The following is a 57,671-nucleotide window of genomic DNA, read 5'->3' on the forward strand; positions in this document are numbered from 1 at the left end:
CGCCTACAGCCAGCGCAACATCGGCTTCCGCGACAACTTCGTGCGCACCCCGGGACTGTACGCCGGCGTCGAGAAGGGCATCCTGAACCCGTTCGGCCCGCAGGACGCCGCCGGCCGCGACTACCTCGAGAGCATCTCGGCCGACGGCATGGAATACCGCAACGCCGACGTACGCTACTACGGCGCCGACCTGAACCTGTCGCGCACCTTGATGGACCTGAAGGGCGGCGCCCTGGGCCTGGCGCTCGGCGCCGACTGGCATCGCGAGTCCTTCGAAGAAAACATGAACATGCTCGGCAACGAGGTGGTCTACAAGGTGTCCGGCACCCCGGGCCGCAACCCGAGCGGTTCGCGCCGCGTGGCCGGCATGTACGCCGAACTCGATGCGCCGGTCACCAAGGAACTGAACCTGAACGTCGCGGTGCGCGCCGACCACTTCAGCGACTTCGGCAATACCGTCAACCCAAAGGCCAGCTTCCGCTACCAGCCGATGAAGCAGCTGATGCTGCGCGGTACGGTGAGCAAGGGCTTCCGTGCGCCGACCCTGCCGGAACTGTACGGCAGCGAGCGCACCCTGACCCCGTCCTCGTCGAACTGGGACGATCCGCTGCTGTGCCCGAGCGCCACGCCCGGCGTGACCGGCACCGGTACGCTGACCACCGACCCGCGCTTCGCCGGCCTGAACCTCGATCCGACCCGCGTCTGCAACACGCGCCTGACGACCCTGACCGGCGCCAATCCCGACCTGGATCCGGAAAAGTCGAAGACCGTCACCGTCGGTTTCGTGGTCGAGCCGATCAAGAACTTCGTCGCGACCGTCGATTTCTGGAAGATCGACATGACCGGCACCATCGCCCAGGTCTCGGAAGACACGATCTTCAACAACATCGCCAAGTACCAGGATTTGTTCGTGCGTAACCCAGACGGCACCCTGCAGTACATCACGAAGACCCGCCTGAACATGGGCGGCCTGCGTACCCAGGGCATCGACCTCAGCCTGAACTACACGCTCCCGACCTCGCACTGGGGCCGCTTCGGTTTCTCGATGGACGGCAGCTACACCGACAAGTACGAAGGCCAGAACGAAGCCGGCGGCGAATGGTTCGACAGCGTCGGCAGGAACGGCGCGCTGTCCACCGGCGCCACCTCCTCGAACACCTACGTGTTCAAGTGGAAGCACCAGGCACGCGTGAACTGGTCGTATCGCCAGTTCTTCGCCCAGCTGACCCAGCAGTATGCGTCGAGCTACGAAGACACCAACGCGCTGCCGACCCAGAAACCGGGCCAGCCCTTCTTCAACCGCATTGCCCCGTACCGCGTCTACAACCTGTCGACCAGCTACAAGTTCAACAAGCAGCTGAAGATCGGCGCTGGCGTGAACAACCTGTTCGACGAAGATCCGCCGCTGTCCAACCAGCGCCTGAGCTCGCGCGTCGTGTTCGCACGTAACGTCGCCAAGCCGATCGGCCGCACCTTCACGGTGCGTGCGGACTACGAGTTCTAAGCGTCGTCCTGCCCGCCCCGGGGCGGATGGAGTTTTCCATCCGCCCCGGGCGCATTTCCTCCCCCAGCGTGCCACCGATTCCCCGACCTTCGAGAAAAACGATATGAAAACGCGCCCCATCAATTCGCAACGCCGCTCCCTGCTGTGCGCCGCCTCGGCATCGGTGGCCGGCCTGACGGTGGCCGGCCCGGCGCTCGCGGCCAAGGGCGCGACAGCAGCGGCCAGGAATGACCCGTGGGCGCGTGCCCAACGCATCGTCGACCAATTCAAACAGCCCCTGGTCTTCCCCAGGCGCGACTTCCCGATCACCGCCTACGGCGCCGAGTCCTGCCAGGCGATCATGGTGTCCGCTTATGTCGCCCACCACGAAGAGGGCAAGGTCAGCACGCCGGCGCCGGGCGCCAGGGACTGCTACGCCGCGATCGCGGCGGCCATCGCGGCCTGCAGCGCCGCGGGCGGCGGACGGGTCGTGATCCCGGCCGGGAACTGGCTGGTGAAAGGCCCGATCGTCCTGAAGTCGAACGTCAACGTGCACCTGGCCAAGGGCGCCCATGTCTACTTCAGCAACGATCCGGAAGACTTCGCCAAATACGGCGACTACGACTGCGGCCCGAATGGCAAGCTGGTGCTCTCGCGCTGGCAGAGCAACGACTGCCTGAACTATTCGCCGATGGTGTATGCCTTCGGCCAGACCAACATTGCCCTGACCGGCGAAGACTGGACCAGCATCCTGGACGGCCAGGGCGGCGTCCCGCAGGCCAACGGCGACACCTGGTGGGACTGGAAAGGCAAGCGCAAGGCCGGCCCGCGCCAGCATGAGGCCCAGACCGCCGTCAACCCCGCCAACCCAAGCTCGGTCCGTGCGGTGGCCCCGAGCCTGAGCGACGCCCAGGTCGCGCTCATGGAAGGCAAGAACGACAAGTGGCGTACCGACGAAGCCTACCTGCCGACCCTGTCGGAAGCGGGCGTGCCGGTCGCCAAACGCGTCTTCGGCCGCGGCCACTACCTGCGCCCCTGCATGGTCGAATTCATCGGCTGCACCAATGTGCTGCTGCAAGGCTACCAGCTGAACCAGTCGCCGTTCTGGCAGCACCACCCGGTCAATTGCAGCAAGCTGGAAATCCGCGGCGTGCACATGGACAGCATGGGGCCGAACAGCGACGGCTTCGATCCGGAAGCCTGCAATACCGTGCTGGTGGAGGACTGCACCTTCAACAGCGGCGACGACTGCATCGCGATCAAGGCCGGCAAGAACCTCGACACCCAGTTCGGCCCGACCCAGAACGTGGTGATCCGGAAGTGCGTCATGAACAGCGGCCACGGCGGCGTGACCCTGGGCAGCGAGATGTCGGGCGGGATCCAGCACGTGTACGCGCAGGACATCGAGTTCCGCAACGAACACTGGGCGACCGACCCGCTGAACACCGCGATCCGCCTCAAGACCAACATGAACCGTGGCGGCTTCCTGCGCCACTTCTACGTGCGCAACGTGCGCATGCCGAACGGCGTCAACCTGAAGCCCCAGTACTACACGCCGCTCCCGGGCTCGCCGATCCCGCCCAAGTCGGTCGGATCCGGGGCCGGCGCCGTCATCACCTTCGATTGCGACTACGCGCCGAACGCGGACAACGTGCGTACCCGTCCGCCGGTGGTGGAGCACGTCCACATCTCGGGCGTCAAGGTCGGCAACGTCGCCACGCCGGATGGCCCGCGCTCGTGCTACCAGGCCCTGCTGCTGCTGGGCCCCGTGGCCTTCGACTACAACGGCGACCAGCCGGCCGAGATCCTGCCGATCCGCGACGTGAGCATCACCGACTGCGACTTCGGCACCCCGGTCAACGCGGACCAGCCGTGGTTCATCCACAACGTGCGCAACGTCAGGCTGAGCAAGGTGACCATCGCGGGCAAAGTCTACAACACGACCCTGCAGGCCTGAGCGCAAGGCCAGGATGCGCTAGGATGTCGGACTGATCTCCACGGATGCCCGACCCGATACCGATGCTCGACCTGCTCAACGCGATTCCTCGCGAACTCATCCTGCCCCCGGCCAACCTGTTCCTCCTGATCGCCCTCGGCCTGCTGGTCTGGCGCCGCCGGCCCCGGGCGGGGCGCATTATCGCCGGGACCGGGCTGGCGCTGCTGGCCCTGCTCTCGACCACGGCGGTCGCCGACTGGTTCGTCACGCCACTGGAGCGCATGACCACGGCGCTGCAGGCGCCCGAGCGCAGCGGCGCCCAGGCGATCGTGGTGCTGGCCGCCGGACAGCTGCGCAATGCGCCCGAATACGGCGGACGCGACATTCCCGACACCACCGCCCTGGCACGCCTGCGCTATGCGGCGCACCTGCAGCGCCGTACCGGCCTGCCCGTGCTCGTGAGCGGCGGCATCGCCGGTGACCGCGGCGGCAGCGATCCCGGCTATTCGTTCGGCGATACGATGGCGAGCGCCCTGCGCGAAGACTTCGGTGTGCCGGTGAAGTGGATTGAGGGACAGTCGCGCGATACCGCCCAGAACGCGGCCTACAGCGCCGCGCTGCTGCAAGCTGGCGGCGTGCACCGCGTCCTGCTGGTGACCACGGCGATGCACATGGCGCGCTCGCGCGCCGCCTTCGAGCGCGCCGGGCTCGAAGTGGTCGAGGCGCCGACCATGTTCTTCAGCGGACAGGCGCAGGGCGTGCGCTCCTGGGTACCGAGCGCCGAAGGCATGCGCCGCTCCTGGTATGCCATGTACGAGCTGATCGGCCTCGCCTGGTACCGGGTGCGCGCGGGCGGCAAGCAGGCCGGGGCAGCTCAGGGCGTGATGCGCAGGTAGTCGATATCGGCAAAGGCGCTTGGCGCCCCGGTGGCGAACAGGCCGAGCTGCGCACCGACCCAGCGCCCCATGCTGGCCTCGAACGGCAGGCCGAACTGGGTGTAGCGCAGGCCGTCGGCGCTGTACGAGAAGGACACATATGCGCCGGCCGTGACGTGCATGCGCAGGTGCGCCGCGAAGCCCGGCAGCTCCTCGCCCAGCTCTTCCATGCACTTGCCGTCCTGGCCGCAGCTGACCCGCACCATGCGCGGCTTGCCGTCGACGCGGCGCAGGCCGAACCAGTTGCTGGCCAGGCCCATGACGCCGAAGCCGACCTGATCGCCGTCCCGCTGTGCGTTCAACACCACCTTCGCCGTCGCGCCGAAGGCCGGCGCCGGGAATTTCTGGGTCAGTACCGAGGCCAGGCCGCGTACCGGCGCCGCCGGCTGCGCGTACAGGCGCAGCATGCCCGGCCGCGCATCGAGCGCGTACCAGCGCTGCTGCGGGTTGGCCGCCCATTGCCATTGCGGGCCCAGGGCCTTGCCGTCGAATTCGTCGCCCACGGCAGGAACCTGGCGGGCGAAGCTGCCTGGCACCGGCTTGGCATGTTCGAGTACCGGCTGCCCGGTGCCGGGCGTACCGGACGGCTCGCCGATCAGCGGCCAGCCGTCTTCCCAGCGCATCGGCTGCAGGTGCACCACGCGCCCGTAGGCGCGCTTGTCCTGGAAGTGGAAGAACCAGTCCGTGCCCTGGGGCGTCGTGACCCAGGCGCCCTGGTGCGGCCCGTTGATGGGAGTGTCGCCCTGGTGCATCACGATGCGCGACTCATAGGGTCCCTCGATGCTGCGCGAGCGGAACACCGACTGCCAGCCCTGCTCGACGCCGCCGGCCGGCGCGAACACGTAGTACCAGCCGTTCGCCTTGTACAGCTTCGGTCCTTCCAGCGTGCGGTATCCGGGCAGCTTGTCGCCGTCGATCACCACCTTGCCTTCGCTGTCCAGCAGGCTGCGGCCGCCCGGATCCATCCTGCGCAGCGTGAGCACGTTGTTGAAGCCGGCGCGGCTCCTGGCCCAGGCATGGATCAGGTAGGCCTTGCCGTCCTCGTCCCACAGCGGGCTCGGGTCGATGATGCCCTTGCCGGGCAGGAGCAGGTGCGGTGCGCTCCACGGACCCTTGAAATCCTTGGCCGTGGTCACGTACACGCCCTGGTCGGGGTCGGGATAGAAGATCCAGAACTTGCCGTCGTGGTAGCGCAGGCAGGGCGCCCACACGCCCTTGCCGTGCTGGGGCGCCGTGAACTGCGCGCCCGGCACCAGCTGCGGCAGCGCTTGGCCCTGCAGCTCCCAGTTGACCATGTCCTTGGAGACCAGCAGCGGCAGGCCCGGCGCGTTCGCGAAGCTCGATGCCACCATGTAGTAGGTGTCGCCGACGCGGATCGCATCGGGGTCGGAATAGTCGGCGTGCAGGATCGGGTTGCGGTAGCGGCCGTCTCCGAGGTCGGGCGACCAGGGCGCACGTGCCGGGACGGGACCAAGCACGCGGTCGAAGAAGCCGGCCATCGCATCGACGGTCGGCGCCACCCAGGGGTCGAACAGCCAGAACGAATGCGGTGTGCCGGGCAGCGCCACGGTATCCGAGTCGATGCCGTGCGCGGCCAGCCTGGCCGCCATCGCTTCGCGGCCCACCGAGAAGCGCGGCACGCCGCTGACGATGAACAGCACAGGCGGGCTGTCCTTGCCCACGTGGGTGAGCGGCGAGGCATGGCGCCACAGCGCCTGCCTCTCGGCGTAGCGGCCGCCGAACCAGGCGCCCGCGGCGGACGGGTTCTTGGCTGGATCGTCCTCGTGCCTGCGTGCTTCTTCCGAGGTGAAGTCGGACAGGCCGTCGATGCTGACCACCGCGCGGATCGCCTGCGGCTCGAGCATGCCGACCAGGGATGCGATCTGGCCACCGGCCGAGCCGCCGGCGATGGCCACGCGCGCCGGGTCGATGCCGAAACCGGCCGCGCCCTTGCGCAGCCAGCGCAGCGCTTCCTTCACGTCGTCGATCGCGGCCGGATAGCGCGCCTGTCCCGAAAGACGATAGCTGACGGTGGCGGCCGCATAGCCGCGCGCCGCCAGCCGGGCGGCCAGTGGCGCCATGTTGGAGCGCTGGCCGCTTCCCCAGCCGCCGCCGTGCACCAGCATCACCAGCGGCGCGGGCTTGCCGCCGGGAGCGGGAAGATACAGGTCCAGGCCCAGGGGCAGTTCGCCACGCTGCGCATAGACGAGATCCTTGCGCACCTGGACCGGCGCCGGCGCTTCCGCGCTGGCGATGCGGATGTGCGGATAGTCGCGCACCAGCTTGCGGTAGGTCGTCTCGGCGTTGTACGGCGCCTGGGCCGCTGCGGGCGCCATGGCCAGCGCCAGCAGCAGGCAAGCCGACGGCCGCATCATGAAGCCGCTCCGAGCGCCACCCCGCGGAACACGCAGCGCCGGCGCAGCGTGGCGCCCGGCGCCAGCACCGTCAAGCCCGGGTAGCCCGGCAGGTTGTGTGCATTGATCGGGTGGTCGACCGGCTCGAAGCAGAAGAAGTCGCGTCCCGGCGGAACATAGAGAATGAAGTAATCCATGTCGGCCTGTATCTCGAGTGCGATGCGGCGTTGCGGCCAGGCGATGCGGGCAGCCCCGTGCCAGCCTTCGAAGACGTTGTCGACGCCGTCCTGCGGCAGCGGCGCCGGATTGTCGAAGCGCCAGTGGGACGGAATGTCCTGGCGCTGCACCGGCAGCTTGTCGGGGCCGGCCATCCAGACGCTGTTGGCGCCGGCCTGGAGCAGCGCGCCGCCCGGGTCGGGCATCCACGGATGCAGGCCGATCCCGAAGGGCAGCGCGCAGCGTCCCGCATTGCGCACGCTAAGCTCCACCACCAGCGCATCGATGTCCAGCGTGTAGTGCAGTTCGGCGGTATAGGCAAAGGGCGCCCCGTCCCAGCGGTCGAGGCTGAGCACCAGCGAGCTGTCGTGGTGGGAGGCGACCCGCCATGGCTGCTGCCAGGCGTCGCCATGGATCGGGCAAGCTTCCCCGGCGCGGTTGGGCGCGGGAACGTGGCGTGCGCCGTCGAAGGCGAAGCCCGAAGGCGCCATCCGGTTCGACCACGGCAGCAGGGGGAAGCATGCCAGCTGGCCGGGCAGCGGCACATCCGTTACATCGGGCGGCAGGCCGCGCAACAGCGGCTGCGGCGCGGCCGCAGCGCCGCCCAGCCAGTCCAGGCGCGCGAGGCCGCCACCCGCCTGGGGCAGGACCTCCGCCAGCAGGCTGGCGTTGCGCAGCGTAAGCCGGTCGAGCATGGGATCAGTATTGCGGCCCGTCGAGCAGGAACTTGCCGCCCTGGTACATCGTGGTGACGTCGTCCCTGGCCGGGAACTCGGAAGTATCCGGGAACAGATGGGCGAATTTCGACGAGCTGTCCTTCGGCTTGTAGCCCAGGTGCGCGGCCAGGCGGTTGTCCCACCACACGCTGTCGTTGTCGGACATGCCGTACACGATGGTGTGGCCGACGCGCGGCGCGAACAGCGCGCAGCGCAGCATCTCGGTCAGGTCGTCGTACGAGAACCAGGTGCTCATCATGCGCTTGTTGGCCGGCTCCGGGAAGCTCGATCCGATGCGGATGCACACGGTCTCGATGCCGAAGCGGTCGAAGTAGTAGCGCGCCATCTGCTCGCCGAAGACCTTCGACAGGCCGTAATAGCTGTCCGGGCGGGTCGGCGAATCCGCGTCCAGCACGGTGTTCACGTGGTGGTAGCCGATCGCGTGATTCGAACTGGCGAAGATCACGCGCTTGGTGCCCGCCTTGTGCAGCGCTTCGTACAGATTGGCCACGCCCAGGATGTTGGCCTGCATGATCGGCTCGAAAGCCTTCTCGGTGGAGATGCCGCCGAAGTGCAGCACCGCATCCACGCCTTCGAGCAGCTTCAGCACCGCTTCCTTGTCCGCCAGGTCGCACTGGACGATTTCCTCGCCCTCGCGCGCTTCGCCCATGTCGGCCACGTCGGACAGGCGCACGACTTCCGCCCACGGCTTGATACGGTCGCGCAGCACCTTGCCCAGGCCGCCGGCAGCGCCGGTCAGCAGGATGCGTTTGAAGGGTTTGCCCTGAGGGAGAGCTTTATTACTGGCTTCGGTCATTACAACACTCCTTGATATTGTGGCGCTGCCATCCGCAGCCGCGTATCGCTTTTCGTAGGGTGGGCGGCTTCGCCGCCCACCCTACGAATTCGTGGAGCCGCAACAACGCCAAATTCGTTTGTTCAGGTCACCGGCGCCGGATTGAACAGCGCCAGCGCATTGTGCAGTTTCCAGTGTTCGGCCCAGGTCTTGCGGCCGCTGGCCACGTCGAGGATCAGGCGGAACAGTTCCCAGCCCACGTCTTCGATCGTCGCTTCCCCGCTGGCGATGCGGCCGGCGTTCACGTCCATCAGGTCGTGCCAGCGGTTCGCCAGTTCGGTGCGGGTGGCCACCTTGATCACCGGGACCGCCGCCAGGCCGTAGGGCGTGCCGCGGCCGGTGGTGAAGATGTGCACGTTCATCCCGGCGGCCATCTGCAGGGTGCCGCAGATGAAATCGCTGGCCGGGGTGGCGGCGTAGATCAGGCCCTTCTGCTGCAGCTTCTCGCCCGGCGACAGCACGCCGGTGATCGCCGTGGTGCCCGACTTGACGATCGAGCCCATGGCCTTTTCGACGATGTTCGACAGGCCGCCCTTCTTGTTGCCGGGCGTGGTGTTCGCGCTGCGGTCGACGCCGCCGCGCACCAGGTAATCGTCGTACCACTGCATCTCGCGCACCATCGCCTGGGCGATTTCCGGCGTAGCGGCGCGCGCGGTGAGCTGGTCGATGCCGTCGCGCACTTCGGTAATCTCGGAGAACATCACTGCGCCCCCGGCGCGCACGATCAGGTCGGTGGCGAAGCCCACGGCCGGGTTGGCGGTCACGCCCGAGAAGGCGTCGCTGCCGCCGCACTGTACGCCGACCACCAGGTCGGACGCCGGGCAGGTCTCGCGCTTGCGCGCGTTCAGGGCCTGCAGGTGCTTCTCGGCGGTCTGCATCAGCTTGTCGATCATCGACATGAAGCCGACGTGCTGCTGGTCCTGCAGGGTGACCACCGAGGGCTCGGCATTGCCGATCGGGATCGCGCCGGCCGGGAACAGGCGCGCCGGCGGCAGCTTCTCGCAACCCAGGCTGACGACCATCACGTGGTCGCCGAAGTTCGGGTTGCGCGACAGGTTGCGGATGGTCTTGATCGGGATGTCGGCACCCGGCGCGTCGATCGCCACGCCGCAGCCGTACACGTGCTCGAGGGCGACCACGTCCTCGACGTTCGGGTAGCGCGGCAGCAGCTCTTCCTTGATGCGCTTGACGGCGTAGTCGATCACGCCCGAGACGCACTGCACGGTGCTGGTGATGGCCATGATGTTGCGGGTGCCGACCGAGCCGTCCTTGTTGCGGTAGCCTTCGAAGGTGTAGCCTTCCAGCTTTGGGCCGGCCTCGACCGCGCGGGTACCGACCGGCAGGTCGTCGAGCGAGCGGGCGGCGGGCATGCGCAGCACGCGCTCCGACACCCAGCAGCCGCGCGGAATCGCGCCATTGGCATAGCCGATCGTCACGCCGTAGCGGATCACGGCCTCGCCATCCGCCAGGTCGACCAGGGCCACCTTGTGGCCCTGCGGGACCGCTTCGAGCAGGGTCAGGCCGTCGGGGAAGACGGTGCCCGCGGGCAGTCCGCCGTCGTTGACGACGATGGCGACGTTGTCGCTGGCCTGCATGCGGATTGTGCGCGGAACTTGGGTGGTCATGATGTGTTGCCTTGGTCGGTAGGTTCTTTTTCAGTATGCCATACAAGTTCCGGCAGTGGCTAGTCCACCTTGCGATTTTGGTCCGACCAAATTAGAATGGACTGACCAATACGTATTTAACAATCAGTACACGAACGATTCGAATCATTCCGCCGACTGGAGACATATGAAGACGACCGTGCTGGCAGCCTCGCTTGCCGTGCTTGTAGGCTGCAGCTTCGCCTGCCATCCCGCCCTGGCCCAGGGTGGCCAATACCGCAATACCGACAACAAGAACCTGACCGACCCGGCCGAAGGCAGCTATCCGGTGCCCTACAAGAAGCCGGTGGTGGCGGAAGTCACGGCCCAGCTCAAGTCGATCCGCGCCTACATGGACGGCGCCACGCCGACCCGGATCATCAACAGGAAGACCGGCGACCAGATCACCGACCTGAAGACGCCGAATGCGGATGCGATCTTCGAACCCAGCGCGGGCGACTACGGCATCCAGGTCTATGAAATGGGCGTGGTCCACTCGGGCCTGCTGAAGGCGGCGGAAGCGACCGGCGACCGCAGCTTCACGGCGATGAGCCAGCGCCACTTCCAGTTCTTCAACCAGACCCTCCCCTACTTCCGCGCCCAGGAACAGAAGTTCCACCTCGAACGGGCCAACAGCTTCTCGCGCTTCCTCGACCCGCGCTCGCTGGACGATTCCGGCTCGATGTGCGCGGCCCTGATCCGCGCGCGCCTGGCCAAGGTGGGCCCGGACCTGCAGCCCATGATCGACGCCTGCAGCGACTGGGTCGTCAACAAGCAGTTCCGCCTGGAAGACGGCACCATGGCGCGCAAGCGTCCGCAGGAAGTCTCGCTGTGGGCCGACGACATGTACATGAGCATCCCGGCGCTGGCCGAGCTGGGCCGCCTGATCGGCGAGCGCAAGCACTTCGACGACGCCGTCAACAACGTGATGGGCATGACCAAGCGCATGTTCAACCCGCAGCTCGGCATCTACACCCACGGCTGGCACGCCAACCACCCGGATGCGCCGCGCTTCTACTGGGCGCGCGCCAACGGCTGGGCGGTGCTGGCGATGTCCGACCTGCTCGACGTGCTGCCGAAGGATCACCCGGGCTACCAGCCGGTGCTGAACCAGCTGCGCGCCTCGATCAAGGGCATCGCCGAACTGCAGTCGGGCACCGGCCTGTGGCACCAGATGCTGGACCGGAACGACTCCTACCTGGAGACCTCGGCCAGCGCCATCTTCACCTACGTGATCGCGCATGCCGTCAACCAGGGCTGGGTCAGCCCCACCACCTACGGCTCGATCGCGCAGGCCGGCTGGGCGGGCCTGTCGACCCGCATCACGCCGAAAGGGGAAGTCGAGGGCACCTGCGTCGGCACCACGCTGGCCGGCGACATGGTCTATTACTACAACCGCCCGACCAGCGTGCACGCGCTGCACGGCTACGGCCCGACCCTGCTGGCCGGCGCCGAGATCATCAAGATGATCAACAATCCGGCCTTCGAGATCCAGCACAAGGTCCGCACCTATCACTACCTGCCCAAGGGCGGCAAGACCGACTACCGCGAACATCACTGAACGAGGACCACTGAGCCATGAAACGACCGATCCTTGCAGCGCTACTTTCGACGGCGCTGAACGCTTACGCCGCCGACAGGCTGGCCGTCACCGTCCAGCACGACCTGTCCATCGCGCGTCCGTCCGAAACGATCTCGATCCCGTGGAGCGAGGTGAACGCCGCCCTGCCCGGCGCATTGATCCAGAAGATCGCGGTCAAGGATGCCAGCGGCCGGGTGCTGCCCTACCAGGTCACCAACGTGGCGCCGCTGTCCAAGGATCCGCAGAACGTGGGCGTCGCCTACGGCGAGCTGCTGTTCCAGCACAGCTTCGCCCCGGGCGAGAAGAGCGCCGGCTTCACCGTCGAGAAGATCGACACGGTGGCGCCGGTGTTCGCCCAGAAGGCCTTCGCCCGCTACGTGCCGGAACGCCTCGACGACTTCGCCTGGGAGAACGACAAGCTCGCGCACCGCACCTACGGCCCGGCGCTGGCCGCACCGTCGCCAGCCGGCATGAACAAGGAAGTGCTGGTCACCAGCGGCCTGGACCTGTGGTTCAAGCGGGTGCCGTATCCGATCGTCGACCGCTGGTACAACAAGGGCCATGACCATTACCACACCGACGAGGGCGAGGGCATGGACATGTACCAGGTCGGCAAGTCGCGCGGCGCCGGCGGCACCGGCGTGTGGGACGGCAAGCAGCTCTACACGAGCGTCAATTACGCCTCGTGGAAAGTGCTGGCCAATGGTCCGGTGCGCGCAGTCTTCGAACTGCATTACGCGGCCTGGGATGCGGCCGGCAAGCCGGTCAGCGAGATCAAGCGCTTCACCGTCGACGCCGGGCACCAGCTCGACCGCATCGACAGCACTTTCCAGTACGAGGGCAATGCGCCGATCACGGTTGCCGTGGGCCTGAACAAGAACCCGAGCGACAAGGGCCAGGACCCGGTCATCGCGGTCAAGCGCGAAGGCCCGGTGCTGCTGCAGTGGGTCGAGCAGAAGAGCAACGGCGCCTTCGGCACCGCGGTGGTGCTGCCGGGCGCGGAAGGCTTCGCCCAGGACAATCTGAACGAGCTGATCCTGGCCAAGGCCAGCGCCGGCAAGCCGCTGCGCTACTACGCCGGCGGCGCCTGGAGCCGCGCCGGCGAGATCACCACGCTGGCGCAGTGGCAGCGCCTGGCGCAGGACGTCGCCGCACGCGCCGGCAACCCGGTGCGCGTGTCGCTCGCGCGCCAGCAATAAGCAGGGGCCGCCATGCACTTCCAGCCCCGCCGCCGCGCCCTGCTGCGCGCCGTCCCCGCCGCCGGCCTGATGCTGGGCGGCGCCGGCTGCGCCACCTCTTCTCCCTACCAGACCGCGGGCGATCCGTGGCAGCGCGCCAGCGACATCGCCGCGCGCTTTGCCACCCCGCTGCGCTTCCGCGACGAAGATTTTCCCATTACCGCCTACGGCGCCAAGCCCTGCGCCATGGTCGAGGTCAAGGGACAGACCGCCTCGCTCGTGAACGGCACCCTGCGCACGCCTGCGCCGGGTTCGCCCGACGCCTATCCGGCGATCGCGGCCGCCATCGCGGCCTGCCACGCCAAAGGTGGCGGCCGGGTCGTGATCCCGGCCGGCGACTGGTACTGCGCCGGCCCGGTCGTGCTGCGCTCGAACGTGCACGTGCACCTGGCCGCCGGTGCGCGCGTACACTTCTCGAGCAACCCCGAACACTATGCGCGCCACGGCGAATTCGATTGCGGCGCCAACGGCAAGCTGACCCTCTCGCGCTGGCAGGGCAACGACTGCCTGAACTACTCGCCGATGGTTTATGCTTTCAACCAGACCAACATCGCGCTCACCGGCGCCGACTGGACCAGCATCCTGAACGGCCAGGGCGGCGTGCCCTTCGAGGACAAGCCGGACGAGTGCTGGTGGGACTGGAAAGGCCGCGGCACGCCGATCAGGACCCGCACCGAAATCGCGGCCAATCCGGCCAACCTGCCGCTGGCCCAGGTGGCGCCGACCCTGCCGGAAGCGCAGCGCGCCCTGATCCAGGGCGAAGGCTGGCAGACCGATTCGCGCTACCTGCCGGCCCTGTCCGAGGCTGGCGTGCCGGTGGCGCGCCGTGTGTTCGGGCGCGGCCACTTCCTGCGTCCCTGCATGATCGAACTGATCGGCTGCAGCAAGGTGCTGCTGCAGGGCTACCAGGTGAATGCGGCGCCGTTCTGGCTGCACCATCCGGTGAACTGCCGCGACCTGCACATGCGCGGCGTGAACATGGAGAGCCTGGGCCCGAACAGCGACGGCTTCGACCCGGAATCCTGCGACGGCGTGCTGGTGGAGGAATGCAGCTTCAACAACGGCGACGACTGCATCGCGATCAAGGCCGGCAAGAACCGCGACACCGGCTTCGGTCCGACCCGCAACATCCTGATCCAGCGCTGCATCATGAACAGCGGCCACGGCGGCGTGACCCTGGGCAGCGAGATGGCCGGCGGCATCGAGCACGTGTATGCGCAGCAGCTCGAGTTCCGTAACACGCACTGGGCCAGGAAGCCGCTGAATACCGCGATCCGCCTCAAGACCAACATGAACCGGGGCGGCTTCCTGCGCCACCTGTACGTGCGCGACGTGAGCCTGCCGAACGGCGTCCGGATCGAGCCGATGCTGTACAAGCCGTTGCCCGGCGAGGCAGGAAAAACGGCGGAGATCACCCAGCCGGTGGCCTCGACCGCAGGTGCGATCATCACCATCGACTGCGACTACGTGCCCGGCGACGACGCGGTGCGCATCCGCCCGCCGCAGGTATCGGACATCGACATCCGCGGCATCCGCACCGGCAATGTCGACACCGGCGAAGGCAAGTTCTCGTGCTACCAGGCCTTCGTGCTGCTCGGCCCCGTGGCCTCCAGCTTCAACGGCCCGGCCGGCACCCCGATCCTGCCGATCCAGCGCGTGCGCATCAGCGACTCGGACTTCGGCACGCCGAAAAACGGCGCCCAGCCGTGGTTCCTGCACAACGCCACCGGCATCACGCTCGACAAGGTCACCATCGGCGGCAAGCTCTACAACACGACCCTGCCTTCAAGCAATCCCTAAGTTGAGAGAGGTCAGGCCAGTTGATGTATTTATTTAAAGTGGCCTGACCAAATCTGTCAATATTGTCGTAAAATTCAGAAACTGGCCTGACCAGATTCGAATAAAAACGCATGGAGACAGCATGAAAAAAGATAAGCCGCGCGCCGCCTTACGCCACCTGACCCTGTGCCTGCTCGGCACGGCTTCGGTGTCCGCCCTGTCCATCGGCGCTGCTCATGGGCAAACCGCAGCCCAGGATGCCCCGGCCGCCCAGCCGCAGCAGATCCAGACAGTCCAGGTGACCGGCCTGCGCGCCTCGCTCGAGAGCGCGCTGAACGCCAAGCGCCAGGACAACGGCATCGTCGACGTCATCAAGTCGGAAGACATGGGCAAGTTCCCGGACACGAACCTGGCCGAGTCGCTGCAGCGCGTGCCGGGCGTGGTGATCGACCGCGACGCCGGCGAAGGCCGCAACATCACCGTGCGCGGCCTCGGCCAGGACTTCACCCGCGTGCGCATCAACGGCATCGAGGGCCTGGCCACCACCGGCGGCACCGACAGTTCGGGCGGCACCAACCGCGGCCGCGGCTTCGACTTCAACGTGTTCGCCTCCGAGCTGTTCAGCTCCCTCACCGTGCGCAAGAGTTCCTCGGCCGACGTCGACGAAGGCTCGCTCGGCGCCACCGTCGACCTGCAGACCCTGCGCCCCTTCGACCTGAAAGGCTTCAACGCCACCATCGCCGCCAAGGGCAAGTACAACGACGGCTCGGAAAAGGTCGACCCGCGCGTGGCCTTCATGCTGTCGAACACCTTCATGGACCGCACCCTGGGCGTGCTGGTCTCGGGCGCCTTCTCCAAGCGCCGCGTGCTGGAAGACGGTTTCAGCACCGTGCGCTGGGATAACGGCCCGTCGTCGGGCGGCTGGTGCGCGCCGCAAGGCGTGACCGCCAACCCGTCGACCTCCACCGCCACCACCTGCGGCCCGGCGGCCCAGGGCGTGCCGCGCCTGCCGGCCTCGCAAGCTGCCACCGACGCGTACAACGCGGCCAGCAACCCGGCCAACTTCCATCCGCGCCTGCCGCGCTACGGCCGCCTGACCCACGACCAGGACCGCCTCGGCCTGACCGCCTCGGTGCAGTGGCGTCCGCAGCGCGGCACCCTGCTGACCTTCGACATGCTGTATTCGAAGCTGGACGCCACCCGCCAGGAAGACTTCCTGGAAGCGATCTCGTTCAGCCGCAGCGCGACACAAGGCGGCAAGCCGCAGATCAGCGTGGTCGAGGCCCAGTACGCGCCGAACGGCGCCCTCCTCTACGGCAAGTACAACGGCGTGGACATCCGTTCGGAGTCGCGCTTCGACGAGCTGACCACCACCTTCACCCAGCCGACCCTGACGCTGGAGCACAAGTTCAACGACAGCTGGAGCATGAGCGCCAAGGTCGGCCGCGCCAACTCGAAGTTCCGCAATCCGGTGCAGACCACGGTCACGCTCGACGCCCTGAACGTCAACGGCTACACGCTCGACTTCCGCCAGGACCCCAGGGCCGCCCTGATCGGCTACCCGTTCGACCCGATGGCCGCCAACGGCGCGCTGGGCATCATTGGCGTGCCGCAAGTCACCAGCGGCACCCAGCCGAACACCATCCCGAACACCACTACCAGCGAAATCCGCATCCGTCCGCAGGGCGCGACCAACGTCAACGACGTCGGCCAGTTCGACCTCGCCTGGGAAGCCAATGAGCACCTCACGTTCAAGGGCGGCATCAACAAGAAGAAGTACGAGTCGGACACCTACGAATTCCGCCGCGTGAACCAGAACGACACGATCTTCGCTCCGCCGGCGGGTGCGAACCTGGGCACCACCATCACCGGCTTCGGCAAGGGCCTGGATATGCCGGCCGGGAACGTGACCGGCTGGGTGATCCCCAACCTGCGCGCCATCGCCGCGGCCTACGACATCTACTGCAACTGCATCAAGGCCGGTCCGGCGGGCGGCCCGGGCGATTTCACCCTGTCCTCGATCACCAACGGCAACGCCCGCGGCAACAACCGCACCGTCACCGAGCGCGACGACGGCTTCTACCTGATGGGCGAATTCCGCTACGACCTGTGGGACATCCCGGTGCGCGGCAATATCGGCGTGCGTCACGTGAAGACCGAACTGGAAGCGATCGGCTACCAGGCGGCGGGCGGCGGCACCGCGGTGAAGGTGAACCATGAGTACAAGGACACCCTGCCCTCGTTCAACCTGGCGGCGAACATCACCCGCGACTTCATCGTGCGCGTCGGCGCGGCCAAGGTCATGACGCGTCCGCAGCTGGGCTTCCTGTCGCCGGGCGGCACCGTCTCGACCACCGGCACCTTGACCATCAACACCGGCAACCCGCTGCTCAAGCCCTTCCGCGCCAAGACCTTCGACTCGAGCTTCGAGTACTACTTCGGCAAGAACGCCTTCGTGGGCCTGGGCCTGTTCCAGAAGAACATCGACACCTACATCCAGTCGCTGCGCAACAACGTGCCCTTCCGCGAGACCGGCCTGCCGCTGTCGCTGCTGCCGGCGAACTTCAACGGCGAGGAGGTGTTCCAGGTGACCGCGCCGATCAACACCGACGGCGGCAAGCTCAAGGGCTTCGAACTGAACTACCAGCAGCCGTTCACCTTCCTGCCGGGCTGGGGCCGCAACTTCGGCACGGTGCTGAACTACACCAAGGTGAGCTCGAAGATCGAATACGCGGTCTCGCCGACCAGCAGCGAGCGCATCGTCGACGACCTGCTGAACCTGTCGCCGAAGTCCTGGAACGCCACCTTCTACTACGACGACGGCAGGTTCAGCGCGCGCGTCTCGGGCGCCAAGCGTTCATCCTTCCTGACCCGCGTGCCGGGCCAGAACAACAACGACGTCGAAGGCAAGAACGAAACCTTCAACGTGGACGTGTCGCTCTCGTACAAATGGAACGAGAAGCTCGAGTTCACGCTGGAAGGCGTCAACCTGACCAACGAAGCGAACGACCAGTTCATCAGCCGCGCGCGCAACAGCGTGGTGGTGAACAACGTCACCGGCCGCGAGTTCCTGGCTGGGCTGCGCTACAAGTTCTGACCGGTCTCCCGCAGTGCTTTTCCGGCCCGCGCTTGCGCGGGCTTTTTTCGTCTGTCTGATCGGCATAGGGGACGGCCCAACGGGCCGCTCCCCTGCCACACCACCCGGCATGCGGGTCCGCACCGGGCGGTTCGAGTAGTTGAGGTCAAGACAGGCGAGGTACGCCCAGTCGGTCGAAGTAGCTGATAGTCATCACTGCTTTGAGCAACCTATCGCTGTTGCGCCACCAGCGACGGCTGTTGGCCGCCACCTGCTTTGGCACCGACGGCCAAGCCCCAAGCCTGAGCAGCTCCCGATACATGGTGGTTCCGCGCTTCCAGTGCTTGAGCTGGATAGCCCGCAGCCTGTGACGCAGCCATTTATCGAGTTCTCGCCATACCTTCGGGGTTTGCGCCAGCTGGAAATACCCTTTCCAACCCAGCATATAGGAACGCAGTCCCTGCACCACATCGGCCATACTGCGCCCGCCGGATCGGCAGGTCAGTTCCCGAATGCGTTGCTTGTACGCCTGCAGCGGCTTTCCCGCCACCTTGCGTTTGACCTCGCCCCCACGCCCCACCCACAGGCTGTAACCGAGGAACTTGCGGCCGAAGACGCTGGCCACGGCGCTCTTGCCTTCGTTGACCACGAGGTGCAACTTGGCATAGCAGCGCCGCAGCAGCCTCATCACCCGCTGACCCGCCCGCACGCTGCGAACATAGACGTTCGCGTCGTCGGCGTAGCGCGCAAAGCGATGGCCGCGCCGTTCCAGTTCCTTGTCCACTTCATCGAGCATCACGTTGGCAAGCAGCGGACTCAGTGGACCGCCTTGCGGCGTTCCTTCGTTCCGCTCCTGTACCACGCCATGATCCATGATGCCGCTGTTCAGATAGGCACGGACCAACCGGATCACTCCGGCGTCGTCAATGCGTTTCCTCAGGCGGTCGATCAGGATGTCGTGGTTGACCCGATCGAAGAACTTCGACAGGTCCACGTCCACCACGATCCGCAGTCCGGACTGGACGTATGCCTGAGCGGCTAACACCGCGTCCTGCGCACGCCTGCCCGGCCTGAAACCATAGCTGTGCTCGCTGAAAGTGGGGTCAAGGATCGGTTGCAGCACCTGTAATAGTGCTTGCTGAATCAGCCGATCCGTCACCGTCGGGATGCCAAGCTCGCGCTCGCCACGGTCGGGCTTCGGGATCGTCACCCGACGCACCGGCTTGGGCCGGTACATCCCTGCCAGCAGTCGCTCCCGTATGTGCGGCCACTCGGTTGCCAGCAGACGCGAGGTCTGATCGATGTCCAGTCCATCCACGCCGGCAGCTCCCTTGTTGGCCCGCACACGCTTGAACGCCCGCCGCAGGTTCTCTGTCGTCAGCGCCGCTTGTAGCAGCGCTGACCCTGTGCCTCCGGTTGCATGCCGCGGGCAGAACGCTTCGTCGCTGAAAGCATCGGGCATGGCTTCACCTTGCCCTACGGCCTTCCGCCCCGCGTTGGCGGGCATCTGACGCTGTGCCTTCTGCATCGGCATATCGGATTCATTCCTACTCGTTTGGTCCTTCGTCGGCGGAGTCGAGCCTTCCCGGCGCTACCTCCGACTACTATGACCTCTGCTGAGACCCCGCTCCGATTTTTTTTTCGTCGCCCTTTCAGGCACAAGGCGGGGCGTCCCCAGGTAAGGGCCGCACTCCTTCATCACACAGCCGCCGCATCTACGCCACCTCTCCTTGACCACAAGAGCTTCGCGGCTTCTTGCCCGCTCGCCCTGATCGGCAGCGCCTTCTATGCGATTCGTGCTCCTCGGCTCATGATTTACGCTCCACGCTTCCTTCCCACACTCGGTTGCCCTCATGCAGTTGCGTTTCACTTCGCTCACTGTGGTCAGCTCGCGGCGGGACTTGCACCCGCAGGAGTGCGCCCATGCTGGGCGCACAAAACAAGAAGGCCCGCACGCGGCGGGCCTTCGGCAGAACGAAACGCTGCTTAGAACTTGTAGCCGACGGCCAGGATCACCGCCACCGGATCCAGCTTCATGTGCTGCGTCTGGCCGGTCGAGAAGTGCACGTCGGTGCGCAGGCGCGCCTTGTTGACGGTCACGTCGGCGAACCACTTCTCGTTGAAGTTCACGGCCATGCCGACCTGGGCGGTGTAAGTGAACTTGTTGTCGATGCTGAAGGTCGTCGGAATGCCGCTGCCCGGATTGGTGATCGCGGTCATCTTGGCCGAGCCGCGTTCCTTCATGAAGTAGGCATAGGTCGCGCCGATGCCCACGAAGGGACGGAAGGTGGCGGTCGGGGCGCCGAAGCGGTATTGCGCGAACAGGGTCGCCGGCAGCGCCTCGACGGTGCCGAGCTGGCCGGTGCCCGCGATCGCGCCGGCGCCGTAGATCTTGTGCTTGTACGGCGTACCGAGGGCGGTTTCGAGCGAGATGTTGTCGGTCAGGCCGTAGGCCAGGACCACGACCGGCTGGGTGTCGCGGTCGACGTCGCCCTTCGAGCCCGGCAGGGCCGGCGCGCCGATGTCGCCGCTCTCGACCTTCGGGGTCAGCTGGTTGAGGCCGATCTTGGCGGTGATCTGACCGGCCGACTGGGCCGACGCGGTCGAAGCGCAGGCCAGAGCTGCGGCCACACCCAGCACCTTGACGACGCTGTTGAAACGTACTTTCATGTTATCTCCTGATTCTGTGATGGGGGCCCGCCATCCCGGCGGGCCCTCCGCTATCGTGCAGCCTGTCGATTACAGCCAGCCCTTGACCGCCATCTCCTTGAGGACGAGGCGTGCGATCAGGTTGTTCTCGAACGGCGTCGGGTGGATGTCGTCGGCGAACATGTAGCGGCTGACGTCACCGGCCACGGTATTGCTGTTGGTGCAGATCAGGGACGTGGTGCCCAGCGCATTCGGGCCGCAGGCCGGGCTGGTGGTGTTGGTCAGGCCATACGGCGCCGGGTTCTTCACCTGGTCGTTGCTGACGGTGTACAGGTCGACGTACAGGATGCGGTCGTCGCTGCCGATGCCGCTCTTCAGCTGGGTATTGAAGGCATTGATCATGGCGGTGATCAGCTGCTGGATGTCGGCGCTCTTCGACTTGCCGGCCGGGGTGCTGGCGACGTCGGGCAGGTTGGCCACGATGACGTACTTGGCGCCCTTGGCCAGGATCTCGTTCTTCACCAGTGCGGCCATCTGCGCGCCGGCGGCGCCCAGGTCCTGGACCAGTTTCGGACCGTTGGCGGCGGCATACTCGGCGCCGGCCTTGGCGCCCACGGCGGCCGCGTCGGCCTGGACCTTGGCCACGATCGGGCCGTACACCGAGACCTGGCCCACGGCGGCGTTGCCCGGCTGGCGGGCGGCGGCGCCCACGGCGGCGGCGACGATGGTTTCCGTGGTCGAGCCTGGACGTGCGGCCTCGGTCGCGATGGCCACGCCAATGGCCTGGGCGGCGGTCTGCGGGTTGGTGGCGCCGGCTGCCAGCTGGGTCGCCAGCAGGGTCGGGAAGGCCTGCGCGCCGGCGGCATTGCCGGCGGCCGTGGCCTGGGCCGAGAGGGTGCTCAGCGCCATCAGCACGTCGTTACCGCCCGACAGGACGGTGACCAGCTCGGTGCCGCTGAACTTGTTGCCGGTGCGGGACAGGTGGTTGGCGACCTGGGTCACCAGCGGCACGGTCATTTCGCCGATCGGCGAGCCGGTGGCCTTGTTGCCCGGGCCGATCGGGTTGGTCACGCGCGAACCGCCCTGGGCGTAGTTGAAGCAACTCAGGTTGTTGCTGATCGCGACTGCGAAGCCCTTCGACGCGTCGCCCTCGAGGCCGGTCTGGGCCGCGCACGGCGCCGGCAGGCGCAGTTCGGCTGCCAGGAAGTCGACCCAGATCTTGCCGTTCAGCTCAGGATTCTTGGCGGTGCCGTCGCCGTTGATGGTGAACTTGCCGCCGCCGGCCTGCTTGACTGCGCCAACGGCATACGTGCCCACGTCGGACAGGCTGTCGCCGAAGGAGACCTGCTGGGTGAACGTGAGTTTTTGCGTTTGGTCGCCGCCGCTTGGGCTGGTGCCGCCGCATGCCGCCAGCACCGCTGCAGTCAGCAGGGTCAGCGCGAGTTTGGTGTGACGCATTGTGTCTCCTAAGATGGTTTATTCTGAAACGAACGGGCGTGCTATTCGTATCACAATAATATGCCAGTGTTCAACTTGCTTGTATACGGAAAAGGTTGCCGGGACGTCAGTTTTTGGTGACAAGTGACAATCGATCGGGGCGGCGATTATAGCCCTGCCGTGGAGCCGGCACGAAGCGGTTTTTGAACAGTGTGGTTTTGCAGAACGCCCGTAAGTACGGGCGTTCTGCCAGGCGGGGCGCTAAACTGCAGGGCTATGCGGGGTGGATTGGTTCAGCAGGCCGTGCACGATGCCGGTCGAGCCGTGGGCGGCGCGGCGCAGGCGGTCGTTGACGCCCAGCCAGGCGCCGTCTTGCGGCGGCGCCTCGACCAGGATCACGTCGGCGCCGTGGTTGTCCATGGCGCGCAGCGCGGCGTACAGGGCGTGGGCGAAGCCGTCCGGGGTGGCCGGCAGGCGCAGGGCCGCATGCATCTGCTGCATCTGGTTCGGCGGCATCTCCGAGTAATGGATCAGTGCCACCTTGCGCCCCGCCGCGGCGAGTTCATGCAGGGTGTGGCGCAGTCGGGCGCCGTCCTGCATCGCCACCGGCGTATGCGGCGCGTAATGCGATTCGAGCGTGCCCGAGGCGCGCGGCGCGGCAGCGTCCGGCGCGGCCGGCGCCTGGTCGATCACCGCGGCGATGGCCTCGGCGCTGATGTGCCCCGGGCGCAGCAGCACCGGGCCATGGGTGGCCAGGCGCGACAGGTCGACGATGGTCGATTCGATGCCGACCTGCGAGGCGCCGCCGTCCAGCACCATGGCGACCGTGCCGTCCGGTCCGAACTCGTCGCGCACGTGCTGGGCCAGGGTCGGGCTGACCGCGCCGAACTTGTTGGCGGAAGGCGCCGCCACGCCGCCGCGGCCGCCCTTGAAGGCACGCAGCAGGGCGATCGCCACCGGGTGCGAAGGGCAGCGCAGGCCGACCGTGTCCTGGCCGCCGCTGACGGCGTCCGGGATGTTCGGGGCGCGCTTGAGGATCATCGTCAGCGGGCCGGGCCAGAAGGCCTCGGCCAGCGCATGGGCCTCGGCCGGGATGTCGCTGGCCCAGTAGTCGAGCGGCGCATCCGGGGCCAGGTGCACGATCACCGGGTGATCTTGCGGGCGGCCCTTGGCGGCGTAGATGGCCGCCACCGCGGCCGGGTTCTCGGCATCGGCGCCGAGGCCGTACACGGTCTCGGTCGGGAAGGCGACCAGCGCGCCGGCTTCGAGCGCGCGTGCGGCGGCCTCGATGGCGGCCTGGTCCAGGTCCTGGTGCTCCATCCTTACTCCGGAATGCCGAGGATGGCGCAGGCCTGGCGCAGGCTGGCCTGCGCTTGCGCCAGCGTCGGCGCCACGAAGGTGACGTGGCCCATCTTGCGCGCGCGGCGCGGGTCGTCCTTGCCGTACAGGTGCAGGTTGGCGCCCGGCAGCGCCAGCACGCGGTCCCAGGCCGGCTCGCGCGGCGCATTGTCACCATCCGCGCTGTCGCCATCGAACCAGACGTCGCCCAGGATGTTGAGCATGACGGCGGGCGAATGCTGGCGCACGTCGCCCAGCGGCAGGCGCGCCATCGCGCGTACCTGCTGCGCGAACTGGCTGGTGACGCAGGCGTCGATGGTGTAGTGGCCGCTGTTGTGCGGGCGCGGCGCCATCTCGTTGACCACCAGCGTGCCGTCGGCAAGCACGAAGAACTCGATGCACAGCACGCCCACGTAGCCCAGCTGGGCCACGATGGCGCGCGCCGCGTCCTGCGCCTGTTTTGCGCACGCCGCGGACACGTTCGGGCCCGGCACGGTGGTGGTGAACAGGATGCCGTCGCGGTGCACGTTCTCGGCGATCGGGTAGACCACCGACGCGCCATCGTGGCCGCGCGCGGTGAGCACCGAGACCTCGTAGGCCAGCGGCAGCATTTTTTCTAACAGACAGGTGACGCCATTCATGGCGTCAAAAGCGGCGCGCACGTCCTCGCGGGTGCGCACGCGCACCTGGCCCTTGCCGTCGTAGCCCATGCGCACGGTCTTGAGGATGCCCGGCAGCAGCTCGTCGCCGATGGCGTCGATGTCGGCGTGCGAGGCGATGGTCTTGTGCGGCGCCGGCATTACGCCGGAAGCTGGCGCGCATTCGACGAAGAAGCGCTTTTCCGCGATGCGGTCCTGGGCGATCGACACGCAGGACGCGCTTGGCGCCACGAAGCTGCGCTCGCCCAGCCAGGCCATGCTGTCGGCCGGGACGTTCTCGAATTCGGTGGTAATGGCCACGCAGGTCCGCGCCAGTTCGGCCAGGCCGTCGGGGTCGGTATAGGCCCTGGAAATCAGGCGCTCGGCGACCTGCCCTGCCGGGCTGGCCTTGCCCGGCTCGAGCACGGCCACCTGGTAGCCCATGGCCTGGGCGGCGTGCGCAAACATGCGGCCGAGCTGGCCGCCGCCCATCACGCCGAGCACGGCCGGCGGATTGGCGCTTGGGAGAAACGGATCACTCATGCTTCAGACTGGAAGAGTCATGGCCTGGGCGGCCGCGGTCTGCTCGAGGCGGAAAGCCTGCAGCTTCTCGGCCAGGACGTCGTCGGTTGCGGCCAGCATCGCCACCGCGGTCAGGGCCGCGTTGGCGGCGCCCGCTTCGCCGATGGCGAAGGTCGATACCGGCACGCCTTTCGGCATCTGCACGATGGACAGCAGCGAGTCCTCGCCGCGCAGGTACTTCGAAGGCACCGGCACGCCCAGCACCGGCACGATGGTCTTGGCGGCCACCATGCCCGGCAGGTGGGCGGCGCCCCCGGCCCCGGCGATGATGGCGCGCAGGCCGCGCGCGCGCGCGGTTTCCGCATAGGTGAACATCTCGTCCGGCATGCGGTGCGCCGAGATCACCTGCGCCTCGAAGGGCACGCCGAACTGCTTCAGCATGTCCACCGCATTCTTCATCACGTCCCAGTCGGACGAGGAACCCATGATCACGCCGACCAGCGGGCCGGTGACCGGTTTTTTCTGCTCGCTCATCGTTCAGGCCTTCAGCTTTTCGCCGGTGAGGCGTTCGATGGCTTCGAAATACTTGGCCTGGGTTTTTTCGATGACGTCCGGCGGCAGCGCCGGGGCCGGTGCGGTCTTGCCCCAGTCGGTCAGGGTTTCCAGGTAGTCGCGCACGAACTGCTTGTCGAATGAGGGCGGCGACATGCCCGGCGCGTACGAATCGGCCGGCCAGAAGCGCGAGGAGTCGGCGGTCAGCACTTCGTCCATCAGGTGCAGCACGCCCTTGTCGTCGAGGCCGAACTCGAACTTGGTGTCGGCGATGATGATGCCGCGGGTGGCGGCATATTCGGCGGCGGTGGTGTACAGCTGGATGCTGATGTCGCGCATCTTGGCGGCCAGTTCCTTGCCGATGCGCTGTTCCATCTCTTCGAAGGAGATGTTCTCGTCGTGTTCGCCGATATCGGCCTTGGCGGCCGGGGTGAACAGCGGTTGCGGCAGCTTGTCGGCCTGGCGCAGGCCTGCCGGCAGCTGGATGCCGCAGACGGCGCCGCTTTCCTGGTAATCCTTCCAGCCCGAGCCGATGATGTAGCCGCGCACGACGGCTTCGACCAGGATCGGCTTGAGGCGCTTGGCCACGACGGCGCGGCCGCGCACCTGCTCGACTTCATCCGGGGCCACCACGCTTTCCGGCGCCACGCCGGTCAGGTGGTTCGGCACGATGTGGCCGAGCTTCTCGAACCAGAAGTCGCTCATCTGGTTCAGCACCATGCCCTTGCCGGGGATCGGCTCGTTCATGACCACGTCGAAGGCCGACAGGCGGTCGGTGGTGACGATCAGGATCTTGTCGTCGCCGACAGCGTAGTTGTCGCGCACCTTGCCGTGACCGAGCAATGGCAGGGACTTGATGGTGGATTTGTAGAGGCTGTTCATAGAAGGGATATCAGGGAAACAGAGCCGGAGAAGGCCTCCGGTGAAGGCGTCCAGGCCGGGGGTGGCCTGGACCGAATGCATAATTTTACGTCAATTCGCAATGCACCGCCGCCGGGGCAGCAGCGCAATGCGATTCACTGCTTACTGCACGATCTGCGCCAGCTCGCCTGCCTTGTAGCGCTCGGCCATCTTTTCCAGCGGCATCGGCTTGATCTTGGCGGCCATGCCTTCGCAGCCGAAGGACAGGTAGCGCGCCTTGCAGACTTCGGTGGCGGCTTCGCGGGCTGGCTTCAGGTAGTCGCGCGGGTCGAACTTCGACGGATTCTGGAACATGTACTTGCGGATCGCAGCGGTCATGGCCAGGCGGATGTCGGTGTCGATGTTGATCTTGCGAACGCCGTGCTTGATGCCTTCCTGGATCTCTTCGACTGGCACGCCGTAGGTCTCTTTCATGTCGCCGCCGAATTCGCGGATGATCGCCAGCAGTTCCTGCGGCACCGACGAGGAACCGTGCATCACCAGGTGGGTGTTCGGGATGCGCGCGTGGATTTCCTTGATGCGGTCGATCGCCAGGATGTCGCCGGTCGGCTTGCGGGTGAATTTATACGCGCCGTGCGAGGTGCCGATGGCGATGGCCAGGGCGTCGCATTGCGTCTTGGCGACGAAGTCGGCGGCCTGGGCCACGTCGGTCAGCAGCTGCTCGCGGGTCATGGTGCCGTCGGCGCCGTGGCCGTCTTCCTTGTCGCCCTTCATGGTTTCGAGCGAACCGAGCACGCCCAGTTCAGCTTCGACCGTCACGCCGATCGAGTGCGCGAACTTGACCACTTCGCGCGAGACCTCGACGTTGTATTCGTACGAAGCGACCGACTTGCCGTCGGCTTCGAGCGAACCGTCCATCATCACCGAGGTGAAGCCCGAACGGATCGCGGCCATGCAGACCGCCGGCGACTGGCCGTGGTCCTGGTGCATGACGACCGGGATGTGCGGGTAGGCTTCGACGGCGGCGTCGATCAGGTGGCGCAGGAAGGCTTCGCCTGCGTATTTGCGCGCGCCGGCCGAGGCTTGCATGATGACCGGGCTGCAAGTGGCGTCGGCCGCGGCCATGATGGCCTGCACCTGCTCCAGGTTGTTGACGTTAAACGCCGGCAAGCCGTAGCCGTGTTCGGCGGCATGGTCCAGCAATTGACGCATCGATACGAGTGCCATGGTTGATTACTCCAAACAATTAAGAAACTATTTCGTCCAGCTCGCCCACGCGCACGATCTTGAGCGCATTGGTGCCGCCGGCCTGCCCCATCGGCGAGCCCCAGGTCACGACGATCAGGTCGCCCTTGCGCACCATGCCTTCGTTGATCAGGACCTCTTCGGCCTTGCGCAGCACCGCGTGGCTGCCACCTTCCTGCAGGAGGTGGAATGCTCGCACGTTCCGGTACAGCGACGCCTTGCGCTGCGTCGTTTGCAGCGGGGTCAGGGCGAAGATCGGGGTGTCGATCGAGTGGCGGCTCATCCACAGTGCGGTCGAGCCCGATTCGGTCAGCGCCACGATCGCCTTCACCTTCAGGTGGTGCGCCGTGAACAGGGTGCCGTAGGCGATCGACTGGTCGATGCGGGTGAACTGGACATTCAGGAAATCTGCGTCACGCTTGTTGTATTCGGAATTCTCGGCCTCGAGGCAGATCGCGGCCATCATCTCGACGGTTTCGACCGGGTACTTGCCCGATGCGGTTTCCGCCGAGGTCATCACGGCGTCGGTACCGTCCAGCACGGCGTTGGCCACGTCCGACACTTCGGCGCGGGTGGGCACCGCGTTGACGATCATCGACTCCATCATCTGGGTCGCGGTGATGGCCAGCTTGTTGGACGCGCGCGCCATCTGGATCATGCGCTTCTGCAGCGCCGGCACGGCCGCGTTGCCCACTTCCACTGCCAGGTCGCCGCGGGCGACCATGATGCCGTCGGAGGCGTCGAGGATTTCCTGCAGCACAGGAATCGCTTCGGCGCGCTCGATCTTGGCGATCATCATCGGCTTGTGGCCGTAGGCTTCGCCGGCGATGTTGGCCAGCTGGCGCGCCATTTCCATGTCGGTGGCGTTCTTCGGGAACGAGATCGCCAGGTAGTCGGCCTGGAAGCTCATCGCGGTCTTGATGTCTTCCATGTCCTTCGAGGTCAGCGCCGGTGCGGTCAGGCCGCCGCCCTGGCGGTTGATGCCCTTGTTGTTCGACAGCTCGCCGCCGACCTTGACCGTGGTGCAGATCTCCTGGCCGACCACCTTGTCGACGATCAGTACGATCAGGCCGTCGTTGAGCAGCAGCTTGTCGCCCGGCTTGACGTCGCGCGGCAGCGCCTTGTAGTCGAGGCCGACGCGTTCCTGGTTGCCCAGTTCGCCGTTCTCGCCCCACTTCGCGTCGAGGATGAACTTGTCGCCGTTGTTCAGGAAGATCTTGCCCTCTTCAAACTTGCCGACGCGGATCTTGGGCCCCTGCATATCGGCCATGATCGCCACTTCGACGCCGCATTCGGCGGCCGCGCGGCGCACCAGCGCGGCGCGGTCGATGTGGTCCTGCGCCTTACCGTGCGAAAAGTTCAGGCGCACGACGTCGACGCCGGCGCGGATCATCTTGACGAGGATATCGAAGTCGGTCGACGCGGGGCCGATGGTGGCGACGATCTTGGTGGCGTTATACATGGGGCGCGCAGCTTGCATGTGTGTGGAATCCTTGGTTCTGAAAAGAGAAGCGCAGCCCCGGGGCTGCGCTGGTACTGATTATTTTGCCTGGCGCTGGAGCAGGATCTCGACTGCCGGCAGGGTCTTCCCTTCCAGGAACTCGAGGAAGGCGCCGCCGCCGGTCGAAATGTAGCCGATCTGGTCGCCGATGTCGTACTTGGCGATCGCGGCCAGGGTGTCGCCGCCGCCGGCGATCGAGAAGCCGTTCGACTTGGCGATGGCCATCGCCAGGGTCTTGGTGCCCTCGGCGAACTGGTCGAACTCGAACACGCCCACCGGGCCGTTCCAGACGATGGTGCCGGCCTTGGCCACCTGCTCGGCCAGCATGGCGGCGGTCTTCGGACCGATGTCCAGGATCATGTCGTCGTCCGCGACGTCGGCCACGTCCTTGACGGTGGCCGCGGCGGTCGGGCTGAATTCCTTGGCGCACACCACGTCCACGGGAATCGGCACCTGGGCGCCGCGCGCCGCCATCATGTCGATGATCTGCTTGGCCTCGCCCACCAGGTCGTTCTCCACCAGCGACTTGCCGATGTTCAGGCCGACGGCCTTCATGAAGGTGTTGGCGATGCCGCCGCCGACGATCAGCTTGTCCACCTTGCCGGCCAGGCTCTGCAGGATGGTCAGCTTGCTCGACACCTTGGAGCCGGCCACGATGGCCAGCAGCGGGCGGATCGGCTTGCCGAGCGCCTTGCCCAGCGCATCCAGTTCCGCCGCCAGCAGCGGGCCGGCCACGGCGACCGGGGCGAACTTGGCGATGCCGTGGGTGGTGGCTTCGGCGCGGTGCGCGGTGCCGAAGGCGTCGTTGACGTAGACGTCGCACAGCTTGGCCATCTTCTGGGCCAGTTCGTCCGAATTCTTCTTCTCACCCTTGTTGACGCGGCAGTTTTCCAGCAGCACGACCTGACCGGGGGCGACATCGACGCCGTCGACCCAGTTCTGCTTCAGTTCCACCGGCTGGCCGAGCAGTTCGGACAGGCGCGCGGCGACCGGCGCCAGGCTGTCTTCCGGCTTGAAATCGCCCTCGGTCGGACGACCCAGGTGCGAGGTGACCATGACGGCGGCGCCGGCTTTCAGGGCTGCCTGGATCGCCGGCACGGAGGCGCGGATACGGGTGTCTTCAGTGATATTGCCAGCGTCATCCTGCGGCACGTTCAGGTCGGCGCGGATGAATACGCGCTTATTCCTCAGCGCGTCGCGGTCGATCAGGTCTTGCAAACGGGTGAAACCGAGAACGTCGTCCATTGGCTAATGAGCAGTGAAATAGTGAAAAAACGTCATTGTACATGAGCGCAGCTACTGAAAAACGTGTAGGACGCGCAACAGTGTAAAGGCTCCCATGCCGAAGATGATCGTCATCAGCATGCTGCGCCGCCACAGATAGAAGGCCAGCGCGGCAAGGGCTGCCAGCAACTTGGGATTGGCCAGCGTGAACTGGGCCTGGCCCTGGCCGTCGACCAGCAGGTCGGGCCCGACGATGGCCGCCAGCGCACAGGCCGGCGCATAGCGCAGCATTTCCTGGACCCTGGGCGGGATGGTGACGCGGTGGCCGATCAGCCAGAACGAGCTGCGGGTGGCGGCGGTGGCCACGCACAGCACGCCGATGGTGATCCAGATTTCCCAGTCAGACATGCTTGGCCTTTCGCTTGGCAAAGGACTCTTCGACAATCATCGAAGTGATCATCCCGACCAGCACCGCCAGCAGCAGGCCCAGCTTGTACGGCAGGCCGTAGGCCAGCACCGAGATCGCCAGCGCCACCACGACCCCGCACAGCGCCGCATTGTTGATGATCAGCGGGACCATGATGCACAGGATCGCCAGGGTGCCGGCGAAGCCGAGCCCCCATTCGGCGGGGACGGCGCTGCCGAGAAAAATGCCGATCAGGGAACCGGCCTGCCAGGCGAACCAGTTCGGGTACATCAGGCCCTTCAGGTAGGAGAGCTTGCCGGCCACGCGCTCGGCGGTGGGATAGCGCTGCAGGAACATCGCCACGGTCAGGTCGCCCGAGACGTAGCCGAGCAGGAAGCGCTGCTTCCACGGCAGGTGGGCAAAATGCGGCCCGAGCAGCGCCGAGAAGATGACGAAGCGCAGGTTGACGACCAGCGCGGTGGCAAAAATGACCCAGATCGGGGCGGCGGCCGCGATCAGCGGAAGCGAAGCGAGCTGGGCGGATCCGGCGAAGACCAGCAGGGTCATGCCGACCGCCTGCACCGCCGTCAGGCCGCTCTTGACCATCGCGATGCCGACCACCAGCCCCCAGGCGCCGATGCCGAACAGGGTGGGCAAGCCGGTCTTGAAGCCTTCGCGCCAGGCATCCGGATCATGGACTTCGACGGGGGCCACGGCGGCAACGCGGTCCTGGCCTGGCGGCAGGGCCGGGGTCATGTGGTTTTCCTGCAACTGCCGGGATGGGCGGATGCGGCGACGGGCTCGAAACGGTCGGGCATGAAACGAATGTATAGGTGCGGCGCCGGGCTGGCAGCGTGAACGACAATGCATGGCAACGCATTGGCAAATCCGGCGCCCGGGCTCTATTATGATCAGCTCGTTATTCTACCGATCATTTCGATATGCAGGGTGAATCGGATAGAATCGTATCTTTGCCCACTTCCCTTGACGGAGAAATACCAGATGAACCAAAAGACGATGCCTGTGGTGGAACTCGAGGCCAAAGACCTGCCGGCACATTGCCCGAATCCGGCAATGCCGCTGTGGTCCTCGCACCCGCGCGTCTTCCTCGACTTCGACCACGACGGCAATGCCAAGTGCCCGTATTGCGGCACCCAGTACCGCCTCGCCGCGGGCGTCGAGCTCAAGCACCACTGATCCGCTTTTTTCCATGCGCCGCTGCGGCGCACCCGCCGCAGCTTCCTGCCATGTCCTACCGTGCGCCCGCGTGGCTGCCTGGCGGCCACCTCCAGACCATCTACCCGGCCACCTGCATCGCCAAGCCGCCGGTCGCCTACCGGCGCGAGCGCTGGGAAAGCAGCGACGGCGACTTCATCGATGTCGATTTCGTCGACGGCCAGCCGGGCAAACCGCTGGTCGTGCTGTTCCACGGCCTGGAAGGCTCTTCCGATAGCCACTACGCGCGTGCGCTGATGGCGGCGCTGCGCGAACGCGGCTGGTCCGGAGCGGTGGCGCATTTCCGCGGCTGCTCGGGCGAAGCCAACCGGATGCCGCGCTTCTACCATTCCGGCGACGCCCTCGAGGTGGACTGGATCGTGCGCACGCTGCATGCGCGCCGCGGCCCGGACCAGCGCGGCCCGCTGTTCGTGGCCGGCGTCTCGCTGGGCGGCAATGCGCTGCTGCGCTGGCTGGGCGAATCGGGCCACGGCGCCGACATCGTCGAGGCGGCTTGCGCCGTGTCCGCGCCGCTCGACCTGGCGCGCGGCGGCGAGGCGCTCTCGTCCGGCTTCAACATGCTGTACACGCGCATGTTCCTGCAGACCCTCAAGCCCAAGTGCCTGGCCAAGCTGGAGCGCTACCCCGGCCTGTTCGACCGGGCCGCCCTGCTTGCGGCGCGCGACCTGTACGCCTTCGACAACGTGGTGACGGCGCCGCTGCACGGCTACAAGGACACCGACGACTACTGGCACCGCGCCAGCGCCCGCCACGTGCTGCACGCCATCACGGTGCCGACCCTGGTGCTGAACGCCCGCAACGACCCCTTCCTGCCCGGCCGCCATTTGCCCCAGTCCGCATCCAAAGCGGTGACGCTGGAGTATCCTGAAGCCGGTGGGCACGTCGGCTTCTCCGTCGGACCATTCCCGGGACGGATCGACTGGCTGCCGCGGCGCATCCTGGATTTCTTCGACGGCACGGCGCCCCGCCCCGCCGCCCCCGATCGCGCGCCGGACGCGCACGAAGCATGCGAAGCTTGAGACCATGGACGATATCGTAAAACAGGCAATGGCCAAGTGGCCCAACGTGCCCCACTGCTATGGCTGGCTGGCGCTGGATGCGCGCGGCAACTGGCGCATGCGCGACGAGGCCGCGCAGCGCGCCGAGGCGCCGGGCGACAAGCTGGCCAATGCCACGCTGGTCGGCTTCATCAACCGCAATTACGCCCACGACGACCAGGGCCGCTGGTATTTCCAGAACGGCCCGCAGCGCGTCTACGTAAACCTGGAAGCGACGCCGTTCATCGCGCGCACCGACCCGGCCCAGGGCTTCGTGGTGCAGACCGGACAGGCGTTCACGCCGGAAGCGGCCTTCATGACCGACGCCGGCGCCGTGATCCTGCAGGCGGGCGAGATCGTCGCCCAGCTCGACGACCGCGACGTGGCCCAGGTGCTGGCGCACACGGAACTCGACGGCCGAGCGGCCTCGGTGGAAGCGATCATGGCCTGGCTGGAAGACGATGCGGCCGAGCTGGCGCTGGTGCTGCCGGGCCGGAAGCTGCGTGTCGAACGGCTGTCGGCGGAAGCCTTGTCGCGCCGCTTCGGCTACGTGCAGGCGCCGGGAACCTGACTCACGGACGGTCTTTCTCTTCTTCCTTCTCGGCCTTCTGGCGCGCCTTCAGTTCGCGCTCGCGGGCATCGATGACGGCCTGGTCGTAGAAGGACACATCGCCCGCCTTGCGCGCCAGCTCGAGCTGCGCCACCGCCGCCGGCAGCGCGCCGGCCACGACGTAGGATTCGGCCAGCGCCATGTGCTGCAGGGCGATCCTGCCCTGCTTCGAATAAGCCCGCGCCAGCATGTCGTGCAGCTTGCCGTCTTCGCGGTAGAGCTGGGTCTGGTCGCGCAGGTAGCGGGTCGCCTCGTCGTACTTGCCGGCCGCGATCAGCGCCTCGCCGTACTGGTGCGCGATGGCGCGCGACAGCGGGAAGCGCTGGCGCGCCGCGTCCGCCTCGTTCAGCGCTTCCCCGGCGACCGCCGGCGGCTGGCCCGGCGCCAGCTTGATCTCGATGGAAAGGCCGGCGAACATCGCGGCGCCGTCGCCCGCGGTCGATTCGGCCGACAGCACGCCCTCCTTCGGCTTCACGGTCGCGCGCGCCTTGTCGAGCCAGTCCTGAGCCTCGGCCACGTTCCCCTGGCGCAGCGCCAGCACGGCCAGGCCGTACTGCGCGCCGGCCTGCAGCTGGCGGTGCGATTCCTTCAGCTGGGTTTCCAACGCGTTGCGGGTGTCGCGGCGGCCGCTGACGCTTTCGTCCTGCAGCACGCGGGCACGCGCGCGCACCAGCTGGAAGTCGAGGTTGTCCACGCGCGCCTTCTTCGGGGCCGCGCGGATGCGCGCCTGCATGTCGACCAGGCGCTCGGCGGTCAGCGGGTGGCTGCTCAGGTGCGCCAGGTGGGCCGGAATGTCGCCCGCCAGCTTGCTGGCGCTTTGCAGGCGCTTGAAGAAGCCCACCATGCCGGTGACGTCATAGCCGCCGGCGCCCATGATCTGGAAGCCGACGCGGTCGGCCTCGCGCTCGGCGTCGCGGCTGAAGTTCAGCTGGCGCTGCACGGCCAGGCCCTGCCCGCCCATCAGCACGCCCATGGCGGCGTCCGGGCTCGACTTGGCGGCCAGCGCGGCCAGGATCATCGCCGCCAGCGGCAGCAGCACGTCCTGCTTCTGCTGCCCCAGCATGCGCGCGATGTGGCGCTGCGACACGTGGCCGATCTCGTGCGCCATCACGCCGGCCAGCTCGGATTCGTTCTGCGCCGCCACAATCAGGCCGGTGTGCGCCGCAATGAAACCGCCCGGCAGCGCGAACGCGTTCAGGGCGGAATCGCGCATCGCGAAAAAGGAGAAATCGGCATTGGTCTCGCCGCGTGCGCCGGGCGCGGCCGCCACCAGTGCATTGCCGAGATTGTTCAGGTACTCGATGATCGGGTCGTCGTCGAGGTAGGCCGGGTCGCGCCGCACGTCGCGCATGATCTCCTCGCCGAGCTTACGTTCGAGCACGGGCGACAGGTCTTGGCGCGCGCTGTCGCCGAGCGTCGGCAGGCGGAGGTTGTCGGGCTTTTGCAGGGGCTCGGCGGGAGCGGCGATGGCGAAAGCGGCCGCCGTGCACAAGGCAATGGCGGTCAACGCAGGGCGCCAGCGGCGCGCCGATGCTGGGCTGGGAGCGTATTTCACAATGCTATGATACCCCCATCCGCCGCCGCGTTGCTGTCCGGCGAGCCACTTTGTTCCGCAACCTTGATTACATGGCAATGAGCACCTCTACTCCCCCTTCAGACCACCTGACCCATTTCGACGCCACCGGCCAGGCCCACATGGTCGACGTCGGCGCCAAGCAGGACACCCACCGCATCGCCGTCGCGGCCGGCACCATCCGCATGCAGCCGGACACGCTCGCGCTGATCCAGTCGGGCAATGCGAAAAAGGGCGACGTGATCGGCATCGCGCGCATCGCGGCGATCATGGCCTCGAAGCGCACCAGCGACCTGGTGCCGCTGTGCCATCCGCTGCCGATCACCCGGGTGGCGGTGGATTTCGAGATCGACGCGGCAGCCTCCAGCGTGCATTGCCGGGCCCAGGTCGAGACCATCGGCAAGACCGGAGTCGAGATGGAAGCGCTGACCGCGGTGCAGGTCGGCCTCTTGACGGTCTACGACATGTGCAAGGCGGTCGATCGCGGCATGGTGATGACCAATGTGCGGGTGCTGGAAAAACATGGCGGCAAGAGCGGGGACTGGACGGCCGATATCTGAACGGAAAAGCGATCTTTCAGCGCTGTCCGCCGGTCGAATTCTCTCCAATATTCACCAAACTGATGAGTGCTTTCGGGATACATGTAAACTGATATGATGCCGACTTTCGCCCGCTCGACGGCGAGCCAGCATCAGCATCACATGACCACCGAACAAGCACGCGAACTCAAGCCCCAGGAATTCGAGTTCGAGACAATGAACCTGCAGGTCGGCGTCCGCCTGCAGGTAATGACCCATCGCCACCTGAAACCCGTCCAGTACTTCTCGACCCTGATCGGCTACGTCAAGGACGAGTACCTGATCATCAAGATCCCCACCGAGAACGGTGCGCCGATCGCGATGACCGAGGGCGACCGGCTGACGATCCGGGTGTTCTCCGGGGTGAACGTGTGCTCGTTCGCATGCTCGGTCGAGCGCGTGTTCGCGCGGCCGCTGAACTACGTGCACCTGTCCTTCCCGACCTCGATCCAGGGGACCAGCCTGCGCGGTGCGATGCGGGTGAGGGCCGAGATTCCGGCGCGGGTGTCCGGGTCCGGCGGCGATGCCGCGCCGGTGGCCTGCATGCTGACCAACGTGTCGGTCACGGGAGCAAGGGTCGAAACGGCCTATCCCCTGCCGCCCGACAGCAAGATGCTGACGCTGGCGTTCGCGCTCGCGACGCCGCCCGCCAACGAGGAAGTGCCGGTCGAGACCCAGGCCGCGGTCAGGAACATGACGGTCGCCCGGCCGGCGCCGGACAAGCCCGACGTGTACAGCTACGGGGTCCAGTTCATCGACCTGGACCCGGTGCACTACACCCTGCTGCAGAACATGACCTACGAGGCGCTGCTGGCCGACCGGCTGAAGATCGTCTAGCCTAGTTGCCGCCCCAGGGCGTGTAGGCAAAGCCGTTGCCGATGATGTCGACCAGCCCGGCCTTGTTCTCGGCGCTTTCGCTGATCGCCGCCAGCACCTCGGCCACGCCCACCACCTTGTCGTCGAGCTTGCCGACCCAGAAATCGCGTCCGGCCGCTTCGGGTTCGCGTCCCAGGATGTTCTGGTAGAAGCGGGTCACCAGTTCCAGGTTCGACTGGCTGCTGCCGTAGGCGGCCTTGAACTCCGCCTGCGTCAGGAAGGCGGCCGCAATGTCGGTCAGGCTCAGGCCCTTGTCCAGGCTGTTGATCCAGAAGCCCAGGCCGACCGCGTCCGGGGTGCGGTCGAAGGCGGCCTGGTACAGGCGGTAGGCCTGGCCGGCATTGCCGTCGACGTCGAGCGCCAGGGTCGCGTTGCCGAACACGATGCGCTCGACGTTGGTCAGCGTGCTGGTCGCGCCGCTCTTGTCGGTCACGCTGTACTGCGACACCGGCGTATAGCGCGGATCGGGATTGGGCGCCACCGCGATGTGCTTGACCACGTAGTCGGCCTGGGCTCCGGCCAGCTTTACGGTATCGATGCCGCGCCCGCCGTCGACCACGTGGCTGTCGCCCAGCAGGCTCACCACATCGTTGCCGTCGCCGGCCGCCACGCCCAGGCGTCCGCCGCCGCCCTTGAGGGTGACAATGTCGTCCCCCGATCCGGCCGCGACCACCATATCTTCGTACAGCCTGCCCGGCAGGTCGACGCTGATGTCGTCGTTTCCGCTCGAGCCTTGCAGCAGTGCCTGCTCCAGCGATGTCCCGGGCTGGAAAGCGATGGCGGCGTTACTGACCTTGACCAGGCTGCCGTCGTGGTAGGCGATGTCGATGGCCTTCAGCGATCCGTCGAGCATCGGCATCGGTTCACCGTTGCTCATGATGGTCGCGAGCGAGAAGTCGCCCCGCAGCGACGCCGAGCGGATGAACTTGTCGGCCCCGATGTCGATGCTGCCGATCGTGCCGCGAATCTCGCCGCTCGGCAGCACGGTCACGGCGCCGCTCATCGACATCGAAACGTTGCCGAAGCTCGGGTCGTAGTCGGGACTGGTGGTCGGCAGGCGGGTGGCGAGGCGCAGGCCATTGATCGTCATGCCTTCCGGCGCCGGATTGAATACCAGGCCGCCACCGCTCATGTCGTAGTCGTAGATCATCCTGCCGGTCACGCCCAGATCGAGCAGGCCCGGGATGCTGAAGTCGAAGCCGGTCAGGCTGGCGCGGCCACGCGGCGCCGTCGCGTTGTCCAGCACCAGGCCGCTATACGTCCCGACCGCGCCGTCGGCATAGGTCGTGATCAGGGTCGAATCGAGCAGCTTCCAGGACGAGAACTGCGCATAGTTCGCATCGATATTGTCCAGCGCGGCCGCGAAGAAGTCGACCAGGCCGGCGATGTCGCCGCCAGGCACCGGGGCCTCGGACGCCATGGCGTGCTCCTTGTCGACTACCTCCTGCGATAGCTTGATGCTGACGATGGCCATGGTTTCTCCCGATTGTAAAACCGGAATTGTAGACCCCCACAAGATTAGGAAGTCTCGCCAATACTCACGGCTCCGCCCGGTCGACGGTCAGCAAGAACACCCGGGAGAGCGGCGCTCCCGACGCCACGTCCGCATCAGGTGCCATTGGCCAGGTAAGGCGGCAAGGGAATCCCTTCCGCAAGCGCGAGCCGCTCGAGGGCGTCTTCCAGCACTGCCCGCGCTTGCCCCGCGCTGCGCTGCAATGCGGCATGCAGTTCGGCGTCGTCGGGACTTCGCGCCGCGCACTGTGCGCTGTAACGCTCGAAACTCCCCACCGTCATCAAGACTTCGGCCAGGTGGCGCGGGCATTCGCAGTTCACCCGGCCGCTCGCTTGTGCGAGCGTGGCCAGCGTGTGCTCGTCGAAGCGCTGCGCCGGCACGGGCGGCGGGCCGGCAGGCAGCGGAATGCGTTGTCCCTGGAGCGCGAGCCGGCACAAGGGCGCCAGCTCGCCCAGGTCGGCGGGCATGCGCGCCACCAGGCAGCCCGCCATGCGCAATGCCCGGATCGCCGCGCTCGACGAAAAGCGATACAGGACCAGGATGGCTGCGTCCGCCATACGCGCACGCACGGCTTCGAGCCGAGGCAGCAGGGTGTCGTCCAGTTCGGACTGTTCGACGATCAGGAGCTCCGCCTCGCAGTCGAGTTCGGATTGCTCGAGCTCCCCGAGGCTGGCGCAGCGGACACGCATCTCCAGCCCGAGCGCCGCGCAGTCGATGACGACCAGTCTGCGCGGCAGGCTGCTTCCCACGACCACGGTACGGATCGCCGAAGCGTATGCCGCCTGTGGTTCCCTGTGCCGGCCAAGGATCAGCTGCAGCTGTGTGCGCGACAGTCCTGCCAGTACGCCGATGGCATGGCCCTGGTCGACCAGTTGCTTGAGCAGGCCGAGGCGCTCGATCTGTTCGGCCGAGTACAGCCGTTGGCCGTGCGCGGAGCGCTGCGTGTCGCACAACTGATAGCGACGTTCCCACACCCGCAGGGTTTCCACCGGCAAGCCCGCCATGCGCGCTGCGGTACCGGCCCGATACACGACATCGTGAACCGCTTTATCATTGGAAATCATCTTGATGCACCGAGTTTGAACCATTTAATTTCTGAATTATAGTGTCAAACATTAGACATTTTGATGATTTTTTCTATAGTATCGGGACAAGGCCATTTCATTCACCCACCACCCAGGAGCACATCATGAAACGATTCCTCGTCGTCCTTCCCTTTGCATTTGCCCTCGGTACGGCGCAGGCTGCCGATATCGTCGACACCGCCAAGTCCGCCGGCAGCTTCAATACCCTGGTCGCCGCCGTGCAGGCGGCCGGCCTGGTCGATACCCTGAAAGGGCCCGGCCCCTTCACGGTGTTCGCGCCGACCGATGCGGCATTTGCCAAGATTCCCAAGGCAAAGCTCGACGCACTGCTGAAGGACAAGGAAGCCTTGACCAAGGTGCTGACCTACCATGTGGTGCCTGGCACGGTGAAAGCGGCCGACGTCAAGCCGGGCATGGTGAAGACGGTGGAGGGCAACTCCTTCAAGGTCAGCATGAAGGGCAAGCAGGTCATGGTCGACAAGGCCACCGTCACCAAGACCGACATCATGGCCGACAACGGCGTCATCCATGTGATCGATACGGTCATCATGCCGAAGTAAGTTTTCCCTTTCCCGCCACCGGCTGCGGCATGGCCGGCGGCGGCTTTTTGCTCCCCATCCCGTCGTCGGCAGCATTTCTTCCACGTGGTAAATTGCTGCCCTGCGTGCCCGGCTTCCTGCCGCGCACCGTCATGACAACAAGGATGGAGCATGAATCTTCGTTTGCCGAGTTTGCCGCGCTTGATACCCATTGCGGCAGCAACCCTGGTCGCCGCCGGCGCCACGGCCGCGCCGCGCGGCTTTACCGTGGAAGACCTGGTCAACATGGAACGGGTGGGCAGCCCGGCCGTGTCGCCCGACGCGAGCCGCGTCGTGTACACCGTGCGCAGCACGGACATGAACAAGAACCGCGGCCACACCGAATTGTGGATGGTCGACCTGCGCGCCGCCAATCCGGCGCCGCAGCGCCTGACCGATCACAGCGCCAGCAGCACCGAGCCGGAATGGTCGGCCTCCGGCGACGCCGTGTATTTCCTGTCGACCCGCTCGGGCTCCTCGCAGGTGTGGCGCCTGCCGGTGGCCGGCGGCAAGGCCGGCGAACCCGTGAAGGTCACCGACCTGCCGCTCGATGTGGAGAGTTTCCGCGTGGCGCCAAGCGGCGACCGCGTGGCGATGAGCCTGTCGGTGTTCCGCGATTGCGCCGACCTGGCCTGCACCAGGACGCGCCTCGACGCGAAGGAAAAGGACAAGGCCACCGGCAAACTGTACGATCGCCTGTTCGTGCGCCACTGGGATACCTGGAACGACGGCCGCAACAACGTGCTGTTCTCGGCGCCGCTCGACGCCGGCGGCAAAGTCCGCGGCGCCCCGCTCAGCCTGTCGGGCTCGCTCGACGGCGACGTGCCGTCGAAGCCCTTCGGCGACCGCGAGGAATTCCGCTTCAGCCCGGACGGCAAGAGCATCGTGTTCGCCGCCCGCATCGCCGGCAAGACCGAAGCCTGGTCGACCAACTTCGACCTGTACACGGTACCCGCCGCGGGCGGCGCCGCGCCGCGCAACCTGACCGCCGACAACCCGGCCTGGGACACCAAAGGCGTGTATTCGCCGGACGGCCGCACCCTCGCCTACCTCGCGATGGCCCGCCCCGGCTTCGAGGCCGACCGCTACCAGGTAATGCTGATGGACGTGGCCACCGGCCAGAAGCGCAAGCTGGCCGCCGACTGGGACCGCTCGGCCGGCAGCCTGCAATGGCGCGCCGACGGCAAGGCCCTGGTCGTCGATGCCGAAGACGTCGGCCAGCACCGCCTGTTCTCGATTGACGTCGCCACCGGCAAGGTCACGCCGCTGACCGACAAGGGCGCGGTCGGCGCCTTCGACCTGCGCGGCGATACCCTGGTCTACACCCAGGCCAACCTGGCCTCGGGCGCGCAGCTGTTTTCCATGAAGCTGGGCGGCCAGCCGACGCAGCTGACGAAGCTGAATGCCGAGCGCCTGGCCGACGTGCGCTTCGGCCAGTACGAGCAGTTCAGCTTTGCCGGCGCCAATGGCGAGACCGTATACGGCCACGTGATGAAGCCCTGGAATGCCGAGCCGGGCAAGAAATACCCGATCGCCTTCATTGTGCACGGTGGGCCGCAGGGCAGCTTCGGTAACAGCTGGAGCTACCGCTGGAACCCGCAGGTGTACGCCGGCGCCGGCTACGCGGCCGTGTTCATCGATTTCCACGGCTCGACCGGTTACGGCCAGAAGTTCACCGATTCGATCAGCGGCGACTGGGGCGGCAAGCCCCTGGTGGACCTGCAGAAGGGCCTGGACGCCGCGGTAAAGAAATTCCCGTGGCTCGACCGCGAACGCAGCTGCGCACTGGGCGCGTCCTACGGCGGCTACATGATGAACTGGATCGCGGGGAACTGGAACGACGGTTTCCGCTGCCTGGTGAACCACGACGGCGTGTTCGACAGCCGCGGCATGGCCTATTCGACCGAAGAGCAATGGTTCACCGACTGGGAAAACGGCGGCGCCTACTTCGCGGTGCCGAACAACCACGAGCGCTTCAATCCGGTGCACCACGTGAACAAGTGGAAGACGCCGATGCTGGTGATCCAGGGCGACCTGGACTTCCGCATCCCGACGGCGCAGGCCCTGTCGACCTTCACCGTGCTGCAGCGCAAGGGCATCGACAGCCAACTGCTGGTGTTCCCGGACGAGAACCACTGGGTGCTCAAGCCGGCCAACTCGCTGCAGTGGCACCACACGGTGATCAACTGGCTGGATCGTTATCTGAAACGGTAAGCCAGGTGCTGCCGAGGCAGCATTTTTCACGCTACAAAAACAAAGAGACCGCCGAGGCGGTCTCTTTTTACTACGGATGTACCTTGATTACTGTGCCTGGGTGCAGCCGGCCGGGACAAACTTTTCATCTGCGAGGCCCGTCGTCACGCAGTGGTAGGTACCTGCGGTGGTGCGGTGCAGTGCGATGGTAGGCGTAGCACCGTCGGCAGCCAGACGGCCCGGGTTCTTGACGGTGCAGGTCAGCACTGCGGTATCATCGCCCGGAGCGGCAGCGACGTTCTCGCAGTTGGTGGTGTCCGCACCCAGACCCGACTTGGTCAGGTACTCTTCCTCAGTAGAAGCGGTTCCCTCTACAACAGCCAGTTCGTAGCCAGTCTTGCCGGCAGCAACTTCACCATAAGCAGCACCTGCTTTGGTCTTGGCGATGTAGTCCTGGTAAGCCGGGATTGCCACGGCAGCCAGGATACCGATGATCGCGACGACGATCATCAGTTCGATCAGGGTGAAGCCGCCTTGTGCTTTTTTGGCTTGCATTTGCTTGATGTTCATTTCTGTCTCTCCAGGGTGGTGTTTCGGGAAATTGGGTTACTGCTTGTTGCCACGCTTTCTTATATGCAAGCGGTGTGCCAGCCCGAAAAATACTGATTTTATTATTCTGGAGATAACAAAACGCCGTGCCGGCGCAAGTTTTGGCTTGAGGACTGACAAAATTTGTCACTCGGGCTCAACAATTTTTGTCAGTCGGACAGTTTGCGTAACGCAATTTGTCATGCTGGAGGCAATCCAGGCTGGCATGCAAGCTCGGGCGAAAAAAACGGAGAGCTTAAGCTCCCCGTTTTGGTCGACCGTGAGATCGTCAGATTACAGCATGGCCTTCAGCAGGCGTGCCATTTCCGACGGGTTCTTGGTGACGGTGATGCCGCAGGCTTCCATGATTTCCAGCTTGGCTTGCGCGGTGTCGGCGCCGCCCGAGATCAGCGCGCCGGCGTGGCCCATGCGCTTGCCCGGAGGCGCGGTGACGCCAGCGATGAAGCCGACGACCGGCTTCTTCATGTTTTCCTTGATCCAGTAAGCAGCGTTCGCCTCGTCCGGGCCGCCGATCTCGCCGATCATGATGACTGCGTCGGTGTCCGGATCGTCGTTGAACATGCGCATCACGTCGATGTGCTTCAGACCGTTGATCGGGTCGCCGCCGATGCCGACTGCCGACGACTGGCCCAGGCCCAGCGCGGTCAGCTGGCCGACTGCTTCATAGGTCAGGGTGCCCGAGCGCGAGACGACGCCGATGCGGCCCTTGCGGTGGATGTGACCCGGCATGATGCCGATCTTGATCTCGTCCGGGGTGATCAGGCCTGGGCAGTTCGGTCCCAGCAGCAGGGTCTTCGAACCGGCCTTGGCCATGCGGTCCTTGACTTCCATCATGTCACGGACAGGGATGCCTTCGGTGATGCAGATTGCCAGGTCCAGTTCGGCTTCGACAGCTTCCCAGATGGCGGCGGCTGCGCCTGCCGGCGGAACGTAGATCACCGACACGGTGGCGCCGGTTTCGGCCTTGGCTTCCTTGACCGATGCGTAGATCGGGATGCCTTCGAAGTCTTCGCCGGCTTTCTTCGGGTTCACGCCAGCCACGAAGGCTTCACGGCCGTTCGCGTAGTCACGGCACATGCGGGTGTGGAACTGGCCGGTCTTGCCGGTGATACCTTGGGTGATGACTTTGGTGTCTTTGTTGATCAGAATCGACATTTTTATTTCCTTCGCGAATTAGGCTTGGCCAGCGGCAGCGGCAACGACCTGCTTCGCTGCGTCTTCCATGGTGTCTGCGGAGATGATCGGCAGGCCCGAATCAGCCAGCATCTTCTTGCCCAGGTCTTCGTTGGTGCCCTTCATGCGGACGACCAGCGGCACCTGCAGCGAGACAGCTTTCGATGCGGTGATGACGCCTTCGGCGATCACGTCGCAGCGCATGATGCCGCCGAAGATGTTGACCAGGATGGCTTTCAGGCCCGGGTTCTTCAGCATGATCTTGAATGCTTCGGTAACCTTTTCTGCGGTTGCACCGCCGCCCACGTCCAGGAAGTTGGCCGGCTCGCCGCCGAACAGCTTGATGGTATCCATGGTGGCCATGGCCAGGCCGGCGCCGTTCACCAGGCAGCCGATGTTGCCGTCGAGCGAGATGTAAGCCAGGTCGAACTTCGATGCTTCGACTTCAGCCGGATCTTCTTCGTCCAGGTCGCGGTAGGCGACGATTTCCGGATGACGGAACAGGGCGTTCGAATCGAAGTTGAACTTGGCGTCCAGGGCGATGACCTTGCCCGAACCGGTCAGGATCAGCGGGTTGATTTCGGCCAGCGAGGCGTCGGTTTCCCAGTAGGCTTTGTACAGGCCTTGCAGGTTGGTGCGGGCGTCGACGATCGACGCTTCCGGCACGCCGATCTTGCGGGCGACGTCGTCTGCCTGCTCATCGGTCAGGCCGACCGACGGTTCGATCACGACGTTGTGGATCTTTTCCGGGTTGCTGTGCGCGACTTCTTCGATGTCCATGCCGCCTTCCGACGAGGCCATCAGCACGACCTTCTGGGTGACGCGGTCGGTGACCAGCGACACGTACAGTTCTTTCTTGATGTCGGCGCCTTCTTCGATCAGCAGGCGACGGACTTTCTGGCCTTCCGGGCCGGTCTGGTGGGTCACCAGCTGCATGCCCATGATCTGGTCGGCGTATTCCTTGACCTGTTCCAGCGACTTGGCGACCTTGACGCCGCCGCCTTTACCACGGCCACCGGCGTGGATCTGTGCCTTGACGACCCAGACCGGACCGCCCAGCTCTTCAGCTGCCTTGACGGCCTCTTCCACCGTCATGCACGGAATGCCGCGCGGAACGGTCACTCCGAATTTTCGGAGGATCTCTTTGCCCTGATACTCATGGATTTTCATGCTGGCTTCCCTTCTTTTCTATGTACTGATGAGAAATACGGTTGAATTAACGTAAAACAACGGATGACAAACATCGAATCCTAACCCGACACGGCTTTGATCGACCAGCGGGGATAGTAGGTGGCCACGGCCGGTCCGTCGCTGCGCAGCGCATGGCAACGGTCGAGCTCGAAAGGCCGTTCGGCCGCGCCTTTGTCAACAGCGGCGGCGTCGCCACGTTCGTCGAAGACGTCGTCGGCAAAGGCCTGCAGCGCTGCCGTGGGCAGCACCTGGGCCAATTCGGTCAGGTGGGTGCAGCCGAGCACGCCCGAGAGGCGGTCTTTCAGGTGCAGCCGGAAGTGGTTCATCAGCGACAGGCCGACCAGCTTTTTGTAAGCAGGGCCAATGGTCTCGCAATAACCGGGATACGGAACGGCGTCGGACGCAGCTTCGGCGTCCACGATGGTCATGTTGCGGTCGATGGTGACGCGCAGCTTGAGGTCGTGCACGGGCACGCCACCCGGGCGAATGCCCGAGCCGAGCTCGATGTCACGGGTTTTGACGTCGCGGATACTGGCGTCCAAATCCCACAGGCCATCATCGCGCGCATAGGCTTCGACGGTGATGGCGCGCGTATGCCGGAGCGAGCGCGATACGGGAGGAGACAGGGGCATAAAAACCAATGCCGCTTGCGCGGCGGTTAGTGGTGCAGCCAGTGTGCTTCATGCACGTTGACGTAGCTTCTACGACAACAACCGCTCATGCGGCGCTGCTTAAACCGTGAAAGTTTAGCACAGGGCGTTGTCGGTTGCACTGCAACAGAGGCGATTTTGCCGCGTAGCAGCAATACACGAGGGATTTTCTTGCCGAGTAGCCAAGCTTGCAGGCGGCTGGACGAGTTCGCCCCTGTGGCAGGACCAAATTGATGCGCCGAGATGGAGACGGAACTGCGGGACGGGACCGGCAAGGAGGCAGCGCCAGCGTGCAGCGCCATTATCCGTTGAGGAATATGCTGAGGCATATCGGAAATGACGCTCCACGCTGGCGCCGGAGCAAGGCTTCTCTCTATATAAGTACAAGAAGAAACCCATCGCATCGAGGGTAATACACGACGGTAATACACAGGGGTGATACAACAGGCCTGCGGCCACGCCTGGCATATCGTCGGAGCAGGCCTGGGGCCAGGCCTGCTCGTCATCGCAGCAGGCCGGGCTTGGGCTTCAAGACCAGCCTGCTACAGCTCGTCGTCGTCGGGAGCGCCCTGCATGGCGGCCCGCGCAGCGCGTTGGGAGAAACCACGCTGCAGCAGGAAGCGCATCTGCTTGGCTCGCTCGGCCGCATCGGCGGCGACGGTACCGAATTTGCGCTGCCACACTTCGGAGGCACGCGCAGTTTCGCTGTCGGCAAGCGAGGCCTTGATCTCGTCCAGGGCCTCGCCTTTGAGGCCGTGGCTTTGCAGCTCGGCCATCACGCGGCTATTGCCGAAACGTGCCGCCCGCCGGTTGATGAGCGATTCGGCAAACCGTTCCTGCGACAGCCAGTTGTTCTTTTCAAGGAAATCCAGGAGGGCTTCCACGTCGTCGCCCTCCTCGGCATGACGGGCCAGCTTGCGCCCCAGCTCGAGCCGGCTGTGCTCGCGCATCGACAGATAGCGAAGCGCGCGCGCTTTCAGGCTCAGCTGGGGTGCAGGCATAGGCTCTCTACACGATCGCCGATTACTCGCCGACTGCCTTCAGCTTGTCCTTGCCGCTGTCTTCGACAGCAGCGAGGACCGGCGGCAGTTCACGCACGCCCAGCGCGGCACGGACCTTGTTCTCGATTTCGCGTGCCAGTGCCGGACGATCTTTCAGGAACTGGCGGGCGTTGTCCTTGCCCTGGCCGATACGTTCGCCGTTATAGCTGTACCACGAGCCCGACTTCTCGACGATCTTGTTGTCGGCGCCCAGGTCCAGGATTTCGCCTTCGCGCGAGGTGCCTTCTCCGTACAGGATGTCGAAGTGGGCTTCCTTGAACGGCGGCGCGATCTTGTTCTTGACGACCTTGACCTTGGTTTCGTTACCGATCACTTCGTCACCCGACTTGATCGAGCCGGTACGGCGGATGTCCATGCGCACGGAGGCGTAGAACTTCAGCGCGTTACCGCCGGTGGTGGTTTCCGGGCTGCCGAACATCACGCCGATCTTCATGCGGATCTGGTTGATGAAGATGACCAGGGTGTTGGTACGGTTGATCGAGCCGGTCAGCTTGCGCAGCGCCTGCGACATCAGTCGTGCCTGCAGGCCCGGGAGCGAGTCGCCCATGTCGCCTTCGATCTCGGCGCGCGGGGTCAGTGCCGCCACCGAGTCGATGACCACCAGGTCGACCGAGCCCGAACGCACCAGGGCGTCGGTGATTTCCAGTGCTTGCTCGCCGGTGTCCGGCTGCGAGATCAAGAGGTCGCCCAGGTTGATGCCCAGCTTCTGCGCGTAGGTCACATCGAGCGCGTGCTCGGCGTCGATGAAGGCGCAGGTGCCGCCCAGTTTCTGCATCTGAGCAATGGTCTGCAGCGTCAGGGTGGTTTTACCCGACGATTCCGGACCGTAGATCTCGACGATACGACCGCGCGGCAGGCCACCGACACCCAGCGCGATGTCCAGGCCCAGCGAGCCGGTGGAAACAGTCTGCACTTCCTCGACCGGCGCATTGGTATCCATGCGCATGACCGAGCCCTTGCCGAACTGCTTTTCAATCTGCGCCAGGGCGGCTGCCAGCGCTTTGCCTTTTTCGGCAACGTTTAATGCAAGTTTTTTGTCGTCCATGGTGTACTTTCAGCTGTGGAGTAGGCAAGGTAGTGGTGCTACCGCGTAAATCAAGGTCTCTACTGTATAAAAATCCAGTGGTTCTTTACGCTGAATCCAGACCACCACTGTATATAAAACCAGTGGTTTTAGCAAGCGAAAAAAGAGCCCGGTGTTGTTATCCAAGACCCTCGCATTGTTGCGATAAATCAAACACAATAGAGCCTGTTGAAGGTCTAACGTTTTACAGGTGGTTCCATGCGAATTCTGCTCGCCGAAGATGATAGCGTACTTGCCGATGGGCTCACGCGTTCGCTGCGCCAGTCCGGGTATGCGATCGATTGCGTCAAGAACGGCCAGGACGCCGACACGGCGCTGTCCACCCAGGAGTTCGACCTCCTGATCCTCGATCTCGGCCTGCCCAAGCTGTCCGGGCTGGAGGTGCTGCGGCGCCTGCGCGCGCGCTCCTCGCTGCTGCCGGTGCTGATCCTCACCGCGGCCGACTCGGTCGAGCAGCGCGTCGAAGGCCTCGACCTCGGCGCCGACGACTACATGGCCAAGCCCTTCGCCCTGTCCGAGCTGGAGGCGCGGGTGCGCGCCCTCACCCGGCGCGGCGCCGGCGGCGGCCCTGCCGTGGTGCGCCACGGCCCGCTGGTCTACGACCAGGTCGGCCGCAGCGCCTACATCAACGACCAGATGCTCGACCTGTCGGCGCGCGAACTGGGCCTGCTCGAAGTGCTGCTGGCGCGCACCGGGCGCCTGGTCTCCAAGGAGCAGCTGGTGGACCACCTGTGCGAATGGGGCGAGGAAGTCTCGAACAACGCCATCGAGGTGTACGTGCACCGGCTGCGCAAGAAGATCGAGGTCGGCGGCGTGCGCATCGCCACCGTGCGCGGCCTCGGCTATTGCCTCGAGAAATTCTCCGACGCGCCGCGCGCGCCGGCGCCAGAGAACAAGTGAACGAACGCGACGCCGGGCTCGAGGACGCGCCGCCGGACGCGGGCCCGGACGCGTCGTCGCCCTCCGCGGCCGGGCAGTTCCCGCCCTACGTGCCGCCCAATCCGGAACCCGACGAGAACATCCGCCATTCGCTGTTCGGCGAGATCCTCGACTGGATGCTGGCGCCGCTGCTGCTGCTGTGGCCGATGAGCATCGCGATCACCTACCTGGTGGCCAAGTCGATCGCCAACCAGCCCTTCGACGATGCGCTGGAAGACCGCGTCACCGTGCTGTCGCAGCAGATCCGCACCGTGGCCGGGCGGCCGGTGGTGCAGCTGCCCCCGAGCGCGCGCGACGTGCTGCGCGCCGACGACGTCGACAGCGTGTTCTTCCAGATCAGCGGGCCGGACGGCGCCCACCTCGACGGCGACCGCGACCTGCCGCGCCCCCGCGTCGGCGACGGCGGCGATGCCGACGAGCGAACCCGCAACGGCGCGGTGGCGTTCCGCAACGACAGCATCCACGGCACGCCGGTGCGGGTCGCCTATTCCTGGATCAGCCTCGACCCGCTGCACGAGCGCAGCGCGGGCCGGGACGCCGGCCTGGCCCTGGTCCAGGTCGCGGAAACCCTCGACAAGCGCGCCCACCTGGCCAACGAGATCATCAAGGGCGTGATCCTGCCCCAGTTCATCATCCTGCCGGTGATCCTGGCGCTGGTCTGGTTCGCGCTGTCGCGCGGCCTGTCGCCGCTGGCCGAGCTCCAGGAGCGCATCCGCGCGCGCCCGCAGGACGACCTGTCGCCGATCGACCCGCGCCAGGTGCCGGAAGAGATCTCGCCGCTGGTGGGTTCCTTCAACGACATGCTCGAGCGCCTGGGCCAGACCGTCGAGATGCAGAAGCGCTTCATCGCCGACGCCGCGCACCAGATGAAGACGCCGCTGGCCGGCATGCGCATGCAGTCCGAGCTGGCGCTGCGCCAGGTCGACGCGGCAGAGATCCACCGCTCGCTCGAGCAGCTGGCCCAGAGCTCGGAATCGGCCACGCGCCTGGTCAACCAGCTGCTGGCCCTGGCGCGCGCCGAGAACCAGCCGCATGCCGGCCTCGCCTTCGAGGAGATCGACCTGGCGCAACTGGCCCGCGCCACCGTGCAGGACTGGGTGCAGGCCTCGTTCGTCCACCGCATCGATCTCGGCTACGAATCGCCGGATGCGCCGCCCGACGCCCCGGTCCTGATCGCCGGCAACGCGCTGATGCTGCGCGAACTGCTGTCGAACCTGATCGACAACGCGCTGCGCTACACCCCGCAGGGCGGCAGCGTGACGGTGCGCGTGCGGCGCGACGGCGAACATGCCCTGCTCGAGGTCGAGGACACCGGCCCCGGCATCGCGCCGCACGAGCGCGCCCACGTGTTCGAGCGCTTCTACCGCATCCTCGGCAGCAACGTGCAGGGCAGCGGCCTGGGGCTGGCGATCGTGCGCGAGATCGCGCAGCAGCACGGCGCCGAGATCGACATCTTCAACAACCCGCGCAGTCACTCGCCCAGGCACCCGGGCAGCCTGTTCCGCCTGACCTTCCCGCCTCCTGTCCATGAACCCGACGACGCCGACTGAGCTTTCGCCACCTTCCAGCGACGCGCATGCGCGGCTGGCCGCGGCCCGTACCGCGCACTGGCAGGCGACGCAGCGCCTGACCATGGTCCTGATGATCCTGTGGCTGTGCACCGGCTTCGGCACCGTGTTCTTCGCGCGCGAGCTGTCGCGCTTCACGGTGTTCGGCTGGCCGCTGTCCTTCTACATGGCGGCCCAGGGGGCGTCGCTGGTGTCGCTGGCCGTGATCGCCTTCTACGCCTGGCGCATGCGCCGGCTCGACCGCCTGCACGCCGCCGCGGCCACGGGGGGCGCATGAGCCCGAAGAAGCCGCCCTACTTCCGCAAGCTGTCGCGCTACTACCTCTGGTACACGGCCTGCTTCGCGCTGTTCCTGGTCGCGCTGGCCCTGCTCGAGCAGGAGGGCATGCCGCGCCTGTGGATCGGCTACATCTTCATGTTCGCGACCATCGTCCTGTACGCCACCATCGGCGTGGTGGCGCGCACCTCGAACGTCACCGAATACTACGTGGCCGGGCGGCGCGTGCCGGCCCTGTTCAACGGCATGGCCACGGCCGCCGACTGGATCTCGGCGGCCAGCTTCATCAGCCTGGCCGGCGGCCTGTACCTGTACGGCTTCGACGGGCTGGCCTACATCATGGGCTGGACCGGCGGCTTCGTGCTGGTGGCCCTGCTCATCGCGCCCTACCTGCGCAAGTTCGGGCAATACACCATCCCCGACTTCCTGGCGGTGCGCTATGGCGGCGGCGCGGGCGGGCGCGGCGGGCCGGTGCGGGCGCTGGCGGTGGGCGCCACCATCCTGGTGTCGTTCACTTACGTGGTGGCGCAGATCTACGCGGTCGGCCTGATCGCCTCGCGCTTCACCGGGGTCGACTTCTCGGTCGGGATCTTCCTGGGCCTGGCCTCGATCCTGGTCTGTTCGTTCCTGGGCGGGATGCGCGGCATCACCTGGACCCAGGTGGCGCAGTACATCATCCTGCTGGTGGCCTTCCTGATCCCGAGCATCTGGCTGGCGGCCAAGCATGCCGACAACCCGGTGCCGCAGCTGGCCTACGGCTCGCTGCTGCCCAAGCTTGCCGCGCGCGAGCACCAGCTCGACAAGGACCCGCGCGAGGAACAGGTGCGCGCCGAGTTCCGCCGCCGCGCCGACGAATACTCCGCGCGCCTGGCGGGCCTGCCGGCATCGTGGGAGAGCGGCAAGCTGGAAGCGCAGCGCCAGCTGGTGGCGGCGCGCGCCAGCAATGCCTCGCTGGGCGAGGTGCGCCAGGCCGAGCGCGCGTTCAATACCTACCCCGGCTCGCCCGACGAAGCGCAGGCCCTGTGGAGCGAGCGGCGCGACGCCAACCTGGCGCGCGCGCGCCCGCCGGTGCCGCACGCCGCGCCCTTCCCCGGCGCCACCAAGGAAGAATCCGACAAGCGCCGCAACAACTTCCTGGCGGTGGTGTTCTGCCTGATGTTCGGCACCGCCGCCCTGCCGCACATCCTGATGCGCGCCTACACCACGCCTTCGGTGAACGAGACCCGGGTGTCGGTGTTCTGGACCCTGTTCTTCATCCTGCTGATCTACCTGACCATCCCGGCGCTGGCGGTGCTGGCCAAGTACGACATCTACACCGCGCTGGTGGGGAGCGACTTCTCGGCGCTGCCCACCTGGGTCTCGTACTGGGCCAACGTCGACAAGGTCAAGCCCCTGCTCAGCATCGCCGACATCAACCACGACGGCGTGGTGCAACTGGCCGAGATCGCGATCGATGCCGACGTGCTGGTGCTGGCCACGCCCGAGATCGCCGGCCTGCCCTACGTGATCTCGGGCCTGGTGGCGGCCGGCGGCCTGGCGGCGGCGCTGTCGACCGCCGACGGCCTGCTGCTGGCGATCTCCAACGCCCTGTCGCACGACGTGTATTACAAGATGGTGGACCTGGGCGCCTCGACCCAGAAGCGGGTGACGATCTCCAAGCTGCTGCTGCTCGCCGTGGCCTTCATCGCCGCCTACGCGGCCTCGCAGAAGCCGGCCGACATCCTCTCGCTGGTGGGCGCGGCCTTCTCACTCGCTGGTTCTACTCTTTTTCCGGTACTGGTGCTGGGCGTGTTCTGGAAGCGCGCCAACCACACCGGAGCGATCGCCGGCATGGTCACCGGCTTCCTGGTCTGCCTGTGGTACATGCTGCGCGCCAGCCCCACCCTGGGGGGCAGCCTGGATGCCTCCTGGCTCGGCATCCAGCCCCTGGCGGCCGGCGTGTTCGGAGTGCCGGCCGGGCTGCTGGCGACCGTGATCGGCAGCCTGCTGAGCGCGCCGCCCAGCCGCGCCAGCCTGGGGATGGTCGACTACATCCGGGCGCCGGAAGAGGACACTGTCGGCAAAACCTGAGGCGGGCATGCCACGGCCGCCATGCCGCATGCATGACATCGGCATGGCAGGGTGCCTTTCCGAGGCCGGGCTGTTATTGTTGGGCGGCTACGGGATTCCTCCCCATTTTCATGACGACAATTAAACAGAGATACATGACCAGCTCTTTATTCCGCTCGCTGCGCGGCTCGGCACTGGCCTGCGCCGCTGCATTTGCCTGCACGCTGCCGGCCCATGCCGATGCGCAGACACAAGCGCAGGTGCAGGCCGCACTGCCATCCATCGCCAGCTTCTTCGGCAATTCGCCGTTCGGCGGCGCCGTGCTGTCGCCGGACGCCCATTTCCTGGCCGTACGTCTGGGTGCGCCGGGCAAGCGCGACTCCCTGGCGGTGGTCGACCTGTCGAACAACAGCGCCAAGGTAATTGCCTCGTACGACGATGCGGACGTGGGCGACATCCGCTGGATCAACAACGAACGCCTGGTCTTCACCACCCAGGAAAAGAACGTCGGCCTCGGCAACAAGCGCTACGCGCCCGGCTTATATGCGATCAACCGCGACGGGCAGAAATTCGTCGAACTGGCGGACCGCACCGGCTGGGGCAGTACGCGCGGCACGCGGGCCGCCCGCAAGGTCCTGCCCTGGCATACCTACCTGCTCGGCCAATCCGGCACGCGCGAATCGGACCATGTGTATGTCACCAGCCCGAATTTCGATACCGCGGGCGACGTGCGCAGCGTCGACCTGCTTCGCCTGAACACCCTGACCGGCTTTGCACAGACCGTGCCGCGGCCGGGCAACGTGCGTGGCTGGATGCTCGACCACAAGGGCGAGCCGCGCCTGGCGTCGAGCTTCGATAAGGATACCGTCACGCTGCATTACCGCGACCCGGCAAGCGGCGCCTGGCGCGTGCTGGCCAGCTATCCCGCCTACGGCGACGGCAACAAGGCGCTGCAGCCGCTCGGCTTCACTCCCGAGGGCAATTTGTATGTGCTGGCGCGCAGCGGCGGACGCGATACGACGGCGGTCCACGTCTTCGATGTCGCCACGGGCAAGATCGATCCGCAGCCGCTGATCATGACTGCCGGCTTCGACTTCGACGGCGGCCTGATCGTCAATCGCGACAAGGTGCTGGGCATCAGTTTCCGCACCGATGCGGTATCGAACGAATGGTTCGACCCGCGCATGAAGGCGATGCAGGTCGAGCTGGACAAGCTACTGCCGGCCACAATCAATATGGTGACGGTGCCGGCGCGCAGCGAGTCGCCCTGGGTGCTGGTGCGTTCCTATTCGGATGCCGTCTCCGGCATCTACTCGCTGTACAACATCGAGACCAGGCAGCTGAACAAGATCGCCGACGTCAGGCCGGACATCAAGCCGTCCCAGATGGGCCGCCAGCAATTCGTGCGCTACAAGGCGCGCGACGGACTCGAGATTCCAGCCCTGCTCACCTTGCCGGCCGGCGGCGCGAAGAAGAACCTGCCGATGGTGATGCTGGTCCACGGCGGCCCTTACGTGCGCGGCACTTCCTGGGGCTGGAACCCGGCGTCGCAGTTCCTGGCCTCGCGCGGCTACGCCGTGCTGGAACCGGAATTCCGCGGCAGCCTGGGTTTCGGCATCCGGCACTTCAAGGCCGGCTTCAAGCAGTGGGGTCTGGCGATGCAGGACGACATTGCCGACGGCGTGCGCTGGGCGGTCGGCCAGGGCATCGCCGACGGTTCGCGCGTGTGCATCGCCGGTGCCAGCTACGGCGGCTACGCCACCCTGATGGGACTGGTGAAAGATCCCGAGCTGTACAAGTGCGGCATCAACTGGGTCGGCGTCACCGACATCAACCTGCTGTACAACGGCGGCTGGAACTTCACCAACGACACCTCGGATGAATTCAAGGCCTACGGCATGCCGGAAATGATCGGCGATCCGGTCAAGGACGCAGCCCAGTTCAAGGCTACCTCGCCGATCGAGCAGGCGGCCCGCATCACCCGGCCCGTGCTGCTGGCCTACGGCGGGGTCGACCGGCGCGTGCCGATCAACCACGGTACCCTGTTTCGCGACGCCCTGATGAAGACCAACAAGAACGTCGAGTGGGTCGAGTATCCGGAAGAAGGCCACGGCTGGTCGCTGGAGAAGAACAACGTCGACTTCTGGGGCCGGGTCGAACGCTTCCTCGACCGGAACATCGGCGCCGGCGCGGTAAACAAGTAGCGCGGTCACCCCAAAAAAAACGGGCGCCGCGGCGCCCGTTCTACCCGACACGACGAGGTGCTTACTGCACGACCGTCTGCGCCTGGCCTTCTTCGCGCGCGCGGATCTCGCCGATGCGGTACACGGTCTCGCCGGCCGCCTGCAGCTGGGCCATCGCGGCGTCCGCGTTTTCCTTGGACACGATCACGGTCATGCCGATGCCGCAGTTGAACACGCGGTGCATCTCGGCGTCGGCCACGCCGCCATGCTGCTGCAGCCACTGGAACAGCGGCGGCATGGTCCACGACCTGGCGTCCAGCACCGCGGTCAGGTTCTCGGCCAGCACGCGCGGGATGTTCTCGACCAGGCCACCGCCGGTGATGTGCACCATGCCCTTCACTTCCATCGACTGCATCAGGGCCAGCAGCGGCTTGACGTAGATGCGGGTCGGCGCCATCAGCACGTCGGCCAGCTTGCGGCCGTGGAAGTCGGCTTCCAGGTCGGGCTTGGCCACTTGAATGATCTTGCGCACCAGCGAGTAGCCGTTGGAGTGGATGCCCGACGAGGCCAGGCCCAGCACCACGTCGCCCGGGGTGATCCTGGAACCGTCGATCAGCTGCGATTTTTCCACCGCGCCGACGGCGAAGCCGGCCAGGTCGTATTCGCCGTCCGGGTACATGCCCGGCATCTCGGCGGTTTCGCCGCCCAGCAGGGCGCAGCCCGACTGTTCGCAGCCCTGGGCGATGCCCTTGACCACGGCGGTGGCGGTCGGCACGTCCAGCTTGCCGCAGGCAAAGTAGTCGAGGAAGAACAGCGGCTCGGCGCCCTGCACCAGGATGTCGTTGACGCTCATGGCGACCAGGTCGATGCCGACCGTGTCGTGGCGGTTCAGCTCGAAGGCGAGCTTGAGCTTGGTGCCGACGCCGTCGGTGCCCGACACCAGCACCGGCTCCTTGTACTTCTTGCTGATCTCGAACAGCCCGCCGAAGCCGCCGATGCCGCCGAGTACGCCTTCGCGCATGGTGCGCTTGGCAAACGGCTTGATCGCTTCGACCAGGGCGTCGCCTGCGTCGATGTCGACACCGGCGTCGCGGTAGGAGAGGGAAACATTAGATGGTTGGCTCATGGTATTTGGCAGCGGAGGCGGTAAAATAGGGGGCGGCAGACCGTCAAACCTTGGTCAATCCGTTATTTTAGCAAAACGGCCCTTGTCCAAACCGTTTATGCCGGTTTGTCCCAGTTGCCACCTGTTCGATTGCCCATTTTGTTGGCAAGAACGCCCAGATAACAAGAACACGCATGCCAATTCTCCTGAGCCCGACGCGATGAAACAACTGGTGCTCGATTTAGGCGCCGAGCCGGCGCACAGCCTCGACACCTTCCAGGTGGGCGAGAATGCCGAACTGGCGCACCTGATGCACCAGTTCGCGCAGCGTGCTTCGCGCGAGCATTTCGCCTACCTGTGGGGCGACACCGGCGCCGGCAAGACCCACCTGCTGCAGGCGCTGGCGGCCAGCCCGGCATCGCGCTACATCCCCTTCGACGCCCCGGCAGAGCAGTTCGTGCACACCGATGACGTGACGCTGTATCTGCTTGACGACTGCGACCGCCTCTCGCCGCAGCGCCAGATCGACGCCTTCGCCCTGTTCAACCAGATCCGCGAGCACAGCGCCTACATGGTCAGCACCGGCCCGGTGCCGCCGGGCGTGCTGGGGGTGCGCGAAGACCTGCGCACGCGCATGGGCTGGGGCCTGGTGTACCAGATCAAGGGCCTGTCGGACGACGAAAAGATCGCCGCGCTCACCCAGGCCGCCGAAGCGCGCGGTTTGACGCTGTCCGCGAGCGTGTTACCCTATTTGTTGTCTCACTTCAAGCGCGACATGCGGTCGCTGGCGACGATGCTGGACGCCCTCGACCAGTATTCGCTCGAGACCCAGCGTCCCGTCACCCTGCCGCTGCTGCGTGATTTGTTGCTGCAAGAAAACCAGCAGTCGGAACCGAAAGAATGAAAAACCTTGCGCTGTTTGACCTCGACCACACCCTGCTGCCGATCGACTCGGACTACGAATGGGGCGAGTTCCTGGTCCGCATCGGCGCGGTAGACGAAACCGCCTTCCGCCGCCGCAACGACGAATTCTTCGCCCAGTACCAGGCCGGTGTCCTCGACCCGGTCGAGTACCTGGAATTCGCCCTCGGCACCCTGGCACGCTTTCCGCGCGCCGAACTGGACGCCCTGCACGCCCGCTACATGGCCGAGGTGATCGAGCCGGCGATCAAGCCCCAGGCCCTGAAGCTGGTGCGCGAGCACCAGGACGCCGGCGACCTGGTGGCGATCATCACCGCCACCAACCACTACATCACCGCGCCGATCGCCGCGCGCTTCGGCGTCGAGCACCACATCGGCGCGATGCCGGAATACGACGCCGCGGGCCAGCTGACCGGCAAGCTGGCCGGCACCCCGACCTCGGGCCCGGGCAAGATCACGCACATGCACGCCTGGCTGGCGCGCCTCGGCCATACCTTCGAGGCGTTCGAGCGCTGCCACTTCTACAGCGACTCGTACAACGACCTGCCGCTGCTCTCGATCGTCAGCCATCCGGTCGCCACCAACCCGAGCGCCAAGCTCGCCGCCCACGCGCAATCGCAGGGTTGGCCAACCATTCATCTGTTCAATGATTAAGAAATTCATCCGCAAGATCCTCGGCGTAAAAGACGACGGCCGCGACCCGACCCAGCCCGTCATCCTCGGTCCGGAAGAGCACAAGATCGACCCGCGCAACGTGTCGCGCAACGCGATCACGGTCACCCAGACCCTGCAGGAAGCCGGCTTCCAGGCCTTCGTGGTCGGCGGCGCCGTGCGCGACTTGCTGCTGGGCGTGAAGCCCAAGGACTTCGACATCGCCACCGACGCCACGCCCGAGCAGGTCAAGCGCCTGTTCCGGCGCGCCTTCATCATCGGGCGCCGCTTCCAGATCGTGCACGTGATGTTCGGCCAGGACCTGCTGGAGGTGACCACCTTCCGCGGCAACGGCAGCGACAACGCGCCCAAGGACGAACACGGCCGGGTCCTGCGCGACAACAACTTCGGTCCGCAGCACGAGGACGCGGCGCGCCGCGACTTCACCATCAATGCGATGTACTACGACCCGGCGACCCAGACGGTGCTCGACTACCACGGTGGCATCGAGGACATCCGCGCCAAGCTGCTGCGCATCATCGGCGTGCCGGAAGCGCGCTACCGCGAAGACCCGGTGCGCATGCTGCGCGTGGTGCGCTTCGCCGCCAAGCTCGGCTTCACCATCGAGCCGACCACGCGCGCGCCGATTCCCGTGATGGCCCCGCTGATCGACAACGTGCCGGCGGCGCGCGTGTTCGACGAAATGCTGAAACTCCTGCTGTCGGGCCACGCGCTGGCCTGCCTG

Annotated in this window: 48 protein-coding genes (2 of these 48 cut by a window edge); 22 read left to right on the forward strand and 26 right to left on the reverse strand. The window is 66.0% G+C overall.

Going from position 1 to position 57,671, the window contains the following annotated elements; translation table 11 throughout:
* From AB3347_RS05925 to AB3347_RS05935, 3 genes are all read left to right on the forward strand, one after another.
* A protein-coding gene (locus tag AB3347_RS05925; RefSeq protein ID WP_369090854.1) for a TonB-dependent receptor crosses the window boundary here: on the forward strand, positions 1–1,504 show its 3' portion. 1,238 nt of this gene lie to the left of the window's left edge; the window shows 1,504 of its 2,742 coding nt (coding positions 1,239–2,742); its start codon lies beyond the left edge, outside the window; it ends in the stop codon at positions 1,502–1,504.
* Positions 1,505–1,607: 103 nt separating this feature from the next.
* A complete protein-coding gene (locus AB3347_RS05930; RefSeq protein WP_369090855.1) occupies positions 1,608–3,440 on the forward strand; it encodes a glycoside hydrolase family 28 protein in 1,833 nt (610 codons plus the stop codon).
* 44 nt (positions 3,441–3,484) lie between these two features.
* Positions 3,485–4,315 carry a YdcF family protein gene (locus tag AB3347_RS05935; RefSeq protein ID WP_369090856.1) on the forward strand — a complete coding sequence of 277 codons (831 nt, stop codon included), beginning with the start codon at positions 3,485–3,487 and terminating at the stop codon, positions 4,313–4,315.
* Here AB3347_RS05935 and AB3347_RS05940 read toward each other — a convergent pair.
* From AB3347_RS05940 to garD, 4 genes are all read right to left on the reverse strand, one after another.
* Positions 4,294–6,729: a family 43 glycosylhydrolase gene (locus AB3347_RS05940; RefSeq protein ID WP_369090857.1), complete on the reverse strand. Its 2,436-nt coding sequence runs from the start codon at positions 6,727–6,729 to the stop codon at positions 4,294–4,296. The two genes, AB3347_RS05935 and AB3347_RS05940, sit on opposite strands and share 22 nt — an antisense overlap.
* Positions 6,726–7,619, reverse strand: a complete 894-nt coding sequence (locus AB3347_RS05945; RefSeq protein WP_369090858.1) for an aldose 1-epimerase — start codon at positions 7,617–7,619, stop codon at positions 6,726–6,728. The genes AB3347_RS05940 and AB3347_RS05945 overlap by 4 nt, the downstream gene beginning before the upstream one ends.
* Positions 7,620–7,623: 4 nt before the next feature.
* Entirely contained in the window at positions 7,624–8,457 is an 834-nt protein-coding gene (locus tag AB3347_RS05950) for an NAD-dependent epimerase/dehydratase family protein (protein ID WP_369090859.1), read from the reverse strand.
* A gap of 122 nt (positions 8,458–8,579) precedes the next feature.
* Complete coding sequence (gene garD / locus AB3347_RS05955; protein ID WP_369090860.1) at positions 8,580–10,121, reverse strand: galactarate dehydratase; 1,542 nt, start codon at positions 10,119–10,121, stop codon at positions 8,580–8,582.
* A 166-nt stretch (positions 10,122–10,287) separates the two neighbouring features.
* On the opposite strand from garD, the gene AB3347_RS05960 reads away from it, so the two are divergent.
* From AB3347_RS05960 to AB3347_RS05975, 4 genes are all read left to right on the forward strand, one after another.
* Positions 10,288–11,700 carry a glycoside hydrolase family 105 protein gene (locus AB3347_RS05960; protein WP_369090861.1) on the forward strand — a complete coding sequence of 471 codons (1,413 nt, stop codon included), beginning with the start codon at positions 10,288–10,290 and terminating at the stop codon, positions 11,698–11,700.
* A gap of 17 nt (positions 11,701–11,717) precedes the next feature.
* On the forward strand, positions 11,718–12,920 hold the full coding sequence (locus tag AB3347_RS05965; RefSeq protein WP_369090862.1) for a DUF4861 family protein: 1,203 nt from the start codon (positions 11,718–11,720) through the stop codon (positions 12,918–12,920).
* Between the two features lie 12 nt (positions 12,921–12,932).
* Positions 12,933–14,759, forward strand: a complete 1,827-nt coding sequence (locus AB3347_RS05970) for a glycoside hydrolase family 28 protein (RefSeq protein ID WP_369090863.1) — start codon at positions 12,933–12,935, stop codon at positions 14,757–14,759.
* Positions 14,760–14,880: 121 nt separating this feature from the next.
* The gene (locus AB3347_RS05975) at positions 14,881–17,835 is read left to right on the forward strand and encodes a TonB-dependent receptor (RefSeq protein WP_369090864.1); all 2,955 of its coding nucleotides are present in this window, start codon (positions 14,881–14,883) and stop codon (positions 17,833–17,835) included.
* 145 nt (positions 17,836–17,980) lie between these two features.
* Here the strand turns inward: AB3347_RS05975 and ltrA are convergent, their stop codons facing one another.
* The 12 genes from ltrA to AB3347_RS06035 form a co-directional block, all read right to left on the reverse strand.
* Positions 17,981–19,348 (reverse strand): group II intron reverse transcriptase/maturase, encoded by a 1,368-nt coding sequence (ltrA, locus tag AB3347_RS05980; protein ID WP_369090865.1) that lies wholly within the window; start codon positions 19,346–19,348, stop codon positions 17,981–17,983.
* Between the two features lie 452 nt (positions 19,349–19,800).
* Entirely contained in the window at positions 19,801–20,484 is a 684-nt protein-coding gene (locus tag AB3347_RS05985; RefSeq protein WP_369090866.1) for an OmpW family protein, read from the reverse strand.
* A 69-nt stretch (positions 20,485–20,553) separates the two neighbouring features.
* On the reverse strand, positions 20,554–21,921 hold the full coding sequence (locus tag AB3347_RS05990) for an SGNH/GDSL hydrolase family protein (RefSeq protein ID WP_369090867.1): 1,368 nt from the start codon (positions 21,919–21,921) through the stop codon (positions 20,554–20,556).
* Between the two features lie 240 nt (positions 21,922–22,161).
* Positions 22,162–23,220 carry an L-threonylcarbamoyladenylate synthase gene (locus AB3347_RS05995; RefSeq protein ID WP_369090868.1) on the reverse strand — a complete coding sequence of 353 codons (1,059 nt, stop codon included), beginning with the start codon at positions 23,218–23,220 and terminating at the stop codon, positions 22,162–22,164.
* Between the two features lie 2 nt (positions 23,221–23,222).
* The gene (locus AB3347_RS06000; protein ID WP_369090869.1) at positions 23,223–24,419 is read right to left on the reverse strand and encodes a 5-(carboxyamino)imidazole ribonucleotide synthase; all 1,197 of its coding nucleotides are present in this window, start codon (positions 24,417–24,419) and stop codon (positions 23,223–23,225) included.
* Positions 24,420–24,422: 3 nt separating this feature from the next.
* Positions 24,423–24,932 (reverse strand): 5-(carboxyamino)imidazole ribonucleotide mutase, encoded by a 510-nt coding sequence (gene purE, locus AB3347_RS06005; protein ID WP_369090870.1) that lies wholly within the window; start codon positions 24,930–24,932, stop codon positions 24,423–24,425.
* Positions 24,933–24,935: 3 nt separating this feature from the next.
* A complete protein-coding gene (locus tag AB3347_RS06010; protein WP_369090871.1) occupies positions 24,936–25,832 on the reverse strand; it encodes a phosphoribosylaminoimidazolesuccinocarboxamide synthase in 897 nt (298 codons plus the stop codon).
* Between the two features lie 141 nt (positions 25,833–25,973).
* A complete protein-coding gene (gene fba, locus AB3347_RS06015) occupies positions 25,974–27,038 on the reverse strand; it encodes a class II fructose-bisphosphate aldolase (protein WP_369090872.1) in 1,065 nt (354 codons plus the stop codon).
* 19 nt (positions 27,039–27,057) lie between these two features.
* Entirely contained in the window at positions 27,058–28,518 is a 1,461-nt protein-coding gene (gene pyk / locus AB3347_RS06020; protein ID WP_369091079.1) for a pyruvate kinase, read from the reverse strand.
* A gap of 78 nt (positions 28,519–28,596) precedes the next feature.
* Entirely contained in the window at positions 28,597–29,802 is a 1,206-nt protein-coding gene (locus AB3347_RS06025) for a phosphoglycerate kinase (RefSeq protein WP_369090873.1), read from the reverse strand.
* Positions 29,803–29,853: 51 nt separating this feature from the next.
* Positions 29,854–30,189 carry an AzlD domain-containing protein gene (locus AB3347_RS06030; protein WP_369090874.1) on the reverse strand — a complete coding sequence of 112 codons (336 nt, stop codon included), beginning with the start codon at positions 30,187–30,189 and terminating at the stop codon, positions 29,854–29,856.
* Complete coding sequence (locus AB3347_RS06035) at positions 30,182–30,943, reverse strand: AzlC family ABC transporter permease (RefSeq protein WP_369090875.1); 762 nt, start codon at positions 30,941–30,943, stop codon at positions 30,182–30,184. Before AB3347_RS06035 ends, AB3347_RS06030 begins: the two co-directional genes overlap by 8 nt.
* Positions 30,944–31,189: 246 nt before the next feature.
* Between AB3347_RS06035 and AB3347_RS06040 the strand changes: the two genes are divergently transcribed.
* The 3 genes from AB3347_RS06040 to AB3347_RS06050 are packed head-to-tail and all read left to right on the forward strand — an operon-like array spanning position 31,190 to position 33,031.
* The gene (locus AB3347_RS06040; protein WP_369090876.1) at positions 31,190–31,384 is read left to right on the forward strand and encodes a zinc-finger domain-containing protein; all 195 of its coding nucleotides are present in this window, start codon (positions 31,190–31,192) and stop codon (positions 31,382–31,384) included.
* 50 nt (positions 31,385–31,434) lie between these two features.
* Complete coding sequence (locus AB3347_RS06045) at positions 31,435–32,442, forward strand: YheT family hydrolase (RefSeq protein WP_369090877.1); 1,008 nt, start codon at positions 31,435–31,437, stop codon at positions 32,440–32,442.
* A 4-nt stretch (positions 32,443–32,446) separates the two neighbouring features.
* Complete coding sequence (locus AB3347_RS06050) at positions 32,447–33,031, forward strand: DUF2946 family protein (RefSeq protein WP_369090878.1); 585 nt, start codon at positions 32,447–32,449, stop codon at positions 33,029–33,031.
* 1 nt (position 33,032) lies between these two features.
* On the opposite strand, the gene AB3347_RS06055 is transcribed toward AB3347_RS06050, so the two are convergent.
* Complete coding sequence (locus AB3347_RS06055; protein ID WP_369090879.1) at positions 33,033–34,625, reverse strand: M48 family metalloprotease; 1,593 nt, start codon at positions 34,623–34,625, stop codon at positions 33,033–33,035.
* 77 nt (positions 34,626–34,702) lie between these two features.
* Here AB3347_RS06055 and moaC point away from each other — a divergent pair, with 77 nt between their 5' ends.
* Positions 34,703–35,203, forward strand: coding sequence for a cyclic pyranopterin monophosphate synthase MoaC (gene moaC, locus AB3347_RS06060; RefSeq protein ID WP_369090880.1), 501 nt, complete (start codon positions 34,703–34,705; stop codon positions 35,201–35,203).
* A gap of 141 nt (positions 35,204–35,344) precedes the next feature.
* A complete protein-coding gene (locus AB3347_RS06065; protein ID WP_369090881.1) occupies positions 35,345–36,058 on the forward strand; it encodes a flagellar brake protein in 714 nt (237 codons plus the stop codon).
* Position 36,059: 1 nt separating this feature from the next.
* Here the strand turns inward: AB3347_RS06065 and AB3347_RS06070 are convergent, their stop codons facing one another.
* Positions 36,060–37,571: a DUF4214 domain-containing protein gene (locus AB3347_RS06070; RefSeq protein WP_369090882.1), complete on the reverse strand. Its 1,512-nt coding sequence runs from the start codon at positions 37,569–37,571 to the stop codon at positions 36,060–36,062.
* 134 nt (positions 37,572–37,705) lie between these two features.
* Positions 37,706–38,674, reverse strand: coding sequence for a MerR family transcriptional regulator (locus AB3347_RS06075; RefSeq protein WP_369090883.1), 969 nt, complete (start codon positions 38,672–38,674; stop codon positions 37,706–37,708).
* A gap of 125 nt (positions 38,675–38,799) precedes the next feature.
* On the opposite strand from AB3347_RS06075, the gene AB3347_RS06080 reads away from it, so the two are divergent.
* The gene (locus AB3347_RS06080; RefSeq protein WP_369090884.1) at positions 38,800–39,255 is read left to right on the forward strand and encodes a fasciclin domain-containing protein; all 456 of its coding nucleotides are present in this window, start codon (positions 38,800–38,802) and stop codon (positions 39,253–39,255) included.
* A 150-nt stretch (positions 39,256–39,405) separates the two neighbouring features.
* Positions 39,406–41,487: a prolyl oligopeptidase family serine peptidase gene (locus tag AB3347_RS06085; RefSeq protein WP_369090885.1), complete on the forward strand. Its 2,082-nt coding sequence runs from the start codon at positions 39,406–39,408 to the stop codon at positions 41,485–41,487.
* A gap of 87 nt (positions 41,488–41,574) precedes the next feature.
* On the opposite strand, the gene AB3347_RS06090 is transcribed toward AB3347_RS06085, so the two are convergent.
* The 6 genes from AB3347_RS06090 to recA form a co-directional block, all read right to left on the reverse strand.
* Positions 41,575–42,036 carry a pilin gene (locus AB3347_RS06090; protein ID WP_369090886.1) on the reverse strand — a complete coding sequence of 154 codons (462 nt, stop codon included), beginning with the start codon at positions 42,034–42,036 and terminating at the stop codon, positions 41,575–41,577.
* 312 nt (positions 42,037–42,348) lie between these two features.
* The gene (gene sucD / locus AB3347_RS06095) at positions 42,349–43,230 is read right to left on the reverse strand and encodes a succinate--CoA ligase subunit alpha (RefSeq protein WP_369090887.1); all 882 of its coding nucleotides are present in this window, start codon (positions 43,228–43,230) and stop codon (positions 42,349–42,351) included.
* 18 nt (positions 43,231–43,248) lie between these two features.
* The gene (gene sucC, locus AB3347_RS06100; protein ID WP_369090888.1) at positions 43,249–44,418 is read right to left on the reverse strand and encodes an ADP-forming succinate--CoA ligase subunit beta; all 1,170 of its coding nucleotides are present in this window, start codon (positions 44,416–44,418) and stop codon (positions 43,249–43,251) included.
* A gap of 80 nt (positions 44,419–44,498) precedes the next feature.
* On the reverse strand, positions 44,499–45,071 hold the full coding sequence (locus AB3347_RS06105; protein WP_369090889.1) for a DUF2889 domain-containing protein: 573 nt from the start codon (positions 45,069–45,071) through the stop codon (positions 44,499–44,501).
* 560 nt (positions 45,072–45,631) lie between these two features.
* On the reverse strand, positions 45,632–46,090 hold the full coding sequence (recX, locus tag AB3347_RS06110) for a recombination regulator RecX (RefSeq protein WP_369090890.1): 459 nt from the start codon (positions 46,088–46,090) through the stop codon (positions 45,632–45,634).
* 22 nt (positions 46,091–46,112) lie between these two features.
* The gene (recA, locus tag AB3347_RS06115; protein ID WP_027865432.1) at positions 46,113–47,195 is read right to left on the reverse strand and encodes a recombinase RecA; all 1,083 of its coding nucleotides are present in this window, start codon (positions 47,193–47,195) and stop codon (positions 46,113–46,115) included.
* A gap of 237 nt (positions 47,196–47,432) precedes the next feature.
* Here recA and AB3347_RS06120 point away from each other — a divergent pair, with 237 nt between their 5' ends.
* The 5 genes from AB3347_RS06120 (at position 47,433) to AB3347_RS06140 (ending at position 54,270) form a co-directional block, all read left to right on the forward strand.
* Positions 47,433–48,134 (forward strand): response regulator transcription factor, encoded by a 702-nt coding sequence (locus AB3347_RS06120; RefSeq protein WP_159700704.1) that lies wholly within the window; start codon positions 47,433–47,435, stop codon positions 48,132–48,134.
* Positions 48,131–49,723: a sensor histidine kinase gene (locus AB3347_RS06125; protein ID WP_369090891.1), complete on the forward strand. Its 1,593-nt coding sequence runs from the start codon at positions 48,131–48,133 to the stop codon at positions 49,721–49,723. Before AB3347_RS06120 ends, AB3347_RS06125 begins: the two co-directional genes overlap by 4 nt.
* Positions 49,701–50,018, forward strand: a complete 318-nt coding sequence (locus AB3347_RS06130) for a DUF4212 domain-containing protein (protein WP_369090892.1) — start codon at positions 49,701–49,703, stop codon at positions 50,016–50,018. The genes AB3347_RS06125 and AB3347_RS06130 overlap by 23 nt, the downstream gene beginning before the upstream one ends.
* Positions 50,015–52,087: a sodium:solute symporter family protein gene (locus tag AB3347_RS06135; RefSeq protein ID WP_369090893.1), complete on the forward strand. Its 2,073-nt coding sequence runs from the start codon at positions 50,015–50,017 to the stop codon at positions 52,085–52,087. Before AB3347_RS06130 ends, AB3347_RS06135 begins: the two co-directional genes overlap by 4 nt.
* Positions 52,088–52,221: 134 nt before the next feature.
* Positions 52,222–54,270 (forward strand): alpha/beta hydrolase family protein, encoded by a 2,049-nt coding sequence (locus AB3347_RS06140; protein WP_369090894.1) that lies wholly within the window; start codon positions 52,222–52,224, stop codon positions 54,268–54,270.
* 61 nt (positions 54,271–54,331) lie between these two features.
* Here AB3347_RS06140 and purM read toward each other — a convergent pair whose 3' ends face one another.
* The gene (gene purM / locus AB3347_RS06145) at positions 54,332–55,375 is read right to left on the reverse strand and encodes a phosphoribosylformylglycinamidine cyclo-ligase (RefSeq protein ID WP_369090895.1); all 1,044 of its coding nucleotides are present in this window, start codon (positions 55,373–55,375) and stop codon (positions 54,332–54,334) included.
* A 199-nt stretch (positions 55,376–55,574) separates the two neighbouring features.
* On the opposite strand from purM, the gene hda reads away from it, so the two are divergent.
* The 3 genes in view from hda to pcnB are tightly spaced (each overlapping or abutting the next) and all read left to right on the forward strand, a layout consistent with a single transcriptional unit that may run on beyond the window.
* Positions 55,575–56,258, forward strand: coding sequence for a DnaA regulatory inactivator Hda (gene hda, locus AB3347_RS06150; RefSeq protein WP_369090896.1), 684 nt, complete (start codon positions 55,575–55,577; stop codon positions 56,256–56,258).
* The gene (locus AB3347_RS06155) at positions 56,255–56,929 is read left to right on the forward strand and encodes an HAD family hydrolase (RefSeq protein ID WP_369090897.1); all 675 of its coding nucleotides are present in this window, start codon (positions 56,255–56,257) and stop codon (positions 56,927–56,929) included. The genes hda and AB3347_RS06155 overlap by 4 nt, the downstream gene beginning before the upstream one ends.
* Positions 56,922–57,671, forward strand: the 5' portion of a protein-coding gene (pcnB, locus tag AB3347_RS06160; RefSeq protein WP_369090898.1) for a polynucleotide adenylyltransferase PcnB. The gene runs 654 nt beyond the window's last position; the window shows 750 of its 1,404 coding nt (coding positions 1–750); it begins with the start codon at positions 56,922–56,924; its stop codon lies off the right edge, out of view. The genes AB3347_RS06155 and pcnB overlap by 8 nt, the downstream gene beginning before the upstream one ends.

The organism is Massilia sp. X63, assembly GCF_041023745.1.
In the GTDB taxonomy this organism is placed as follows: domain Bacteria; phylum Pseudomonadota; class Gammaproteobacteria; order Burkholderiales; family Burkholderiaceae_D; genus Telluria.

Bases quoted from the DNA above. Each gene is read 5' to 3' on its own strand.
- AB3347_RS05930 (WP_369090855.1), top strand. From the start codon at position 1,608: ATGAAAACGCGCCCCATCAATTCGCAACGCCGCTCCCTGCTGTGCGCC.
- AB3347_RS05935 (WP_369090856.1), top strand. From the start codon at position 3,485: ATGCCCGACCCGATACCGATGCTCGACCTGCTCAACGCGATTCCTCGC.
- AB3347_RS05940 (WP_369090857.1), bottom strand. From the start codon at position 6,729: ATGATGCGGCCGTCGGCTTGCCTGCTGCTGGCGCTGGCCATGGCGCCC.
- AB3347_RS05945 (WP_369090858.1), bottom strand. From the start codon at position 7,619: ATGCTCGACCGGCTTACGCTGCGCAACGCCAGCCTGCTGGCGGAGGTC.
- AB3347_RS05950 (WP_369090859.1), bottom strand. From the start codon at position 8,457: ATGACCGAAGCCAGTAATAAAGCTCTCCCTCAGGGCAAACCCTTCAAA.
- garD (WP_369090860.1), bottom strand. From the start codon at position 10,121: ATGACCACCCAAGTTCCGCGCACAATCCGCATGCAGGCCAGCGACAAC.
- AB3347_RS05960 (WP_369090861.1), top strand. From the start codon at position 10,288: ATGAAGACGACCGTGCTGGCAGCCTCGCTTGCCGTGCTTGTAGGCTGC.
- AB3347_RS05965 (WP_369090862.1), top strand. From the start codon at position 11,718: ATGAAACGACCGATCCTTGCAGCGCTACTTTCGACGGCGCTGAACGCT.
- AB3347_RS05970 (WP_369090863.1), top strand. From the start codon at position 12,933: ATGCACTTCCAGCCCCGCCGCCGCGCCCTGCTGCGCGCCGTCCCCGCC.
- AB3347_RS05975 (WP_369090864.1), top strand. From the start codon at position 14,881: ATGAAAAAAGATAAGCCGCGCGCCGCCTTACGCCACCTGACCCTGTGC.
- ltrA (WP_369090865.1), bottom strand. From the start codon at position 19,348: ATGCCGATGCAGAAGGCACAGCGTCAGATGCCCGCCAACGCGGGGCGG.
- AB3347_RS05985 (WP_369090866.1), bottom strand. From the start codon at position 20,484: ATGAAAGTACGTTTCAACAGCGTCGTCAAGGTGCTGGGTGTGGCCGCA.
- AB3347_RS05990 (WP_369090867.1), bottom strand. From the start codon at position 21,921: ATGCGTCACACCAAACTCGCGCTGACCCTGCTGACTGCAGCGGTGCTG.
- AB3347_RS05995 (WP_369090868.1), bottom strand. From the start codon at position 23,220: ATGGAGCACCAGGACCTGGACCAGGCCGCCATCGAGGCCGCCGCACGC.
- AB3347_RS06000 (WP_369090869.1), bottom strand. From the start codon at position 24,419: ATGAGTGATCCGTTTCTCCCAAGCGCCAATCCGCCGGCCGTGCTCGGC.
- purE (WP_369090870.1), bottom strand. From the start codon at position 24,932: ATGAGCGAGCAGAAAAAACCGGTCACCGGCCCGCTGGTCGGCGTGATC.
- AB3347_RS06010 (WP_369090871.1), bottom strand. From the start codon at position 25,832: ATGAACAGCCTCTACAAATCCACCATCAAGTCCCTGCCATTGCTCGGT.
- fba (WP_369090872.1), bottom strand. From the start codon at position 27,038: ATGGCACTCGTATCGATGCGTCAATTGCTGGACCATGCCGCCGAACAC.
- pyk (WP_369091079.1), bottom strand. From the start codon at position 28,518: ATGTATAACGCCACCAAGATCGTCGCCACCATCGGCCCCGCGTCGACC.
- AB3347_RS06025 (WP_369090873.1), bottom strand. From the start codon at position 29,802: ATGGACGACGTTCTCGGTTTCACCCGTTTGCAAGACCTGATCGACCGC.
- AB3347_RS06030 (WP_369090874.1), bottom strand. From the start codon at position 30,189: ATGTCTGACTGGGAAATCTGGATCACCATCGGCGTGCTGTGCGTGGCC.
- AB3347_RS06035 (WP_369090875.1), bottom strand. From the start codon at position 30,943: ATGACCCCGGCCCTGCCGCCAGGCCAGGACCGCGTTGCCGCCGTGGCC.
- AB3347_RS06040 (WP_369090876.1), top strand. From the start codon at position 31,190: ATGAACCAAAAGACGATGCCTGTGGTGGAACTCGAGGCCAAAGACCTG.
- AB3347_RS06045 (WP_369090877.1), top strand. From the start codon at position 31,435: ATGTCCTACCGTGCGCCCGCGTGGCTGCCTGGCGGCCACCTCCAGACC.
- AB3347_RS06050 (WP_369090878.1), top strand. From the start codon at position 32,447: ATGGACGATATCGTAAAACAGGCAATGGCCAAGTGGCCCAACGTGCCC.
- moaC (WP_369090880.1), top strand. From the start codon at position 34,703: ATGAGCACCTCTACTCCCCCTTCAGACCACCTGACCCATTTCGACGCC.
- AB3347_RS06065 (WP_369090881.1), top strand. From the start codon at position 35,345: ATGACCACCGAACAAGCACGCGAACTCAAGCCCCAGGAATTCGAGTTC.
- AB3347_RS06070 (WP_369090882.1), bottom strand. From the start codon at position 37,571: ATGGCCATCGTCAGCATCAAGCTATCGCAGGAGGTAGTCGACAAGGAG.
- AB3347_RS06075 (WP_369090883.1), bottom strand. From the start codon at position 38,674: ATGATTTCCAATGATAAAGCGGTTCACGATGTCGTGTATCGGGCCGGT.
- AB3347_RS06080 (WP_369090884.1), top strand. From the start codon at position 38,800: ATGAAACGATTCCTCGTCGTCCTTCCCTTTGCATTTGCCCTCGGTACG.
- AB3347_RS06085 (WP_369090885.1), top strand. From the start codon at position 39,406: ATGAATCTTCGTTTGCCGAGTTTGCCGCGCTTGATACCCATTGCGGCA.
- AB3347_RS06090 (WP_369090886.1), bottom strand. From the start codon at position 42,036: ATGAACATCAAGCAAATGCAAGCCAAAAAAGCACAAGGCGGCTTCACC.
- sucD (WP_369090887.1), bottom strand. From the start codon at position 43,230: ATGTCGATTCTGATCAACAAAGACACCAAAGTCATCACCCAAGGTATC.
- sucC (WP_369090888.1), bottom strand. From the start codon at position 44,418: ATGAAAATCCATGAGTATCAGGGCAAAGAGATCCTCCGAAAATTCGGA.
- AB3347_RS06105 (WP_369090889.1), bottom strand. From the start codon at position 45,071: ATGCCCCTGTCTCCTCCCGTATCGCGCTCGCTCCGGCATACGCGCGCC.
- recX (WP_369090890.1), bottom strand. From the start codon at position 46,090: ATGCCTGCACCCCAGCTGAGCCTGAAAGCGCGCGCGCTTCGCTATCTG.
- recA (WP_027865432.1), bottom strand. From the start codon at position 47,195: ATGGACGACAAAAAACTTGCATTAAACGTTGCCGAAAAAGGCAAAGCG.
- AB3347_RS06120 (WP_159700704.1), top strand. From the start codon at position 47,433: ATGCGAATTCTGCTCGCCGAAGATGATAGCGTACTTGCCGATGGGCTC.
- AB3347_RS06130 (WP_369090892.1), top strand. From the start codon at position 49,701: ATGAACCCGACGACGCCGACTGAGCTTTCGCCACCTTCCAGCGACGCG.
- AB3347_RS06135 (WP_369090893.1), top strand. From the start codon at position 50,015: ATGAGCCCGAAGAAGCCGCCCTACTTCCGCAAGCTGTCGCGCTACTAC.
- AB3347_RS06140 (WP_369090894.1), top strand. From the start codon at position 52,222: ATGACCAGCTCTTTATTCCGCTCGCTGCGCGGCTCGGCACTGGCCTGC.
- purM (WP_369090895.1), bottom strand. From the start codon at position 55,375: ATGAGCCAACCATCTAATGTTTCCCTCTCCTACCGCGACGCCGGTGTC.
- hda (WP_369090896.1), top strand. From the start codon at position 55,575: ATGAAACAACTGGTGCTCGATTTAGGCGCCGAGCCGGCGCACAGCCTC.
- AB3347_RS06155 (WP_369090897.1), top strand. From the start codon at position 56,255: ATGAAAAACCTTGCGCTGTTTGACCTCGACCACACCCTGCTGCCGATC.